The 56,818-nt window shown below is 59.9% G+C and carries 54 protein-coding genes and 3 pseudogenes (1 of these 57 cut by a window edge); 32 read left to right on the top strand and 25 right to left on the bottom strand.

Annotated features, from left to right (window positions below):
* The 3 genes from J5M71_RS04585 to J5M71_RS04575 form a co-directional block, all read right to left on the bottom strand.
* Positions 1-313: the 5' portion of an EamA family transporter gene (locus J5M71_RS04585; protein WP_063913521.1), read on the bottom strand. 587 nt of this gene lie to the left of the window's left edge; 313 of the gene's 900 nt are visible here — the first part of the coding sequence; the start codon lies at positions 311-313; its stop codon lies off the left edge, out of view.
* A 23-nt stretch (positions 314-336) separates the two neighbouring features.
* A complete protein-coding gene (locus tag J5M71_RS04580) occupies positions 337-1,848 on the bottom strand; it encodes a diguanylate cyclase (RefSeq protein WP_207830251.1) in 1,512 nt (503 codons plus the stop codon).
* Between the two features lie 171 nt (positions 1,849-2,019).
* The gene (locus J5M71_RS04575; protein WP_207830249.1) at positions 2,020-3,120 is read right to left on the bottom strand and encodes an SDR family oxidoreductase; all 1,101 of its coding nucleotides are present in this window, start codon (positions 3,118-3,120) and stop codon (positions 2,020-2,022) included.
* A 73-nt stretch (positions 3,121-3,193) separates the two neighbouring features.
* Between J5M71_RS04575 and J5M71_RS04570 the strand changes: the two genes are divergently transcribed.
* On the top strand, positions 3,194-3,583 hold the full coding sequence (locus J5M71_RS04570) for a MerR family transcriptional regulator (RefSeq protein WP_207830246.1): 390 nt from the start codon (positions 3,194-3,196) through the stop codon (positions 3,581-3,583).
* A gap of 195 nt (positions 3,584-3,778) precedes the next feature.
* Here J5M71_RS04570 and J5M71_RS04560 read toward each other — a convergent pair whose 3' ends face one another.
* The 7 genes from J5M71_RS04560 to J5M71_RS04535 form a co-directional block, all read right to left on the bottom strand.
* Positions 3,779-4,099, bottom strand: coding sequence for a DUF2933 domain-containing protein (locus J5M71_RS04560; RefSeq protein WP_207830242.1), 321 nt, complete (start codon positions 4,097-4,099; stop codon positions 3,779-3,781).
* Between the two features lie 152 nt (positions 4,100-4,251).
* Positions 4,252-4,470, bottom strand: coding sequence for a hypothetical protein (locus tag J5M71_RS04555; RefSeq protein WP_207830241.1), 219 nt, complete (start codon positions 4,468-4,470; stop codon positions 4,252-4,254).
* Entirely contained in the window at positions 4,467-6,650 is a 2,184-nt protein-coding gene (locus tag J5M71_RS04550; RefSeq protein WP_207830238.1) for a heavy metal translocating P-type ATPase, read from the bottom strand. The genes J5M71_RS04555 and J5M71_RS04550 overlap by 4 nt, the downstream gene beginning before the upstream one ends.
* Before the next feature lie 25 nt (positions 6,651-6,675).
* The gene (locus tag J5M71_RS29640; protein ID WP_347709860.1) at positions 6,676-6,828 is read right to left on the bottom strand and encodes a hypothetical protein; all 153 of its coding nucleotides are present in this window, start codon (positions 6,826-6,828) and stop codon (positions 6,676-6,678) included.
* A 118-nt stretch (positions 6,829-6,946) separates the two neighbouring features.
* Positions 6,947-7,633, bottom strand: coding sequence for an isoprenylcysteine carboxylmethyltransferase family protein (locus tag J5M71_RS04545; protein WP_207830235.1), 687 nt, complete (start codon positions 7,631-7,633; stop codon positions 6,947-6,949).
* A gap of 107 nt (positions 7,634-7,740) precedes the next feature.
* Complete coding sequence (locus J5M71_RS04540) at positions 7,741-8,175, bottom strand: hypothetical protein (protein ID WP_207830233.1); 435 nt, start codon at positions 8,173-8,175, stop codon at positions 7,741-7,743.
* Between the two features lie 107 nt (positions 8,176-8,282).
* On the bottom strand, positions 8,283-8,678 hold the full coding sequence (locus J5M71_RS04535) for a hypothetical protein (protein WP_207830231.1): 396 nt from the start codon (positions 8,676-8,678) through the stop codon (positions 8,283-8,285).
* A 312-nt stretch (positions 8,679-8,990) separates the two neighbouring features.
* On the opposite strand from J5M71_RS04535, the gene J5M71_RS04530 reads away from it, so the two are divergent.
* From J5M71_RS04530 to J5M71_RS04520, 3 genes are all read left to right on the top strand, one after another.
* Positions 8,991-9,515 (top strand): RNA polymerase sigma factor, encoded by a 525-nt coding sequence (locus tag J5M71_RS04530; protein ID WP_207830230.1) that lies wholly within the window; start codon positions 8,991-8,993, stop codon positions 9,513-9,515.
* The gene (locus J5M71_RS04525; RefSeq protein ID WP_207830228.1) at positions 9,512-10,348 is read left to right on the top strand and encodes a FecR domain-containing protein; all 837 of its coding nucleotides are present in this window, start codon (positions 9,512-9,514) and stop codon (positions 10,346-10,348) included. The genes J5M71_RS04530 and J5M71_RS04525 overlap by 4 nt, the downstream gene beginning before the upstream one ends.
* 78 nt (positions 10,349-10,426) lie before the next feature.
* Positions 10,427-12,865: a TonB-dependent receptor gene (locus J5M71_RS04520; protein WP_207830225.1), complete on the top strand. Its 2,439-nt coding sequence runs from the start codon at positions 10,427-10,429 to the stop codon at positions 12,863-12,865.
* 71 nt (positions 12,866-12,936) lie between these two features.
* On the opposite strand, the gene J5M71_RS04515 is transcribed toward J5M71_RS04520, so the two are convergent.
* The 4 genes from J5M71_RS04515 to J5M71_RS04500 all read right to left on the bottom strand — a co-directional run bounded on the left by J5M71_RS04515 (position 12,937) and on the right by J5M71_RS04500 (position 17,259).
* Positions 12,937-14,502 carry a DHA2 family efflux MFS transporter permease subunit gene (locus tag J5M71_RS04515; protein WP_207830223.1) on the bottom strand — a complete coding sequence of 522 codons (1,566 nt, stop codon included), beginning with the start codon at positions 14,500-14,502 and terminating at the stop codon, positions 12,937-12,939.
* Positions 14,499-15,545 (bottom strand): HlyD family secretion protein, encoded by a 1,047-nt coding sequence (locus J5M71_RS04510; protein ID WP_233687516.1) that lies wholly within the window; start codon positions 15,543-15,545, stop codon positions 14,499-14,501. Before J5M71_RS04510 ends, J5M71_RS04515 begins: the two co-directional genes overlap by 4 nt.
* A 95-nt stretch (positions 15,546-15,640) precedes the next feature.
* On the bottom strand, positions 15,641-16,180 hold the full coding sequence (locus J5M71_RS04505; RefSeq protein ID WP_207830219.1) for a helix-turn-helix domain-containing protein: 540 nt from the start codon (positions 16,178-16,180) through the stop codon (positions 15,641-15,643).
* 164 nt (positions 16,181-16,344) lie between these two features.
* Positions 16,345-17,259 carry a LysR family transcriptional regulator gene (locus J5M71_RS04500; RefSeq protein ID WP_063913512.1) on the bottom strand — a complete coding sequence of 305 codons (915 nt, stop codon included), beginning with the start codon at positions 17,257-17,259 and terminating at the stop codon, positions 16,345-16,347.
* A gap of 199 nt (positions 17,260-17,458) precedes the next feature.
* On the opposite strand from J5M71_RS04500, the gene J5M71_RS04495 reads away from it, so the two are divergent.
* From J5M71_RS04495 to J5M71_RS04470, 6 genes are all read left to right on the top strand, one after another.
* Positions 17,459-18,427 carry an ABC transporter substrate-binding protein gene (locus J5M71_RS04495; RefSeq protein ID WP_207830216.1) on the top strand — a complete coding sequence of 323 codons (969 nt, stop codon included), beginning with the start codon at positions 17,459-17,461 and terminating at the stop codon, positions 18,425-18,427.
* Positions 18,428-18,502: 75 nt separating this feature from the next.
* Positions 18,503-19,354, top strand: coding sequence for a proline/glycine betaine ABC transporter permease (locus J5M71_RS04490; protein ID WP_207830213.1), 852 nt, complete (start codon positions 18,503-18,505; stop codon positions 19,352-19,354).
* Entirely contained in the window at positions 19,351-20,184 is an 834-nt protein-coding gene (locus tag J5M71_RS04485; RefSeq protein WP_207830209.1) for a glycine betaine/L-proline ABC transporter ATP-binding protein, read from the top strand. The genes J5M71_RS04490 and J5M71_RS04485 overlap by 4 nt, the downstream gene beginning before the upstream one ends.
* A gap of 12 nt (positions 20,185-20,196) precedes the next feature.
* Positions 20,197-21,720: a histidine ammonia-lyase gene (gene hutH / locus J5M71_RS04480; RefSeq protein WP_063913508.1), complete on the top strand. Its 1,524-nt coding sequence runs from the start codon at positions 20,197-20,199 to the stop codon at positions 21,718-21,720.
* Positions 21,721-21,829: 109 nt separating this feature from the next.
* Positions 21,830-22,321: a GNAT family N-acetyltransferase gene (locus J5M71_RS04475; protein WP_063913507.1), complete on the top strand. Its 492-nt coding sequence runs from the start codon at positions 21,830-21,832 to the stop codon at positions 22,319-22,321.
* A 262-nt stretch (positions 22,322-22,583) separates the two neighbouring features.
* Entirely contained in the window at positions 22,584-23,498 is a 915-nt protein-coding gene (locus J5M71_RS04470; RefSeq protein ID WP_207830206.1) for a hypothetical protein, read from the top strand.
* 265 nt (positions 23,499-23,763) lie between these two features.
* On the opposite strand, the gene J5M71_RS04465 is transcribed toward J5M71_RS04470, so the two are convergent.
* Positions 23,764-24,273, bottom strand: coding sequence for a GrpB family protein (locus tag J5M71_RS04465; RefSeq protein ID WP_207830204.1), 510 nt, complete (start codon positions 24,271-24,273; stop codon positions 23,764-23,766).
* A 581-nt stretch (positions 24,274-24,854) separates the two neighbouring features.
* Between J5M71_RS04465 and J5M71_RS04460 the strand changes: the two genes are divergently transcribed.
* From J5M71_RS04460 to J5M71_RS04430, 6 genes are all read left to right on the top strand, one after another.
* Complete coding sequence (locus J5M71_RS04460) at positions 24,855-25,160, top strand: redoxin domain-containing protein (protein WP_243434084.1); 306 nt, start codon at positions 24,855-24,857, stop codon at positions 25,158-25,160.
* A 208-nt stretch (positions 25,161-25,368) separates the two neighbouring features.
* Positions 25,369-26,469 (top strand): low temperature requirement protein A, encoded by a 1,101-nt coding sequence (locus tag J5M71_RS04450; protein WP_207830201.1) that lies wholly within the window; start codon positions 25,369-25,371, stop codon positions 26,467-26,469.
* A 227-nt stretch (positions 26,470-26,696) separates the two neighbouring features.
* The gene (locus J5M71_RS04445; protein ID WP_207830198.1) at positions 26,697-26,999 is read left to right on the top strand and encodes an antibiotic biosynthesis monooxygenase; all 303 of its coding nucleotides are present in this window, start codon (positions 26,697-26,699) and stop codon (positions 26,997-26,999) included.
* Positions 27,000-27,213: 214 nt separating this feature from the next.
* Positions 27,214-27,720: a sigma-70 family RNA polymerase sigma factor gene (locus tag J5M71_RS04440; RefSeq protein WP_207830195.1), complete on the top strand. Its 507-nt coding sequence runs from the start codon at positions 27,214-27,216 to the stop codon at positions 27,718-27,720.
* Entirely contained in the window at positions 27,717-28,715 is a 999-nt protein-coding gene (locus J5M71_RS04435) for a FecR domain-containing protein (protein WP_207830191.1), read from the top strand. Before J5M71_RS04440 ends, J5M71_RS04435 begins: the two co-directional genes overlap by 4 nt.
* An 81-nt stretch (positions 28,716-28,796) precedes the next feature.
* Entirely contained in the window at positions 28,797-31,205 is a 2,409-nt protein-coding gene (locus J5M71_RS04430) for a TonB-dependent receptor (protein WP_207830188.1), read from the top strand.
* A 195-nt stretch (positions 31,206-31,400) separates the two neighbouring features.
* Here J5M71_RS04430 and J5M71_RS04425 read toward each other — a convergent pair whose 3' ends face one another.
* Positions 31,401-32,309 (bottom strand): LysR family transcriptional regulator, encoded by a 909-nt coding sequence (locus tag J5M71_RS04425; protein ID WP_207830185.1) that lies wholly within the window; start codon positions 32,307-32,309, stop codon positions 31,401-31,403.
* 47 nt (positions 32,310-32,356) lie between these two features.
* On the opposite strand from J5M71_RS04425, the gene J5M71_RS04420 reads away from it, so the two are divergent.
* A complete protein-coding gene (locus J5M71_RS04420; RefSeq protein WP_241106599.1) occupies positions 32,357-32,896 on the top strand; it encodes a DUF6196 family protein in 540 nt (179 codons plus the stop codon).
* A 233-nt stretch (positions 32,897-33,129) separates the two neighbouring features.
* On the opposite strand, the gene J5M71_RS04415 is transcribed toward J5M71_RS04420, so the two are convergent.
* Positions 33,130-34,170, bottom strand: coding sequence for an alpha/beta fold hydrolase (locus J5M71_RS04415; RefSeq protein WP_207830182.1), 1,041 nt, complete (start codon positions 34,168-34,170; stop codon positions 33,130-33,132).
* A gap of 188 nt (positions 34,171-34,358) precedes the next feature.
* Here J5M71_RS04415 and J5M71_RS04410 point away from each other — a divergent pair.
* A pseudogene (locus J5M71_RS04410) lies at positions 34,359-34,690 on the top strand (aldehyde dehydrogenase); the annotation flags it as partial.
* 54 nt (positions 34,691-34,744) lie between these two features.
* Here J5M71_RS04410 and J5M71_RS04405 read toward each other — a convergent pair.
* On the bottom strand, positions 34,745-35,656 hold the full coding sequence (locus tag J5M71_RS04405) for a LysR family transcriptional regulator (protein ID WP_207830179.1): 912 nt from the start codon (positions 35,654-35,656) through the stop codon (positions 34,745-34,747).
* A gap of 93 nt (positions 35,657-35,749) precedes the next feature.
* On the opposite strand from J5M71_RS04405, the gene J5M71_RS04400 reads away from it, so the two are divergent.
* The 5 genes from J5M71_RS04400 to aroE are packed head-to-tail and all read left to right on the top strand — an operon-like array spanning position 35,750 to position 39,588.
* The gene (locus tag J5M71_RS04400; RefSeq protein ID WP_207830176.1) at positions 35,750-36,697 is read left to right on the top strand and encodes a ketopantoate reductase family protein; all 948 of its coding nucleotides are present in this window, start codon (positions 35,750-35,752) and stop codon (positions 36,695-36,697) included.
* Positions 36,694-37,092 (top strand): glyoxalase, encoded by a 399-nt coding sequence (locus tag J5M71_RS04395; RefSeq protein ID WP_085622481.1) that lies wholly within the window; start codon positions 36,694-36,696, stop codon positions 37,090-37,092. Before J5M71_RS04400 ends, J5M71_RS04395 begins: the two co-directional genes overlap by 4 nt.
* Entirely contained in the window at positions 37,089-37,544 is a 456-nt protein-coding gene (locus J5M71_RS04390; RefSeq protein ID WP_063913500.1) for a MaoC family dehydratase, read from the top strand. Before J5M71_RS04395 ends, J5M71_RS04390 begins: the two co-directional genes overlap by 4 nt.
* Positions 37,541-38,773 (top strand): CoA transferase, encoded by a 1,233-nt coding sequence (locus J5M71_RS04385; RefSeq protein WP_063913499.1) that lies wholly within the window; start codon positions 37,541-37,543, stop codon positions 38,771-38,773. Before J5M71_RS04390 ends, J5M71_RS04385 begins: the two co-directional genes overlap by 4 nt.
* Positions 38,770-39,588 carry a shikimate dehydrogenase gene (aroE, locus tag J5M71_RS04380; protein WP_207830174.1) on the top strand — a complete coding sequence of 273 codons (819 nt, stop codon included), beginning with the start codon at positions 38,770-38,772 and terminating at the stop codon, positions 39,586-39,588. The genes J5M71_RS04385 and aroE overlap by 4 nt, the downstream gene beginning before the upstream one ends.
* 53 nt (positions 39,589-39,641) lie before the next feature.
* On the opposite strand, the gene J5M71_RS04375 is transcribed toward aroE, so the two are convergent.
* From J5M71_RS04375 to J5M71_RS04360, 4 genes are read right to left on the bottom strand one after another with little or no spacing between them, the layout of a single operon-like run.
* Positions 39,642-40,361 (bottom strand): proteasome-type protease, encoded by a 720-nt coding sequence (locus J5M71_RS04375; protein ID WP_207830172.1) that lies wholly within the window; start codon positions 40,359-40,361, stop codon positions 39,642-39,644.
* Between the two features lie 41 nt (positions 40,362-40,402).
* Positions 40,403-41,182, bottom strand: coding sequence for a transglutaminase family protein (locus J5M71_RS04370; RefSeq protein ID WP_063913496.1), 780 nt, complete (start codon positions 41,180-41,182; stop codon positions 40,403-40,405).
* Complete coding sequence (locus J5M71_RS04365; protein WP_063913495.1) at positions 41,179-42,129, bottom strand: alpha-E domain-containing protein; 951 nt, start codon at positions 42,127-42,129, stop codon at positions 41,179-41,181. Before J5M71_RS04365 ends, J5M71_RS04370 begins: the two co-directional genes overlap by 4 nt.
* A gap of 3 nt (positions 42,130-42,132) precedes the next feature.
* Positions 42,133-43,542, bottom strand: coding sequence for a circularly permuted type 2 ATP-grasp protein (locus J5M71_RS04360; RefSeq protein WP_207830170.1), 1,410 nt, complete (start codon positions 43,540-43,542; stop codon positions 42,133-42,135).
* 418 nt (positions 43,543-43,960) lie between these two features.
* Here J5M71_RS04360 and J5M71_RS04355 point away from each other — a divergent pair, with 418 nt between their 5' ends.
* The 6 genes and pseudogenes from J5M71_RS04355 to J5M71_RS29210 all read left to right on the top strand — a co-directional run bounded on the left by J5M71_RS04355 (position 43,961) and on the right by J5M71_RS29210 (position 51,000).
* Complete coding sequence (locus J5M71_RS04355; RefSeq protein WP_207830634.1) at positions 43,961-44,902, top strand: chromate resistance protein ChrB domain-containing protein; 942 nt, start codon at positions 43,961-43,963, stop codon at positions 44,900-44,902.
* Positions 44,895-46,265, top strand: a complete 1,371-nt coding sequence (gene chrA / locus J5M71_RS04350; RefSeq protein WP_207830168.1) for a chromate efflux transporter — start codon at positions 44,895-44,897, stop codon at positions 46,263-46,265. Before J5M71_RS04355 ends, chrA begins: the two co-directional genes overlap by 8 nt.
* A gap of 324 nt (positions 46,266-46,589) precedes the next feature.
* A complete protein-coding gene (locus J5M71_RS04345; RefSeq protein ID WP_243434086.1) occupies positions 46,590-48,644 on the top strand; it encodes an ATP-binding cassette domain-containing protein in 2,055 nt (684 codons plus the stop codon).
* Between the two features lie 9 nt (positions 48,645-48,653).
* On the top strand, positions 48,654-49,700 hold the full coding sequence (locus J5M71_RS04340) for a glycine betaine ABC transporter substrate-binding protein (RefSeq protein ID WP_207830164.1): 1,047 nt from the start codon (positions 48,654-48,656) through the stop codon (positions 49,698-49,700).
* Positions 49,697-50,620 carry a homocysteine S-methyltransferase family protein gene (locus tag J5M71_RS04335; RefSeq protein ID WP_207830162.1) on the top strand — a complete coding sequence of 308 codons (924 nt, stop codon included), beginning with the start codon at positions 49,697-49,699 and terminating at the stop codon, positions 50,618-50,620. The genes J5M71_RS04340 and J5M71_RS04335 overlap by 4 nt, the downstream gene beginning before the upstream one ends.
* Positions 50,621-50,702: 82 nt before the next feature.
* A pseudogene (locus tag J5M71_RS29210) lies at positions 50,703-51,000 on the top strand (ATP-binding cassette domain-containing protein).
* Between the two features lie 103 nt (positions 51,001-51,103).
* Here J5M71_RS29210 and J5M71_RS04330 read toward each other — a convergent pair.
* Together J5M71_RS04330 and J5M71_RS04325 are read right to left on the bottom strand one after the other, a co-directional pair.
* Positions 51,104-52,342 carry an SfnB family sulfur acquisition oxidoreductase gene (locus J5M71_RS04330; protein ID WP_207830159.1) on the bottom strand — a complete coding sequence of 413 codons (1,239 nt, stop codon included), beginning with the start codon at positions 52,340-52,342 and terminating at the stop codon, positions 51,104-51,106.
* Positions 52,343-52,457: 115 nt separating this feature from the next.
* Positions 52,458-53,696, bottom strand: coding sequence for an acyl-CoA dehydrogenase family protein (locus tag J5M71_RS04325; protein WP_207830156.1), 1,239 nt, complete (start codon positions 53,694-53,696; stop codon positions 52,458-52,460).
* 339 nt (positions 53,697-54,035) lie between these two features.
* Here J5M71_RS04325 and sfnS point away from each other — a divergent pair, with 339 nt between their 5' ends.
* The 3 genes and pseudogenes from sfnS to J5M71_RS04310 all read left to right on the top strand — a co-directional run.
* Complete coding sequence (gene sfnS, locus J5M71_RS04320; RefSeq protein WP_207830154.1) at positions 54,036-54,596, top strand: NADH-dependent FMN reductase SfnF; 561 nt, start codon at positions 54,036-54,038, stop codon at positions 54,594-54,596.
* A gap of 31 nt (positions 54,597-54,627) precedes the next feature.
* Positions 54,628-55,719, top strand: coding sequence for a dimethylsulfone monooxygenase SfnG (sfnG, locus tag J5M71_RS04315; protein ID WP_207830149.1), 1,092 nt, complete (start codon positions 54,628-54,630; stop codon positions 55,717-55,719).
* A gap of 35 nt (positions 55,720-55,754) precedes the next feature.
* Positions 55,755-55,897, top strand: a pseudogene (locus J5M71_RS04310) (branched-chain amino acid ABC transporter permease); the annotation flags it as partial.
* 256 nt (positions 55,898-56,153) lie between these two features.
* On the opposite strand, the gene J5M71_RS04305 reads toward J5M71_RS04310, so the two are convergent.
* On the bottom strand, positions 56,154-56,818 hold a 665-nt coding region (locus tag J5M71_RS04305), incomplete at its 5' end, for a zinc-binding dehydrogenase (RefSeq protein WP_207830145.1).

The following is a 56,818-nucleotide window of genomic DNA, read 5'->3' as shown; positions in this document are numbered from 1 at the left end:
CACTCGCCATCAGGATCACCACGACACCTGCCGCGGCGTAATGGCTATAGGCTGACGTTTCAAAGTGGAACAGCACGAAAATGCCGAGAAAGGCGCAAACAGCGGCAGGGAGCCACTTGGCCGTATGCAGGGGCCGCTTGAGGAACATGAGCAAGGCTGACAGCAGCAGGCAGCCAAGTACGGTTTTTATCAGGGCGATGCTGCTGGAGCTGAATCCACTGTTCATCAACACCTTGCTGAGTACGCCGATCGTTGCATTCAGTGCTGCGGCGCAGAGTGCAAAGAGGACGCCTTTGCCGAAATGAGATTGCATCAATACGTTCCTTGTCATTGGCTTTATACATTCGCCCCGTCGACATGCAGGCGATTGCGGCCAGCTTGCTTGGCGATATAGAGCGCCTGGTCGGCGCGTTCAATTAGCGATGGCGGGCTGTCGAGGGCCGTTCCATCGGAGCAGGCGATGCCGATACTGGCGGTCACATGCCCGAAAGGGCTACCTTTGTGAGGGATAGGTTGCAGGGCCAAACGCTCGAGTATCAGCCTGGCAACGACGGTCGCTCCGTCGATGTCGGTATCGGGCAGGATTACAGCCATTTCCTCGCCCCCGTAGCGTGCCAGCAGGTCGCGAGGGCGGCGGATGCAGGAAGAGAGCAGGTAAGCCAACTGCTGCAGACAGGCATCGCCAGCCGGATGCCCATAGGTGTCGTTGTAGCGCTTGAAATGATCGATGTCGATCATCAGCAGAGCCAGCGTGGTCCCATCTCGATGGGCCGTGCGGATCTCCTGGGTCAGCGCCTCGTCAAAGCAGCGCCGGTTGGCAAGCCCCGTCAGCGCATCATGCATCGCTTGGCGTTCGAGCTGTTGGTTGCTCTCAAGCAACTGCTGTTGGGTCAGTCGCAGTTCGTTTTCGACCGCGCTTCGCCGGCTCATGGCTCGAATCAGCAGCCAGCCAATGGTTCCGGTCAGTGCGAGCAGCGCAGCGACCACCAGCGACGACAGCAGCGCCTCGAGCCGCCAGGCTGCAAGTGCTTCCTGCTTGCCCAGCGCGACCGTTGTCACCAGGGGTAGCTTGTCACTCTTGCGAAACGCATAGAGGCGTTCTACGCCGTCCAGGCTGGAGGTGAATGACGCGGTGCCGGCTGACTGGTCGATGAGGTACTTGGCGAAGATTGGCGACTTCGAAAAGTTGCGCCCCATGTCCTGTTCCCGAAACGGATAGCGCACCAGCATGGAACCGTTGGTAAAGGCCAGCCCGATGGCACCGTCATGGCCGACGTCCAGCTTGCCGAAAAGTTGCAGGAAGTTTTCCACGCCGAGCGTCATGGCAACAACGCCGGCGAATTCACCGCGGCCGTCGTTGAATCGCCTGCTGATGGTGATCACCCATTCCTGAGTGACGCGGCTTCGGATTGGCAAGCCGATGAAGGGGTCGCGGGACGGGTCGTCACGGTGGTGGATAAAAAAGGCCCGGTCGCTGCTGTTGGCGCCGACGGGAGTCGGACGGTTGGACGACATGAGCCAGCGCCCATCCTTGGCATAGATGGTGATGCCGCTCATTGGCGGCATCAATGGTTGCTGACGCTTGACCAGCTGACCCAGCCGCTCGATCTGTGCAGGTTCGGTGCCCTCGGTTTCCAGGCGCTCGACCAGCCCGAGCAACAGCATTGAGCTCTGCCGGACGATACCTTCCGAATAGGTGGACAGTGCCTGGGTCAGGTTCAGGCCATGGACATTGATGTCTTCCAGGGCGCGCTCGCGAGAGGCCATGACCTTCCACAGCGTTAGCGAGGCGAGAGAACAACCTATGACCGATAGCAGTAGCACAACAAGGTGGATGTCACGCTTCACGTCAATTCACACGCCTTTTTCCCTAAAGACCAAGCTCAGCGCCGACACGCTGTAACTAACCAAACGGTCAGGATGTAACTATCTGGTCCATGCCCAAAAATATAGCACCTAAATTATTGGAATGTCCGACAGAATTACGCGAGCTGAAGTTTTCCTTGAGGGCGCGAGTCGTTATCTTCCAGCCGGGTTTTCAGAAGAGTCAGCATGGTAATCAGGCAAGTAACCCTGGACGTAGCGCACGGTCTTCTCCAGCGTTCGCGCCATGTCGGGATGTGCCAGCTGATACTTTCGTTCCAATTGCTGGCTGTTACGCATGTCGAAGCGCTGTGTCTGAATGAAGTTCAATGACTCGGCGCTGATCGCGAATCGGGCCGCCAGTCCGGGAATCATCAATAGCCACTTGAGCAACCCTATCGGTACATGGCGGCGGGGGGCCTTGATCTTCAGCGTTTTTGCCAGTTGTTCGAGCATACCCTGCAAGTTCGGGGTGTGCTCATAGAGCGCCAGGACCTCCCGGTTGGCCATCGAGGGGTCGAACGCCACGCAGGTCATCATCATCACCAGGTAGTCGACGCTGACCAATGGCAACCAGTGCCTGGCGGAACCGGGGACAGCCTTGAACCGGCCCAGGGCCAGATTTCGAATCAGTTCGGCCAGGGGTTGTCCTTCAGGGATGTGCCCACTCTCGCTGTGGCCACACACCGTGGCGGGATGAACGATGGAGTAGTCCGCGCCCACCTCCTGCATGAAACGGATGACTGCAAAATGGGACTCCAGCTTGCTGCCTTCGTAGCCACCGGCACGGCTGTAGACTGCGGGCCAATTGGTGTTTTCAGGGCGCTCGTTATCAACCCCGATACTCGCAAGGTGGGTAAGGTTCTGCAGCATATAGCCGCCCACCATCAGTAATCGGACGCGCTGGCTCGCCGCGAGCCTGGCGACTCTCAGCGCACCTTGTACATTGACTGCGCGGGCCTGTTCCATTGTCAGGCCCCAGGTAAACTGCGCCGCGAGGTGGAAGACAACAGCGGCCGAAGACACGCATTGCTTGTCTGCTTCACTGAGTCCAAGTCCCTCCCTGCTGATATCGCCTTCAACTGCATGGATATAGGCAGGGTCACCGCCCAGTCGGCTTACCTGGGCTCTCAGGCGCTCGATGTTTTCGGGGTTACGCATAAGTACCCGGGTCGTGTGCCCTGTTGCAGTAAGGTGGGCCAACAAGTGTTGACCCACAAACCCACTGCCGCCTGTGACGAAGCATTCCACGCTCATGTCTGAACCCTTGTATGGATGATTGGCGCAGGCTAAGGTGTAGAGCGTACTCTACAGTCAAGGGAATTTTGCTGTGAATATTGGTGAGTTGGAGCGCCGCAGTGGAATCGGCCGCCATACAGTGCGTTATTACGAGCAACTCGGGCTAATCGTGGCCCATCGACAAGCCAACAACTACCGCAGCTATAGCGACCAGACCATTGTTGATCTGGCCTTTATCCAGAGTGCCCAGAGCGGCGGTTTTTCACTCGCCGAGATCGGCGACATCCTTGCAGCCAAGCGGGGCAATACGATCGATTGCGCGCAAGGCGCGGTCCTCGTCGCCAGCAAGATGGCCGAAATTCAAGCGAAGATCACCACGCTGCAGGCCGCCTATGTGTTTCTCGACGCGGAGCGTGCAAAGCTTGAAGCCAGCGCCATTGCCAACGGACTGACTGTTCCTCAGTTTCCTGCCCAGCTTTAAGGCCGATGGTGTCCGCGTATTTCTAAGCGGACGCGATCACCCTTATCGCCAGGATTTTCATGCGCCAACGAAGCTCTTACCCGACACCATTCAAAGCCCAGGTCGATCCGGAATGCCTGCAACCTGGCGCAACCGTGTCCAGTGTCGCCATCAGCCATGGCATCAACGCCACCGTCAAATCCTGCGACGGTTACTTCATGCAGGGCGATCTGGATATTTCGTCTGTTTAGCGGGTAGACCATTGTGTTCCTCTTGGGTATTGCGAGCGCTGGTGTGCTGATGGCCACAGCAATTGTCATGCTCACCCCTTCCACCGTGTTCATGTCCGCCATTCCCATGTCCACGGTGCATGAAAAAGTGCATCAGTGGACAGGCCAGTAGCAGCAGGAATGGCAGATATGGAAGGACGTGAGCCCTATGCTCGGTGAACAGGAAATAGCCCGCGATGACCAGAAAACCTAAAAAGTACCAGTTGGTGCCCCGTGCGCGGTTCTGGGGCAAGTGCTGATGGCTCATGATGGCACTCCTTGGAGGGAACGGGAGTGAGGTCGTGACGCAAGGCCACTTCCAGTTTGGCTGGCGCGATCGTAGGTGTGAGCATAGCGAGCTGGAGCATCGGTTTACGTGTCCAATGCGTCGCAAACTCAGGTAGTGAATCGCATAAGGTATCAAGGCAGATTCTTCCTTTTCAGTTGCCGTTCAACCTCGGCCATGTCCTTGTCAAATTGGCGGACGCCTCGAAAAAGTTGGACACCGACCAGGACCGGGCACAGCAGGAAAATCGCTGCTATGACAAACGATTCTTCGGTCAGTCCCAACAGGTAAAGCACGGTGGCGATGCCCACAACACTTACGAGGAGGCAGATAACAAAAATCTCGCGCTTCATGGCTTGGCCTCCCGGCTTAAGCCAATATGGGCACGCTTCAGCATCGCGGAGTTGGCGATCACAGATAATGAACTGAGCGCCATCGCGGCGGCAGCGATGATGGGATTAAGCAGTCCGAAGGCCGCGATTGGAATACCGATGCCGTTGTAGATGAACGCCCAGAACAGGTTCTGTTTGATCTTGACCATGGTTGCGCGTGACAGCTTGATCGCGGTGACCACGTCGCGTACATCATTCTTGAGCAAGATGATGCCGCCGGTTTCCTTGGCTACATCAGAACCTGAGCCAATAGCGATGCCGATGTCAGCGGTGGCCAGGGCAGGGGCATCGTTGACACCATCGCCGACCATTGCCACGATCTGCCCTTCGCTTTGCAATTGACGGATCACTGCGGCCTTGTCGTCCGGCAAGACCTCGGCAATCACTCGCTCGATGCCGACCTGCCGCGCGACCGCTTCGGCAGTGCGGTGGTTGTCGCCGCTCAGTAGCACGACCTTGATGCCGCTTGCCTGCAATGCTGCGACGGCTTCAACCGCTTCGGGTTTAACGGTATCGGCCACAGCAATCACCCCGACCAAACGTTCGTCGACACCGACCAGCATGGAAGTCTTGCCATCGGCTTCCAGGCTGACGAGGTGTTTCTCGGCAGCCTCGGTCGAAATGCCTTGGCGGGAGAATAAACGCCGGTTGCCCAGCCAGATTTTTCGACTATCAATACTGCCTTCGATGCCGTGACCGGCGATCCCATTGATGCCGGTCGCTTTCGGCAGAATGATGCCGCGATGGCGGGCAGCGCGGATTATCGCTGCGCCAAGCGGATGTTCTGAACCAGACTCCACGGCGGCGGCGAGCATCATGACTTCGTTTTCCAATGCTGTGCCAAGCGGGATCACATCGGTCACGTTTGGTTCGCCTCGGGTAATAGTGCCAGTTTTGTCGAACACTACCGCACTCAGTTTTTCTGCCCGCTCTAACACCTCGCCGCCGCGGATAAGTATGCCGTTGTTGGCACCCTTGCCAACACCTACCATTAACGCGGCCGGCGTAGCCACGCCCAGTGCGCAGGGGCAGGAAATGATCAACACCGCGATAAAGGCCAATAACCCTTGTGGGAAATTCCCCGCAAGAGACCAGCCGACCAGGGCCAGCAGTGCGACCGACACCACCAACGGTACAAAGTAGCCAGTGACCTGGTCGGCCAACCGTTGGATCTGCGCCGTGCTGGTCTGTGCTTCTTCGACCATCTTGATGATCTGTGCCAGTGCGGTGTCGGCACCGATCCTGCTCGCCTTGAAAGTGAGCACACCACTGCCATTGAGCGTACCCCCGATCACCGGACTGCCTGGGTGCTTGTCGACCGGCATCGACTCACCGGTCAGCATGGACTCATCTACCGTTGACTGACCTTCACTGACATCGCCATCGGTGGGGATTTTTTCGCCAGGTTTGACGATCAGAAACTCGCCGGCCATAACGCTTTCAGCGGGCAGGTCGACTTCTTGGCCATCACGAATCACATGCGCGATCGCTGGTTTGAGATCAAGTAAGCGTCGTACTGCGGCTGAAGACTTCTTCTTGATGATTTCCTCCATGTACCTACCAAGCAGTACGAAGGCGATGATGACCGCCGACACCTCGAAATAGACGTCGCGCTCGGCAACCTTGACCGGCAGGACGTCGGGAAAGAACAACACCGCGACGCTGTAGAAATAGGCGACCGACGTGCCAAGGGCGATCAGGAAATCCATGTTGATGTTACGGGTGCGAATGGCGTTCCACGCCCCCATATAGAAACTCCAGCCACCAATGAACTGCACCGGAGTGACCAACAGGAAAAGCCAAATTCCCCACGTGAACCACGGTAGCGCCTGGATCGGCACCCAAGTCAGCAGCGTCGCACCAGCAGCCAGCGCAATGAAGGCGCCCGCACGCAGCAGCGCCAAGGCCAGTACACCTGTGAGGGCGATGGTCACGCGGGTTTTCATCGCCTTCAGTTCACTTTCTGGCGAATCGAAGGTGCGCAGGCAGGTATCGCTGCAAAAGTAATAGCGGCGCCCGCCACGTTCTCGTGACAACGCTTTGGTCTTATCTACCATCATTCCGCAGATCGGATCTTTCGCCATTTTTTCTGATGCGAGCGCCTGCGGATGCTGGCTGTGTTGCATGTGTGATTCGTTCATCGCTGCCTCCTACTCGAAGCGGCTATCAAGGCCTTCCATGGAGCTTGGCGGACCGCCAGGCGAACAAGGTGCCGACCATCGCGCCCCATACACTCAAGATCAGCAGGGGCCCGACGAAAGTCGCCACACTGTAGTCTTGCGGAGCTTGAAGACGACCAAAGTCGAGCCCGTGAAACAAGGCGCCAAGAAAAGCAATACCCTGCGCTGGTCATTGCGCATAGAGCAGCGCGCAGATTGTGCAGGAGATGGTCATGGCCATGGTCATGGCCAGGAAAGTCCGGTTCTCCAGAGAGCGTTCATGACTGCCTTCCTGAGCTTGGAGGGGCGCCAGCAGGTGTGTTGGGACTGCGGGGGGATGACCAGGGCAGGAACGCCGGAGTATGTTCGCAGTAGTTGCGATAGGCATCGCCGAAGTGCGCAAGCATCTCCTGTTCTTCCTGCTTCGCCAGCTTGGCGTAGACCAACAGGAGGATTGGAAACATTATAAAGGTGATCAATGTCGGCCACTGCAAGAGAAAGCCAAACATGATCAGCACGAAGCCAACGTATTGTGGGTGGCGGATCCGCGCATAGGGCCCGTCGAGCGCGAGTTGGTCAGTACTTTGAGCCTTGTAGAGCACACGCCAGGCGCTTGCCAATAACCAGAAGCCGCCTGCGATCAGCAGGTTGCTGATAATGTGGAATGGCCCCCAGTGCGGATTGACCTTCCAGCCCATGACAGTTTCGAGCAAATGCCCAGCGTCGTGTGAGAGGAAATCGATGTTTGGGAAGTTACGAGAAAGCCAGGGCATCAACAGGTAGATGGTCAGCGGGAACCCGTACATTTCGGTAAATAGAGCTACCAGGAACGCCGAGAACATGCCAAAAGAGCGCCAATCGCGGCTCGTCTTGGGCCGTGTGAAGCTGAAGGCGAACAACACAAACACTAATGAGTTGATGATGACCAGTGACCAGAGGCCGTAGGCCGGTTCAGTATGGTTCATGGTTGGTGCTCCTCACTTGTCGGGTGTGTTTGCTGTACTCATCGTGTATGCCTTCAACAGCAAACAACAGGCGGGTGCGTTCTGGTTTAACCCGCCAACACCGGTGCTTAGTAATTTGGATCAGCTCCAGTAGATTTACTTTTCATTGGCATTTCCATCATGGACGACTGCTGCTCCATCATTTGCATCATCATGTCCATCATCTCGTTGCCTCCGCCCTCCTTAGCTCCAGACATGCCCATACAACCCATTGCACGATGCTCCTTGCTCATCATGGCCATGCTGTCCTTCATCGCCTTCATGCCCTCTTGCATGGCCGCTTGGCGCTCGGCGGGAGTTTTTGCCGCCGCTGCTTTGTCATGCGCAGCCTGCATTTTCTGCATTTGATCGGTCATGGCTTTGGTGATGGCCGTCGCCGCTGGCGCTGTGCTCTGGGTTGAGTCGCCTGGTGCGTCAACCGGGTGATGTGCATCCTCGGCAGAGGCTATGCACGCGCTGCCAGCCAGGAGGGCAGCCACAACGAATTTGGAATGCGTTTGCATGATGAACTCCAGGGAATGTGAGGGATAAGCAGGAATAGCTGAGTCCCGAAAAATTCGCACTCAACAAGATAGAGCGGCCGGTACCCGGCCACTCTGAAGCAGTGGGGTTAATCGTTGGAACGAACGAAAATCAGGCGGGCTGGGCGGTCCGGCGGCGCGGGGCGTTTCAGTGCAAGAGAGGCGAAGGAGGATTTCTTGTCGGGGTTAAGCCCTGTCACTACTGCCGCAGTCAGCAGCAAGAGGACGGCCCAATGGATGGGGTCTGATGCAGGAGTTTGCAATGCAGGCTTTATTGCCGTGGTGGCTTCCTCACAGCTCTGAAGGCAACCACTGGCGTGGAGAGCATGACCATCCACCACATACTGCTCGGCATGGTGGGGCGCGGCTAAATTGTGATCCGGTTGCACCAAGCACCCTTGGATTGCCATCACGGCCATAGCCAACACCCACACCACGAGGGTGAGATGCAACAGGCTTCGACGGTGACGGCGGAACCAGTACATGGAGCATTCCCTCGACTTATCACGTCGTATTGATTTTCAGTCTAGGCAGGAAGGCAATGAAGCATTTGATAAAAATCAAACTACTCGATGAAGTGATTTTCGAGGTCGAGGCTTGCCTTGAAGCGTCCCTGGTTATTGGCTGAGTTCTGCATTGGCATCGACACCCTGCAGCTGCGCCAAACATGCCTTCCAATTACCTCTTGCACCCACTCGAGCAGCCAACAGCTGGGTAGAGGAGGGTGTTTATTCGCAACTATTTCTCATTTACACTTGCATCTTGTTTTCGGGGCCTACCTCTTTTCAGGATGCATCGTGTCGCTCGATCCCGCCAAACCGACGCTGCTGTCTACATTGGTACGTCACTATGACGACCTGGTGGACCACATTCGCCGACGCTTCGGCGACAGAAGCATGGCGCGCGATGTAGTGCATGACGTGTGCGTGCAGTTGCTTGAGCGCGGTGAGAAAGAAAACGTTCGGACCCCGCTGGCGTTGCTACGAAAAATCTCCAACGACACCGCCGTGAGTCGCTACCGTAGTGATCGCCGCCGAGGCGCCTGGGTAGAGGCAGTTTCCGAGCTTCCGGAGGTAGCCTGCCCGGCAGCCACGCCGATGAGCCAGTACGACAGCGAGCGCGAGTTTCAACTGCTCGTGAGCGCTATCGCAGACCTCCCACCTCGCTGCCAGGCCGTTTTTGTCATGCATAAGGTTCACGAAATTCCCCAGGCAGAGGTAGCCGCTCGCCTCGGTATTTCCATCAAGACAGTCGAAAAGCACCTACGCCTGGGGTTGGCGGCGTGCAGGCAACGGCTTGGCCGCGATGAGGTGCAACCATGACGAAGCAGCCCGAACAGGCGCCACTGGACGAGGCTCTTGGGCGACACCGTGAAGAGCTCAAGCACCTGTTCCCCCTGCCGCCGTCCAGGCCAGCGCCCGCCAAAGCGGTAAAGTCAGCAGGTATCACGCTAGCGGTTGCGATCGCCTTTGGCGCCCTTGCCTGGCTGAACCCCGCCTATAAGAGTGAGGGTTTCGCTACCGCCATTGGTGAGCGGCGCGCTGTGCTGCTGAGCGATGGAAGCAAACTGCTGCTCGACAGTGGTACGCACGTCGATATCAGATGGCGCCTGCTCAGCCGCGAAGTCGACCTGCGCGCTGGGCAGGCCCTCTTCGATGTGTCCTCGGCCGTGTACCGCCCCTTCGTAGTGTCTGCTGGCCTGGCGAAAGTCGAGGTGCTCGGTACGCTGTTCAATGTTCGCCGCCTGGATAACGAGGCGGTGCGTGTGACCCTGGCCCGTGGGCGCGTGGATGTCGCCGTGGCAGCTGCGGCGCAAGCGCCTGTCACCCTCAGGCCAGGGCAACAGGTCGACTCGATTGGCGGGCAACTGATGCCAGTGGCGAAGGTCGACGCCTTGAAGGCGATGGCCTGGAAAGATGATCGCATCGTATTCGAGCAGACGCCGCTGGATGAAGCGGTGTCGTTGCTGCGTCACTATCGCAAGGCATCCATTGAGCTGAGCGACCCAAGCTTGGCTGCGCTCAAGGTGACAGGGGTCTTCGAGGCGCACAATGTCGACCTGCTGCTGGATCTGTTACCGAGCATCCTGCCCGTCGCCGTGTTGAAACAAGAGGATGGCAGCGTGCGAATTCAACCTAAATCGACAAGAAAATAATTCTCAAGCGCAGGTAGGGTTTCTCGATTCCCTTGGCGGCTATTGAAAAAAGCCCACCCAGAAAAAGGAACTCGAGAAGTGCATTTTCCCCTCCGCAGTCGCCAACTACGCCTGTCATTGCTTGCCAGTAGCCTGCTCATCGCAATGTCGGCCCAGGGCCGGGAACGGGTGAACGTGGATCTCCCTGCCGCGCCGCTGGGGGAGGCCATCAACGCCCTTGCACAGCAGTCTTCGGTACAGATCATCTTTGCCAGCGATCTCGGTGCAGGCCGAAACGCGCCCGCGGTGAAGGGGCGGTTCACACCTGAGGAGGCACTTCAAACGCTGCTCAAGGACAGTGGCTTGCAAGTACAGGCCAAGGATGAGCGCACCTTCGTCATCATCGCGCAAGGCACCCCTGCACCCACTCCCGAGACCCAAAGCGTACCCGTGGAAATGGCGCAGATGGAAATCACGGCCTCGCGCACCAGCAGTAGCCTGGTGTCCGCGACGCGGCAGTCCACCGTTCTCGAGCATGAACAACTGCAGGAGCTGCGCCAGGGTTCGGATAGCCTGGCCACGGTACTGGCCAAGGCGATTCCGGGCATGTCCGACTCCAGCCGCACCATCACCGAGTATGGCCAGACCCTGCGCGGGCGCAGCATGTTGGTCATGGTTGACGGGGTGCCGCTCAATACCAACCGCGACTCTTCGCGCAACCTGGCCAACATCGACCCGGCGCTGATCGAACGGGTCGAAGTCATCCGTGGCAGCAGCGCCATTTACGGCAGCGGCGCCACGGGGGGCATCATCTCCATCACTACACGACCTGCTGGCGGTGAAAGCCGTGCCGAAACCAGCCTGAGCGCCACCTCGCCACTTACCCGCCTGGGCAGCGATGGCCTGGGGGGCCAGTTCCAGCAGTATTTTGCAGGCTCTCAGGGCGCGGTGGACTACTCGTTCGACTTCGGTACCCGCCACATCGGTGCCTCGTACGATGCGCACGGCGACCGGATCGCTCCGGAGCCCAGTCAAGGCGACCTGTTCGATTCGAACATCTACAACATTGGCGGCAAGCTGGGGCTGCACATCGACGAGAACCAGCGAATCCAGCTTGCCGTCAGCCACTACGATGCACGCCAGGACACCGACTACGCTACAGACCCAAGCGTCGCGAAACTCCCCGCAGGCTCGGTGCCGGCCAATGCGATCAAGGGCCTGGATCTCGACGAACAGAACCGCATTCGCAACACACTGCTGAACCTGGAGTACGAGAATCTCGACATTCTCGGCAGCCGGCTTTCTGCCCAGCTGTATTATCGGGACTACTTCACCCGCTTCACGCCGTTCGACGCCCGGGCCGTTGCCACACGCGGCGGCAACGTGGACCAGATCATGCAGAACAGCGAAGTGTTCGGCAGCCGCCTGACCCTGCGCACACCACTTGGCGACAGCGGCAGTACCGAGCTGGTTTGGGGTGGCGACTATAACCAGGAGCGCAGCGACATGCCGCTGGATGTCTTCGACCCAGCGGCTTATGACGCCAGTGGCGGCCTGGTCTTCGACAAGACCGGCAAGCTCACCTACATGCCCCCGCTCAAGACCCGAAGCGCCGGTGCGTTCGCGCAGCTTCAGCATCGCTTCGATGAGCACTGGTCGGTCGACGGTGGCCTGCGCTACGAATACTCCACCGCCGAATTCGATGACTTCGTTCCTTTGTCCGAATCCAGGGCTGCCTCCCCTGTGGCGGTGAAGGGTGGCGACATTCACTACGATGCGGTGCTGTCGAACCTTGGCATTGTCTATTCGCCGGTACTCGGCCAGGAAATCTACGCCTCCTTCAGCCAGGGCTTCCAGTTGCCAGACGTGGGCATTCAGTTGCGAAATGCGCGCCGTGGTTTCGACCTGGGGGCCTCGAACCTGGAACCGGTCAAAACCAACAACTATGAGATTGGCTGGCGAGGTGAGCTGGGCAGCAACACCCTGGGCACCCTGGCCCTGTTCTACACCACCTCCAAACTGGGGGACGTGCAAAGTTTCAACAACGGCCTGATTCTGACCCGCACCAAGGAGCGCATCTACGGTGCTGAAGCCAGTGCCGACTGGCTATCGGACGATGCGGTGTGGGGCGCAGGGGGGAGTGCGACCTGGATGCGTGGGCGAGAAAAGCCGGACGGCAAAGGCTGGCAAGACATGACCGGCTATCGCGTTCCGCCCCTGAAACTGACCGCCTACGTCCAGTACAAGCCGACCCTGGACTGGAGCAACCGCTTGCAAGCCACGTTCTTTGACGCCAAGGATTACAGGCTCGATGGTGTGGACAGCTTTGGCCGACATCAGGTGAGTACCTATACGACAGTGGACCTGGTCAGCCAGTACCAGATCACCGCTGATGACAAGGTGAGCGTCGGCATCCAGAACCTGTTCAACCGCGACTACTACCCGCTATACAGCCAATTGCTGCGTAATAACAACAACACCAGCCACTTGCCGGCACCGGGCACTGTGTTGACTGCCAGCTATACGCATGATTGGTAAGGTTGTAAAAGATCGCCGGGCCGATGGCGAGCCCGGCGCTCGACGGAAAGAAGAGGGCGCGTCGGGAAGGGTCAATGGGCGTCGGCGGAAGGCTGTGCCGGGGGTTGTACCTTGCGCATCAACGGCACCAGTACCGTGGCGAGCGCGAAACACACCATGATCACCAGAAAAGCGTCGGCGTAGGTCAGGGTTTGCGCTTCGCGCCAGGTCAATGCCCAGAGCTGGCGCAGCGCGGTATGGCTGGCATCCAGGCTGTCCTGGCCCAGGGCTTGGGCGTTGCTGCTCCATTGCTCGAGCCAGGCGTTCATCGTTTCGTTCTGAACGTTCAGGTGCTCGGCCAGGCGCAGGAAATGCAGGTTGGTACGGTCGTTGAGTACCGTGGCGCAAGCCGCGATCCCGAGCGCGCCACCCAGGTTGCGCATCAAATTGAACAAGCCCGAGGCGAGCTTGAGGCGCGCAGGCGAGAGCGCACCCAGGGTGAGGGTCACGGTCGGCGGCACGGCCATCTGTTGGGCAAACCCGCGAATGGCTTGAGGCAGCAGCAGCTCTTTGCCGCCCCAATCATGGGTAATCGAAGAAAAATCCCACATCGAAATGCCGAACAGTGCCAATCCCAGCATCAGGATCCAGCGCAGGTCTACACGGTTGGCGAGAAAGGCATACACCGGAATCGCCAGCAGTTGAAACACGCCAGTGGAAAACACCGCCAGGCCGATATCCAACGCGCCATAGCCGCGCACATGGCCAAGGAACAGGGGGGTGAGGTAGATCGTGGCGAAAATGCCGATTCCGGTAATGAAGGAAAACAGGCAGCCCAAGGCGAAGTTGCGGTCGCGCAGGGCACGCAAGTCAACGATGGGGTCTTCGATCTTCAGGCTGCGCCAGATGAACAGTACGCCACTGATGCCCGCCACCCAGGCGGTGGCAGAAATCGTTGCATCGCTGAACCAGTTCCAGCGCGGGCCTTCCTCCAGGGTGTACTCCAGGCAACCGAGAAACACCGCCATCAAACCAATGCCCAGGTAGTCAGCGCCCTTGAGCAAGTGCAGGTTGGGGTGGTCGACCTTGACCAGCAGCGGTACGGCGATGGTGACGAACAGGCCAGGAACCAGATTGACGTAGAACAGCCAGTGCCAGGACGACACGTCGGTGATCCAGCCGCCGACTGCAGGGCCCAGCGTAGGGGCGAGCGATGCGATGGCACCGATGACCGAGGCAGCGATCACCCGCTGCTTGCCGGTGAAGTAGATGAACGCGGTGGTGAACACCAGCGGGATCATCGACCCGCCAAGAAAGCCCTGCAGGGCACGAAAGGCAATCATGCTCTGGATGTTCCAGGCCAATGCACACAGCAGGCTGGTCAGGGTGAAGCCGGCCGCCGATGCCGCGAAAAGCCATCGCGTGCTCATGACCCGTGACAGCCACCCCGACAAGGGAATCACAATGATTTCCGCGATCAGGTAGGCCGTCTGCACCCAGGCGATGTCGTCTGCACCGGCCGAGAGCCCGCCGCCGATGTCCTTGAGCGATGCCGAGACGATCTGGATATCGATCAAGGCGATGAACATCCCTACGCACATGGTGGCAAAGGCCGTGACTTTCTGTGCGGGTGTGAGAACGGGCAGGGCGCCATTCATGGCCGGGCTGCCGATGCCAGTTTCGCTTGCGGCAGGGCCTGCGGCCCGGTGTCGACTTCGGCGATCACCGAAAGGCCCGGGCGCAGGGCGCCAAAGTCTGCATCGCTGCCCTCAAGGCGCACCCGCACCGGCACGCGCTGCACGATCTTGGTGAAGTTGCCGGTAGCATTCTCGGGGGGAAGCACGCTGAACTGCGCGCCCGTGGCTGGCGCGATGCTCTCGATGCGGCCATGGAAGGTATGGCCCGGCAGGATATCGGCGGTGACGCTGACCGTCTGGCCGACTTGCATGTTCGCGAGTTGGTCTTCCTTGAAGTTGGCGTCCACCCATAGCCCATGGGCGGGCACCACAGAGATCAACTGACTGCCGGATGCGGCAAAGGCCCCGACCTTGGCTCGGCGGTTGCCCACGTAGCCGTCCACCGGCGAGCGTAGTTCGGTGTAACCGATATTGAGCCGCGCCTGCTCCCTGTCTGCCTCTGCTTGGGCCAGCGCGGCTTGTGTCTGCTGACGTTGCGTGTCGATCACCGCCAGTTGCTGGCGCGCCGCAAGCCAGCCAGCCTCGGCGTGGGCCCGATCGGCTTGCGCCGTTTTCCAGGTGGCCTCGACGCGTTGGGCGCTTTGCACGGAAACCGCCTGGCTGCTGACCAGCGTCTGGTAGCGGACCTTGTCGTTCATGGCTCGCTGAGCTTCGGCGCTGCGGGCGTCGATCTGCGCTTTGGCCTGACTGATGAGCGCATGCTGCAACTGCTCTACCGCATCGAGGTTTGCAAGACGGGCACGTTGCGCGGCGACGGCCCCATCCGCTTTGGCCAGTGCCGCCGTGTAGTCGCGCACATCGATCCGCGCCAGGAGGTCACCTGCCTTGACGAACTGGTTGTCCACCACCGCGACCTCGGTGATATAGCCCGGTACCTTGGCGCTGATCACGGTGACGTCCGCGCCCACGTAGGCATCGTCGGTGTCTTCGATGAAGCGGCCATGGCTCCACCAGTGGCTGGCATAGCCTGCACCGCCAACCATCGCGAGCGCCAGTAGCGCCATGCGCAGGAGGGCTTTTCTACCGATGGATTTCCTTGCAATGGCTTCGGTGTCGTCCACCGGGTCAGGCGCTGCGCCAACGTGAGCATTCATGACGGTCAACCCTCTGAAGAGGCTTGGGTGGGGAAGGGGCTTACCAAGGTGCTGCCTTGGCGGTAGGCCTGCCCGGTTTCAGCGCGCCAATGGGTCAGCGGGTCCGCGTCGGGTGCGATACGCAGCCGGTGCTCGTCCACGGTGATGGGTTTTCCAGTGTTGGCGTCCATGAGCGCCAGGGCGACAGGCTCGCCGGTGCGTTCATCGGCCAGGTAGACCTTTTGCGAACCCTCGGCATGCTTCGCACCCCACGCCATCAAGGTCAGGATCACCGGGCGCAGGTCACGCCCGGCCTCGGTGAGCAGGTATTCGAAGCGCGGCGGGTTGTTCTGGTACGGCCGGCGCTCGAGCAGGCCTGCGGTGACCAGGTCGGTCAGCCGACGGGTAAGCGTATTGGTGGCGATGCCCAGGCTGTGCTGGAACTCATCGAACCGGCGCAGGCCATAGAACGCATCGCGCAGGACCAACAGGCTCCAGCCATCACCGATGTGTTCGAGCGCACGGGCTACGGGGCAAGGCATGGGTTGGAAGCTGGCTTTTTTCATGGCATCGGCCTTGGGCGTCATCCTGGGATGACGTCACTATCCGCCAGTAACTTTCATTATGCAAGTTACTATGGCCATGGTTTTGATGTCCGTTGGTCGGCCAGATTGACTTACGTGCAGGGAATCTCATCTACCCGCCAGCGTCGTCATGCGACACCCGTTGTTCACTCGGACGCAAACGACGGCCGTTCCGCGAACCATGCCACCGCCAGCTCCTTGAACGCCTCAGCCGAAGGCGTCAGCGGATAGCGCTGGTCATGGGCCAGGACGATGCTATGCGTTGGCAATTTCTCCAGAGTCGGCCGACACACCAGCGCTTGACCATCATAACTACGGTCACCAAATGGCCGGGTATAGATCAGCGCCACGCCAAACCCGTTGGCGACGAGGCTACGCTGCAGTTCGAAGGTGCGCACACGGTGCACAGCGGCGGGTGATAGATCGTAAAAGCTGAACAGATCCAGCACGTGCTGCCAGCTGTGGACCTGATCGGTGACGACCAGAGTGTATTCGGATAGCGCTTTGAGACTGACGCGCGGCTCCTTGGCCAACGGGTGATCGGCAGCCAGCAGTACCTGGGCAGTCAGCTGACACAGCTGTGTGCATTGCGTGTTCGGCGGCAGACCCAGATCGTAGGTGATTGCCAGCTCTATCGCGCCCTCACTCAGCCGCTTGCCAACATAATCGAAGCTGCCTTCGCGCATATCGACAGTCACCCTCGGGCAGGACTCCTGCATCCGTCGCACAATCTGTGGCAGGCAATAGGGCGCCAGGTCTTCAAAACATCCGACGACCAATTCTCCGACACACTCCCCGGCATTGGCATTGATCTCGGCAAAGGTCCGAGCCTCTGCCAGAACGCGACGGGCCTGGACCATGACGGTGCGACCGAACGGGGTCAGCGATATGCCAAGGCCACGTTGGCGTACGAAAATCGATTGACCCAGTACCTCTTCCAGTTCGGTGATGGCCGCCGAGATGGAGGGTTGTGAAACATGAAGCTCCATGGCGGCAGTCGTCAGGTTTCCGTGCTTGGCCGCTGCGAGCGCATAGCGAAGTTGTCGCAGTGTGAACTTCATAGTTTTTTCCGTTGTGATACATCAGGACATATTATTTTATCCTTTTTTAAGGTTGTGAAATATTTCTACTGCGCAGTGGCCACCGATCACAGGGGCCACGCCGATGCCGATTGCAAGGCTCATCAGCAAGTTTGGCGACCCTCTTTGGGCCGGATGCCCTCGACTACTGCAATCCATGTTCTTGTTTGGGAGCGTCACAATGAAAATTACAAAGGCTCTGCTGACCACGACACTATCTTTCGGGCTGCTGGCGGCCGCTGGCGCCAGCCAGGCGGCCGGTTGGTGCGAGTCTGGCAAACCGGTGAAATTCGCCGGTTTGAATTGGGAAAGCGGGATGCTGCTCACGGATGTGATGCAGTTCGTGCTGAAAAACGGTTATGGCTGTGATACCGATAGCTTGCCGGGTAACTCCATCTCCATGGAAAACGCCCTGAGCAGCAATGATATTCAGGTATTTGCCGAAGAGTGGGTGGGGCGCAGCGAGGTCTGGAACAAGGCAGCGGCTGCCGGCAAGGTGGTTGGCGTCGGCGCGCCGGTCGTTGGCGCGGTAGAAGGCTGGTATGTGCCGCGCTATGTGATCGAAGGCGATGCCGGGCGCAAACTCGAAGCCAAGGCTCCGAACCTCAAGACCATCGCCGATCTTGGGCAATACGCCCAGGTATTCAAGGACCCGGAAGAACCGGACAAGGGGCGCTTCTACAATTGCCCGGCCGGCTGGACCTGCGAGCTGGACAACAGCGAGATGCTCAAGCGCTATGGCCTGGAAAGCAGCTACACCAACTTCCGCCCGGGCACCGGCCCGGCACTGGATGCCGCCGTGTTGTCGAGCTACAAGCGTGGCGAGCCGATCCTGTTCTACTACTGGTCGCCGACACCGCTGATGGGCATGGTTGACCTGGTCAAGCTGGACGAGAAGCCAGGCGTGGATAAAACCCTGACCATCAAGGTGGGCCTGTCGAAGGCCTTCCACGAGCAGGCGCCGGAACTGGTGGCGGTGCTGGAAAAGGTCAATCTGCCGATCGATCTGCTGAATCAGAACCTGGCACGCATGAGCAAAGATCGTATCGAGTCGCCGGAACTGGCCAGGTTGTTCCTCAAGGAGCACCCCGAGGTCTGGCATGGCTGGGTCAGCGAAGACGCAGCCAAAAAGGTGGACGCGGCACTCTGAGCGTGTGAACTCGCCCGGCTCCTGCCGGACAAGGCGCATGACAGTCCGCTTCATACACTTGCTCGAGAGAATCCCATGTTTCCCAAGAACTTCACGTTTTCCATTGCCGACTGGGTCAATGGCTGGGTCGATGCGCTGGTAACCAACTACGGTGACGTGTTCCGACACATCTCCGACACCCTGCTGTGGGCCATCGTCAACCTCGAAGGCCTGCTGCGCGCGATGCCCTGGTGGCTGATGCTGGCGATCGTCGCCGGTATTGCCTGGCATGCCACTCGTAAAGTCGTGACCACTGCCGTGATCGTCGGCTTGCTCTTCCTGGTCGGTGCGGTCGGTCTCTGGGACAAGCTGATGCAGACCCTGGCGCTGATGCTGGTAGCAACACTGATATCGGTCCTGGTCGGCATTCCGCTGGGTGTCCTTTCGGCACGCAGCGATCGCCTGCGGGCGGTGTTGATGCCGCTGCTCGACATCATGCAAACCATGCCCAGCTTCGTGTACCTGATTCCGGTTCTGATGCTGTTCGGCCTGGGCAAGGTGCCGGCGATCTTCGCCACCGTCATCTATGCCGCCCCGCCGCTGATTCGCCTGACCGACCTGGGCATTCGCCAGGTGGATGGCGAGGTCATGGAAGCGATCAACGCGTTCGGTGCCAATCGCATGCAACAACTGTTCGGCGTGCAGCTGCCACTGGCGTTGCCGAGCATCATGGCCGGTATCAACCAGACCACCATGATGGCCCTGTCGATGGTAGTCATCGCGTCGATGATCGGTGCCCGTGGCCTGGGTGAGGACGTCCTGGTCGGCATCCAGACCCTGAATGTGGGCCGCGGCCTCGAAGCGGGCCTGGCCATTGTGATTCTGGCGGTTGTGATCGACCGCATTACCCAGGCCTATGGCCGACCACGGCATGGGGTGGGCAAATGAGCGTTACGCAGACGATGAACAAGATCGAAGTCAAGCATGTCTTCAAGATCTTCGGTGCTCGCGCCGAAGATGCCCTGAAACTGATCCGCCAGAATAAAGCCAAGGATCAGGTCCTGGCCGAAACCGGCTGCGTGGTCGGGGTCAACGATCTCTCGTTGTCCATCGGCAGTGGTGAGATCTTCGTGATCATGGGGCTGTCGGGCTCTGGCAAGTCGACCCTGGTGCGCCACTTCAACCGCCTGATCGACCCGACCAGCGGCGAGATCCTGGTCGATGGCGAGGACATTCTGCAATACGACATGGACGCCCTGCGCGAATTCCGCCGGCACAAGATCAGCATGGTGTTCCAGAGCTTTGGCCTGTTGCCGCACCGCACCGTGCTGGACAACGTCGCTTACGGCCTGAAAGTCCGGGGCGAGAGCAAGGCCATGTGCGCGGAGCGAGCCCTGCACTGGATCAACACCGTGGGCCTCAAGGGTTACGAAAAATCGTACCCGCACCAGTTGTCCGGCGGCATGCGTCAGCGCGTCGGCCTGGCCCGTGCTCTGGCTGCCGATACCGACATCATCCTGATGGACGAAGCCTTCAGTGCGCTCGACCCGCTGATTCGCGCCGAAATGCAGGACCAGTTGCTGGAACTGCAAAAAACCATGCACAAGACCATCGTCTTTATCACTCATGATCTGGACGAAGCGGTGCGTATCGGCAACCGGATTGCCATTCTCAAGGACGGTCGCCTGGTCCAGGTCGGCACGCCGAAAGAAATCCTCTACCAGCCTGCGGACGAATACGTCGATCGTTTCGTGCAGCGTCGCGTAGCTTCGCTTTAAGGAACCGCGTGTATGTCGTTTGCCGAAAAAATCATCATCGCCGAGGCGCCAGTTCGTTGGCAGGACGTGGTGGCTGTGGCCCGGCATGGCGCGAAGCTTGAGCTGGCCCCCTCGGCCTGGGCGCGGATCGAGAACGCCCAGGCGATTGTCCAGCGCATCGTTTCCAGCGGTGACCGCGCCTATGGCGTCAACACCGGGCTTGGCGCCTTGTGCAATGTCTCGTTGCAGGACGAACAACTCAGCCAGCTGTCGCACAACACCTTGCTCAGCCATGCCTGTGGCGTGGGTACGGCGCTGTCGGACGAACAGACCCGGGCGATCATGTGCGCGGCGATCATCAATTTCTGCCAAGGCCGTTCAGGCCTTCAGCGCAAGGTGGTCGAGGCGCTGCTGACCTTGCTCAACCAGCATGTCACCCCGCAGGTTCCGAAACAGGGGTCGGTGGGGTATCTGACCCACATGGCACATATCAGCATCAGCTTGCTGGGCGTAGGCCAGGTCAGCTTTCGCGGCCAGATCATGCCGGCGCAGCAGGCCTTGGCCGAGGTCGGCCTGGCGCCGATCAAACTGGGTGCAAAGGATGGTCTTTGCCTGGTCAACGGTACCCCGTGCATGACTGGCCTGAGCTGCCTGTCCTTGGACGACGCCACCCGGTTGAGCCAATGGGCCGACGTTATCAGCGCCATGAGCTTCGAGGCCCTGCGCGGCCAGCTCGATGCCTTCGATCCTGAAATCATCGCGATGAAACCGCACCCCGGCATGCAGCGCGTGGGCAGTAACCTGCGTCGCCTGCTCGACGGCAGCGAAATCATTGCCAGTAGCCAAGGCATTCGCACCCAGGACGCCTTGAGCATTCGCTCGATCCCGCAGGTTCACGGTGCTGCGCGCGATCAATTGGAACACGCTGCGCGGCAGATCGAAACCGAACTCAACTCCACGACCGACAACCCGATGTTACTGGGTACCCCCGAGTCGTATCGGGTGGTTTCCCAGGCGAATCCGCACGGGCAGTCCGTGGCCATGGCGGCCGACTTGCTGGCAATCGCGGTAGCGGAGATCGGGGCGATTGCCGAGCGTCGTCTCGATCGCCTGATCAACCCGTTGGTCAGCGGTTTACCGGCCTTCCTGGTCAGTCAACCGGGGGTGAATTCGGGCATGATGATTGTCCAGTACGTGGCCGCTTCACTGTGTGCAGAAAACCGTCAGCTGGCACAACCGGCAGTCGTCGACAACTACGTCACCTCCGGCCTGCAGGAAGATCACCTGAGCATGGGCACCAATGCCGGGTTGAAGCTGCACCGCGCCCTGGAGAACTGTACGCAGATCCTCGCCATCGAATACTTGTTGGCGGCCCAGGCCTTCGAGTTCCTCAAAGAGCAGCGCTTTGGCGCAGGTACCAACGTTGCCTGGCGGTTGCTGCGCGAACGGGTTCCGGCCTACGCCCAGGACCGTTGGTTGGCCCCGGATATTGCCAGCAGCGCATCGATTCTGAAGGACCCCGGTTTGCTTGGTGTTGCATTCCCCGAGCTGCTTTGACAGATGTAGGCGGCTCGCGACCTCGATCCATGACGAAGCAAGTTGTTCTGTGCCCGAAGATGCCCTAGGCTGCCTCCTTGTGAATCGATGCTATGACACTGGGTAGACGATGAGCGAATTACAAGGATGTTTAGGATTTTCCGGTCTGGAGTGCCGGCCTGTGGGGCCATCCGACGCAGAAATGATCTGCTCGCACCGCCAGGAAATGTTTCTTGAGGCGGGTGGGGACCCTGCAGAGCTACAGGTCATGACTCAGCACTTTCGCCCTTGGCTGGAGGAGCGGCTCGGTGACGGTCGGTATTACGGGTTCAAACTTCTGGATGGCGACCAACCGGTCGCAGCCATTGGCCTGATGAGCATTGATTGGCCGCCCCATCCATCGCACCCAACCCAGGACAAGCGTGGTTATGTGTTGAATGTGTTCGTCCAGCCGGCCTACCGCCGCCGAGGCCTGGCTTCGGCCTTGATGCAAGCAGCTGATGCCGAGTTCGCCCGCCGAGGAATCACCTTCGCTGTCCTGCACGCCACCAGGACGGGCAAACCGGTCTACGAGCAGACCGGTTGGACTGGCACCTCGGAAATGGCCAAATCCATTACTTGAGAGTGGCCGCTTTCGACTCAAAGCAGCCGGTGAGGATTATCTACAAAAGCGTGCACAAATAACCCGCCTGGGCGACGGTAACTACACCCTGCATGACTGCAGTGGTTACTTGCACTTTGAAAATCTGCTAGTCTCACAATCCTAAACCGACAACTGGCTTTCTGTACGGTGCGCTGCCTTACGCATAATAGGGCTATCGCCCGGATAGAGTGAACTCCCGCCGTTGCCGGTACTTTATTGACCCTTGTTTCCGAGGACTGGGATGCCCCCTGAAATAGAAAAGTTGCAAAAAACAATTGAAGCAATTACTGGCGTCACCGATGCAGTGGTTGATAAGGAATACGTGTCGGAACTCTCAGAGGATCATTTTAGTCTTCTTCCCTACGGGGACTTGCCGCTCGGCGCACTGCGCCGTACTCACGGCGGCCTGGCGGACGAAGTCATAATTACCGTTAACTTTGGCATCTCGCGAGATTTAGCAGGGCTTCAAGCTCTGGAGCTTATCTCCTGGTGCGTGCGCGATGCTGCGCGCGGTGGTGAGCCTATTCAGGTCAGGTCCTTGGCGCTTCCGCCTATTGGAGAGCAATTCGGCACGACGCTTCGCTTTGTGATCGAGTACTTCTACGTCGACCCGGAACAGGACATTGCGAAGCTGATCACCAAGGTGGGAGAGCTTGCCGATCAGTTCGGCATCATCCAAAACATGATGCCCCAACCCAGCCCTCTCAAAAAGTTCCTACCGTGGCGTGCCAAACAAACCGGCACTGAACCGAGCCATGAAGAAGAAAAAAGCAGTGACCGGCGCCGAGGAGCTTGGCTGATGCTAGGAGGCGTTGTTTCGTACTCCGGTTATACAAGACTTCCAGGTAGTTGGGCAGAGGGCTCTGGTCTGCTGGCAATCGGGATTTTTTTGGTCACCTGTGCGATCATCTGTAAACAGTCCACATTGGCTTTCATACAGCGCATCATAGTTGCTGCAATTAGCTTCTCTCTAGCTTGCTATTTCGCAGCCAAGCTATATCAGGATGTGATAAACGGCCGCTATGGAGCTCTTGCCAATCTGCCGACGAGGTCAAACTGGGACTTGACGGTATTAATTGGGATGATCCTGGCTCTCATTGGGATTTCGGCGGCTATGCTCTTCAAACCAAGCAAAAAGGGTAATAACCGATCCTGAAACGTGAATATCACATTTCAGCGCATCGAGCACGGCAATCCGCTTGAGCCACAGGTTTATGCGCAAGTGTCCTGCACGGTATTTGAATGTTCGAGTTAACCGTACAGGACACCCGGTGGGTAAACGCCATCCGAATTCCCGATTCCGGCTGTTAGCGGCTCTTAGCCAACGGCAGCTATGGGTCGAAAGCTGCCGGCCTTGGTTGACCGCTTTCGACCCATAGCGGACATCTAATATCGGAGTTCCCTCGCGGCCCAACGATCATTCAACTATGGATACCGGCGTTCATGAGCGCGGTGGTAATGAATGGTCCCTTTTTCTCAAGATATTCAGCCATTCCACCATTATTGCTCGACTCCAACTGAAGCTTCAGCGTTTCATACTGCTGGCGGATCGAGGCATCGCTCCTGAGCAAATCTCTGAACCCAAGCATCTGAGTGATCGAAATGTGGTCGCGGACACAAGCGTGGAGCTTGTGCGTGCGGATCCCATCCACATTGCGTCGGTAGAAATAATGCCCTTCCGATAGGTCACTTCCTCGAACATACCCCAAATCCTTTAACACCTCGTCTCGCGCCGAGACATTGCAATGATCGCGGACCTCGATGAGTACATCGATCTCGGGCTTCGCCGCGAGACCTGGAACAGAGGTGCTTCCAACGTGGTGTATGGCAATCAGTTCATCGCCAAAGGCCGAAGCGATGAGTGACTTGTCTGCCAGAAATTGGAGGGGCCATGCGGGGTTGTAGGGAGCGATCTTGCTGGTCAGTGCCATGTCCGTTCCTTGATGGCAAATACTTGAAGTGGCGAATTATCTCTGATCTTGCAGGTTGGCGGGACGATCAGCATTGAAAAATGACGGCAAAAGTCATCCAGGCGTTGTCGCACCTTTCGCATTAACGCTCAACCGAAATATCAGCGGCTTGCAGCCAATGTCCGCTTTGGGTCGAAAGCAGCCATTCACGACTGTCCGCTTCCGACCCATAGCTGCCCTTCGTTGAGGACAGCTAACGGCCAGAAGCGCTCAGTGGCATTGTTGGCACTGGAGGATACCGAAAATTCGCTCAGCGACAACGGTAAGCCTCACCAACGACTATAGTTATTGGTGAGCCAGAGCTAATCCGACCCTTTCCCAGCCAAACTGGCCTAAATCCAATTCCGCGATTACACGGCGGATCTCCATGTGTTCCGTGATGCGGAACGTGAACGTTTCGTTGCCGAAATCACTCAGGCTCAGGCTGAGATCGAGGCACCGTTGTCTTTTGTAAACCCCTTGATGGTGGATGGAGTTATCCCGCCGGGCACGTCGTATCCCACTGAGCACGCCCCAACCACCCATCTATCAAGGTTCAAGCAATGAAAACTTCAGAATTTGATGATGCAAAAGAAACGAATGGCGATCTGGTTCAGGGGCCGCTGCCGGCCGGCACTGTCGCGCCCAACTTCACCCTTTACGCAACTCCTGATCAACAGTTGTCGCTGCGTGAACTCAAGGGAAATCCCGTGGTACTGGCGTTTTATCCCGCTGACTGGACTTCGGTGTGCGGTGACCAACTGACATTGTACAACCAGTTGCTACCCACATTCAGAGAATACGCCGAGAGGATACTTACATCCCCAAAATTCAAGCCGCCTTCAATGGCGGGGTACGAAGCGGCGTGAACGGCACCCCAACATTCTACATTGATGCGGTTCGCTATGACGGGGTTCCAGAGTTCAACGAGATGATTCAGATGATTGAACTTTTCTTGGTGCGTGGACGAAATCGGTAGAGAGCGACATCGGCTTGGTATCACCCACCCCAGAGCCGAGGGAAAGCCAGCGTCAGCTGCCTTCTTCATTAAAGAGGTGTACACGGAGCCGGCAGCTAATGAAGTCTTTGAAATATTATGAAAAAAATCGACGCGCCACATGGTTGGAGTTGTTTTTTGACCTGACTTTTGTTGTTACAATTGGCCAGGTTACGCATACTCTCGGACATGTTCATCAAGGCCACTTTGAGCATGGGCAATTATGGACTTTTTTGCTGCTTTTTATACCACTGTGGTGGGTCTGGTCCAGTCACACGATTTACTCCAATAGGTTTGATACAGACAGCAAACTTCACCGTTTGGCAACATTATTCATAATGCTGCTGCTCATTGTGCTATCTGCACGGATCGGAGAAGACCTGGAAGTTAACTACCCGCTTATTATTGCCTGCTATTTTGGTATACGTGCCATTATCAGCATCATGTACATTTCGTCCATAAGCAAGCTCGATTCTCGTGGCGAACTCTCCTCTAGGCTTGGCTTCGCCCTGTTAGTTAGCGCAGTTGTTAGTCTTTCATCAGTTCTTTTTAGTCCGCCCGCGCGTTACTTTGTTGCTTATATTGGAATCATTCTTGATATTTTGCTTCCTGTTTTTTTCTGGACTAAACTAAAACCATTGCCGGCACATACAGAACACTTGATTGAACGGATAGGCTTGCTCACGCTCATTTTATTGGGTGAGTCAGTGTTTAGCCTTTCTGGAGGCTTATCTGACATTCAATGGGATCGCTATAATGTGATGGCGGCAATCACCGGATTTATCATGATTTGCAGTATATGGTGGATCTACTTTGATAGCTTTTACCTGCTGAGCAAAAATCAAATCAGAATGAGCGGGCACTCCTTGATCTACTCGCACCTTTTTCTTTTTATGGGGCTTGCACTCCTGGCTAATTTGATCAGGCATGCGATCCTGAATGACATTGCGATGCGCGATTTCCAGATTATGTCGCTCATCGGCATGGCCTTGTTTTTCCTAGGCAAGCAGTATGGCTATTTCATAGCCGTAAGTAGAATAAGGAAATACATACTGCAAAACACCTTGATCGTGTTTTCTTTGGGTGTATTGGTCATATTCCTACCCCGCGTCGAGTACATATTGGTCGGCCTGACAGCAACCATGATCTCTTATGTTTTCCTAAATTTCAGATATCGTTGAATCACTACTATTAGACCGCAGATTGGGACAAAGTGATCAAGCGGCTGGCTTGCGGCTTACACGCCGCCCACTACGTCATTCTCACTACCCGTGCGCCACCCGCCGCTACCCTTGGTCTTTTGGGGTTTGTAATCCTGCCATCATCGACCATAGTTAAGAGTCGGATGCCCCTTGTGGCTATCGCGACCTGATAGCGCCAGCCGCACCGTAACAACAGGAGCCACGTCATGGTCAACGTAGCGTTGTTCGTTCGTCTGGAAGCAAAACCCGGGAAAGAGAAGGATGTAGAGAGCTTTCTCATGGGCGGCCTTCCAATAGTGGAGGAGGAGCCTGCCACCACCGCTTGGTTCGCAATCCGCTTGGGGCCTTCCACCTTTGGCATCTTTGACGCCTTCCCGGATGAAGCTGGGCGACAAGCGCATCTTTCGGGAAAGGTCGCAGCGGCGCTTATGGCAAAGGCTGCCGAGCTGTTTACCAAACCGCCGTCAATCGAGAAAGTTGATGTCCTTGCTGCCAAGCTACCCGGCTAAGGAAGCCCAACAAGACATTCCGATCAACGTTCCTGCCGCCACGTGAAGGCTAAGTTGCCAGCCGTTACCCGCTTCTCGGGAGGCAGCAATGGGTCGAAAGCGGCCAACCAAGGCCGAAAGCTTTCGACCCTAAGCAGACATTCTGCGTCCTTGTCGACAACCCAATAGTTGCATATGATACTAAGTCTCATTTGCATCGATTCAGTGGCAACTCATGGCATCCGTCGACAGTGCTCAGCTCACGGCTCTTTACGAACAGCAACACCGCTGGCTGCGTCGCTGGCTGTATCGGCAATTGAGCTGCTCACACCGCGCCGCTGATTTGATGCAGGACACCTTCATGCGCCTGTTGCTCAGCAAAGAGGCGTTGGAAGTCCGGCAGCCTCGACCGTTTCTGGCGAAGGTGGCACGCAGTGTCCTGTCAAACCACTACCGCCGCACACGCCTGGAAAAAGCCTATCTGGATGCGATCCAGACGGAAGACGAAAACGTGCTGCCGGATCTGGCGACCCAATTGATTATTTTCGAGACGCTGGTTCGACTCGACGAAGCACTCTGTAAGTTGGATATCGCCGTCAAAAAGGCATTCCTCTGGTCGCAACTGGATGGGCTCAGCCATGGGGAAATTGCCGAGCGGCTGGGTATTTCAATCGCTACCGTCAAACGCCACATCATCAAGGCAGGTGCGCAGTGCATGCTGGTGACGGAAGCGCTGGAATGACGATCACCGAAAACGCCTTTACCCGAGAACCCGCGCCATCACCGAAAATGTGTGAGGAGGCGATGGCATGGTGGCTCGATATGCAGGAAGCTAATTTTGATTCACCCGCACAGGCCGCCTTCATGGCATGGCGTAGTGAACACCCCTTGCATGAGCTGGCCTGGGAAAGGGCCTTGGCCCTGGCTGCGCAGCTAGACTCATTGCGTACCCAGGGCGATCCAAACCTTGCCCGACAGGCCCTGTTGCTTTCTTCTCAGGAAGGGTTGAGCAGACGACGGGCCATCAAGGGCCTGGCCTTGCTGCTGACCACAAGCGCGGGTGCATGGTTGGCCGGAGGCAGCGAAGTGGTTTCGCGCTTGAGCGCCGATTACGTCACGGGTGTTGGAGAGCAGCGACGCGTCGCGCTGAACGCCAATCTGTCGTTTGATCTCAATACCCGCAGCGCGATAAATGTTCGTCATACAGATCATCGCTGGCACCTTCGATTACTCAGCGGCGAGATCCTGGTCGACACGGTTTTGAACCAGGCACTCTCCATCGAAGCCACTCAGATTCGCGCACAGGCGACCTCGGCGCGCTTCACGGTACGCCAATTTGACAATGGCTCGACTCAGTTGGCGGTCTATCGTGGCTCACTTCAGGTAAGCCCGGCAAAAGCGAGCACGTGGACTTCCTTGCAGGCCGGGCAACTGGCTCGTTTCGGGGCGCTCGGCCTGCTCGATCAGGATGCACTGCAAGCAAACGCTCCGGCCTGGGCAGAAGGCATGATCGTCGCCAACGGCCAACCGCTCCAGGCTTTCCTGGATGAACTGGGTCGGTATCGTCATGGGCATCTCGGGTGCGACCCCGCATTGGCCAACCTGCGTGTATGGGGATCCTACCCGCTGGCAGACAGCGATCGAATCATCGATGCCGTTGCCCAGACGCTGAAACTGGATGTCCAGCGTTTCACTCGCCTATGGGTCAACTTGCGCGCCTTGCCGGCAACCGTTTGAACTATTTTCGTCTTCGATGAGCCGTTTTGATTTCTGGCGAGACTTATAGGCCATACATCAAAAGACATCGGGGAACTTCACATGCATCACCGCAGTATTTCGTCGTGCTACGCAACCCCGCTCGCCAGCACCCTGGGTTGCGCCGCGGCGGTTCTGATTGCCAGTTCATCGCCAGTGTGGGCAGCCGCCGATAGCAGCGTGCAACACTATGAAATCCCTGCTGCGCCACTGGGCACTGCGCTCAATCACCTGGGCCAGCAAGCCCATTTGTTGTTGTCGTTTCCCAATGAATTGATTGCCGGACAAAACAGCCCTGGCTTGAAGGGTGATTACACGGTCGACGGTGCGCTACAGGCGCTGCTTGAGGGCAGCCAGCTCATAGCGGTGCGCCAGCCGGATGGGCGATACACCCTCCAGCGAGCGCCGGCTTCTACCGCGCTGGAGCTTCAAAGCATTTCAATTTCGGGCAAAGCGCCCGGGTCTACTACAGAAGGTACCGGGCTTTACACCACCTACTCATCCAGCAGTTCCACCCGTCTGAACCTGACCCCCAAAGAGACCCCGCAGTCGCTGACCGTCATGACCCGCCAGCGCCTGGATGACCAGCGCCTGACCAATCTAAGCGATACCCTCGATGCCACACCGGGCATCATCGTGTTGCGCGACGGGCTGGGTGCCGAATCCGATGGTTACTTCTCGCGCGGCTTCGAGGTTCAGAACTTTGAAATCGATGGTGTGCCTACCGTCAAGCGCATGGACAATTACACCCAGAGCATGGCCATGTATGACCGGGTGGAGGTGGTGCGCGGTGCTACCGGCCTGATCAGCGGCCTGGGCAGCCCTTCAGCGACGATCAACCTGATCCGCAAGCGTCCGACCTCCGAGGCTCAGGCCAGCGTCACCGCAGAAGCTGGTAACTGGGACCGCTACGGAACTGGCTTTGATGTATCTGGCCCGCTGACCGAAACCGGCAACGTACGCGGTCGTCTGGTCGCCGACTTCAAGACAGAGCAGTCATGGGTAGACCGCTACAAGCAGGACTCGCAGCTGATCTACGGCATTACCGAGTTCGACCTGACTGAAGACACTCTGCTGACAATGGGCTTCAGTTATCAACGCACAGACGTTGACTCGCCCATGCGCTCCGGCCTGCCGACCCGCTTCACCGACGGGTCTCGCACCAACCTCAAACGCTCGCTCAATTCGGCTCAAACGTGGTCTTACAACGACCATGAGCAAACCAGTTTTTTCACCTCGATCGAACAGCAGTTCGCCAATGGCTGGAGCGGAAAGATCGAGCTGACCCACTCCGAAAACAAGTTTGATGAAGTCTTCAACTACGTCAACGGCAGCCTCAACCCGGACGGAAGCGGCACCACTCAGTTGCCAGTGCGCTTCTCCGGCATCCCGCGCCAGAACAACATCGATGCCTACCTGACCGGCCCGTTCGGTCTGTTGGGCCGCGAGCACGAATTGATCGCCGGCGTGACCTTGTCCAACTACTACGAGGACGTGCCAAGCTACGGCGGCTGGAAATACGACTATTCCGGCTCTCCGGCTGGCGCGATCGATAACCTGTTGAACTGGAACGGCGGCTCGGCCAAACCGGAATTCGACGTCACTGGCAAATCCACTGCCGACGAAACCCAATACGCCGCTTATCTCGCCACGCGCCTGCACGCCACCGACGATCTCAGTGTCTTGCTGGGTAGCCGCGTGATCGATTGGCATCGTGACATCGAGGATAAACCCTACAACGCCGAGCAAACCAAGACCAAGGAGGCGGAAACCGGCGTCTACATCCCGTATGCTGGCGTGGTGTATGACGTCAACGATACGTGGTCGCTGTATGCCAGTTATACGAAAATCTTCAACCCACAGTCGTCCTGGGTTCGCGACATCGACAACAAACCACTGGATCCGATGGAGGGCACCGGGTATGAAGTTGGCGTCAAGGGAAGCCACTTCGACGGCAAGCTGAACTCCAGCGTCGCGCTGTTCAAGATCGAGCAGGACAACCTGGCGATCTGGATCGATACCCCAGGCGGTAACACGTATAAGTCGGAGCAGGGAACCACTACCAAAGGCGCTGAATTCACCCTGGACGGAGAGCTGGCCGAAGGCTGGCAGGCATCTGCCGGTTATGCCTATGCAGTCAGCACCGACGCTGACGACCAGCGTATCGTTACCACCCTGCCTCGCCACAGTCTCAAGACCTTCACCAGCTATCGCCTGCCGGGGATTCTGGACAAGCTCACCCTTGGCGGCGGTGTGAACTGGCAGAGCAAAACCGGTGCCGACCTGCACACCTTCACTCAGGGTAGCTATGCCGTCACCAACCTCCTGGCTCGCTACGACTTCAACAAGCATCTGAGTGCGTCAGTCAATCTGAACAACGTGTTCGACCGTGAATACCTCAGCTATGCCGGCGACCACGGTATGTACGGTGCTCCAAGAAACATCATGACGGGTTTCAAGTACAACTTCTGACGTTCGCGCGCTTCGTGCTGAACCGGAGCCATCGGTTTCAATCCAGTATCGACGCCCGCAAATCCAACGGCAATCGGCACTACTGGGAATCGATGGCTCGGGAGAGTGCGCCTGTGGCGCTCGACTCGTGGTTTCCCGGCGGTTCGAGCCAGACAGAGGGGCGATTAGCTGCCATTCACCCAGGGCCGGAACCTGCTAAGCCTGCGGCGAACCCAATGCAGCAACAACTTCGTCTATGAAGTGCCTGAGCTTTGCGGAGGGGCGACGGTCGAGGGGGTAGATCAGATTGACGGGATACGTGGGTCCTTCGAATTCCTCGAAGAGTACGACCAGCTCCCCCCGTTGCACATAGGGCATCAGTACATCCTCGACACACAGCGTGATGCCGAAATCCGACAATGCGGCGTTCACCTTGGCCTGGGTGTTATTGACTTTCAGTCGACTTGCAATGGGGACCGTGAACGTCTGCATGTTTTTGGTGAATCGCCAGAGTTTGTCCGTCATTCGATCGGAGAACAGATAGCCGAGACAATCATGGTCCACGAGTTGTTCGGGATGGAGTGGGGTCCCTTTTCGTGACAGATAAGCGGGAGATGCGCAAGCAAACATCCTGAAAGGTCTCAAGCCGCGCTGAACCAATGCCGCGCTGTCGGCCAGTTGGGGTTTGCCAAGCCGAAACACGACTTCGAATCCCTCTTCTACGACATTCACGAACCTGTCAGTCAACTCCAACTCGATTTCCGTTTCTGGGTAACGCGTTAGGTATTGGGTCAGGAACGGGATGAGTCGATGAGAACCATAATTATAGGGGGCGCTGATACGGATTTTTCCGCGCGGAGTCGAGTTTGCTGACAGCGCCAGCTGATCGGCGTCTTCAACGTCGCTCAGGATAGCCTTGCAGCGCAAGTAATAGTCCCTGCCCACGGCGGTCAGGCTTTGTCGGCGCGTGGTGCGGGTGATCAATTTAAGACCTAGCTCAGATTCCAGATTGCTGACCTGTTTGGCAATCAGCTGCGGCGTCACGCCTAACACGGCAGCTGCTGCCGAGAAGGAGTCTGACTCGGCTGCTGCTACGAACGCCGCCATGCTTTTTAGCTTATCCATATCTACAATCTTTGGTTGTTAATGTTATTGATTTTTGAGCATTTATCTTGAAGATCTTCGTGCTTAGTATCGCCTCGGTCAATAAAAAAGAAGCGCTGCGCGCTTTACTGAACGGAGAGTCTGAAATGGTGAACATTTCCCATGAAACAGTCCAGGATACGGAGCGTCGATTGTTGCACGTCATTACCCAAGCCCATTTGAGGCTCTTCCCCGGCACCTACGCCTTTCTCGAGTTTCCGTTGTCATCGTTTCCTGATGCCGCTCGCCCTGATGCACTGGCGCTCGTACGAGATGACCAGGTGTGGAGTCAACTGGTCCCCTGTGCCGACGTCGAGCAAGAGCTGTTCGGCGTCTGCCGATTCCATTTTCCGCAAGGCTCCGACAACAGCGGTTTCGTTGGCTGGTTGGCAATGCGCCTGAAGCAGAAGTTTGGGACCGGCGTTTTTGTGACCTGTGGCCAGAATCGAGATGAGGGCGGGATCTTTGATTATTGGGGCGTCCCGGCCAGCCTGGCTTCAGATATTTTCGCAGAGATCCAGGCTTTGGTGGATGGCCAAGCGGACGGGGAGGTGGCAGTTTCCCTGTAGCGGATACGTTCGAGTGTCCCCAGATCTCGGCTTCTGCGCGGCTGAATGGTCATCAGCCATGCGCGTATCTGAATGATGTGCTGACGCAGTGAGCCAGAGATATCTAGCAACTGCTTGCGCATCTGTGGATGCCTGATTGATCCGTGCAAGGTGTGTACGCTGGCTGCTTACTCTTTAGCAACCCATTCGAGATATTCATCTGACATTCCTACCATCAACGGAATTAGCGCTTGTCAGTGGCGAAAGGATTGTTCCAGAAACTCGGTAATCAGCGAGGCAATCTGCGCCTGTATCAGCGCGCGCGGTCGTGCGTTAACGCCGTCCTGGCAAATGATGCCATCGCCAGGTGCATCTTCTTCAAGCAATGCCGTGGCGCCAGGTTTGCACATGGACAGGAAGCTGAAGTGGCTGGCGTCCTCGATCTCGACATAACGAGTCGTCGCCGGAGGCAAACGCTTGGCCAGGGCGGCGGATTCCAGCTGTGCAGGGAGATCTTCAGACGCTGCGCCCGCCGCGATCACCAGAGTCGGTACTGGCAACGCCATCAGGCTTTCATCGGTCAGGCCGCGTGAAAGGCCCAGATCCAGGGTAACAATGGCAGTGACACGTTTGTCGCGCAGATCGCTGCCCAGTCGAGCTTTCGAAGCCGGTGCGCGATCGGGATTGATCTGCTTGTAAACGCTGCAACTGGATAGCTTGGGATGGGTGATGCAGTCCTGGACGAAACGCTTGGGATCGAAACGGGCACCCGCGATTTCCAGCGCGGTCCAGCCACCCAGTGAATGGCCAGCCACTGCGATCTGACGCTTGGCTACCCGTCCAAACTGATCCGGCTGGGCCATGACTGCATCGATGGCCCGTTGCAAGTCGATGGGGCGCTGCCACAACTGTGCCGCGGCTTCAGTGCGGCGATCGTGGGTGGTGGTGCCAGGGTGGTTGACTGCCGCCACGATGTAGCCCTGGTGAGCCAGTGGACTGGCTAACCATGACTGGTTCCCCCAGTTGCCGCGAAAGCCGTGGGAAAGTACCACCAATGGAAGCGCACCTGTGGCCGGGGGTGCATCGCGGACGGCGAGGGCACCGGCGAATACCTGGGTCTCAGCGATCAATTGTGGTGTAGCGGTGGTTGTGCTCGGGTACCAGACTGCCAGCTCCAGCGGGCGGCCATTTTGCGCGCCCGGCAACGTCGAGACCTGGAAGCCGATGGTTTTGTAGCCTGCGAATGCGGATATGTTCAGGCAGACATAGAGCAAGAAGCCGAATACTGTTTTCATTGGCTTATCTTCCTTGATGAGGCCAGCGTCGGTTGGGTGCGACCTGATGTGCGGAAAACATATCAGCCATCGCGCCCGCGCGCGCAATCATTTTGAATCGCTTTTGATTTCACAGGCACTGAACGACCGCTTTTGGCCGATAGCTGTCCTCCACGAGCGGCAGCAATGGGTCGAAAGCGGCCTCCGCGTCCCTGGTTGCCTCAACCAAGGCCACCGGTGGCATCGACGCCGTGGGTGTGTTCGTGCCAGACGATCCGGGGGCGAAGAACGACCTGGCGAAGCAGGGCAAGATGGCCTTCGATTTCGGTGCGTTCTGGTTCAAGGGCCAATCCATCCGCACGGGCCAGGCGAACGTGAAGCCTGCAACCGCCGCCTGGCGCAGCTCATTCATCACGGGCGCACCACGCCTTCCCGGATCATTTCCCATCGTTTGACGCTTGCTGAAGGCCCCGACGCCTACAAGCACTTTGATGCGCGGGATGATGGCTGGACGAAGGTGGTGCTCAAGCCTGCTGCTTGATCCGTATACCGATGCCTCCAGGGAAGGAAGCTTGGCGAGGGACGCGTTCGTCTTCTAACCACACCCTGTCTGAAACAATGCCCGAACCACCTCCCTCATCCAGCGATTCCCGCTGTCCTGCTGGTACCGTGCGTGCCAGTGCTGCTTGACCGTGAAGCCCTCCACTGGAAACGGGCAATCGTGCACCTGCAAACCATGCATGTCGGCAAGGGTCTGTCCGATGTGCCGTGGCAGCGTCGCCACCAGGTCGGTCGACCCGATGATCATCCCCAACCCCAGAAATGCCGGCAGCTCCAGTATTATCCTGCGTTCGATGCCGGCCCGCGCCAGGCCAGCCTCCAGCAGCTTCTGCCCGGTCCCGGCACTGATCTGTACATGCCCCTCGGCCTGGTAATGCGCCACGCTCATGCCTTGGCCCAAACGAGGGTGTTGTGGGTTGCTCAGGCAGACCCAGTCCTGCTCGAACAACACCTGCTGATACATCCCCGCGCCCAGCCAAGGCACAAAGCCGATGGCCAGGTCCGCCTCGCCCGACTCCAGCGCACTTTCGGTATTGCCATCGATGCGCGCCGCCTCCAGGCGAATACCGGGCGCGTGGGTACGCAGGTGGTTGAGGATGCTGGGCAGCAGGGTGATATGGCTGGCATCACTGACGCACAGGCGAAAGCGCCGTTGCGCCGTGGCCGGAACGAATTGCGGCTCCCAGGCGGTCAGGCGCCGCAGCGACTCCAGCACCTCGCGGCATGGCCCGATCAACTGGTCTGCGCGCGGGGTAGGGGCCATGCCCCCTGGCGTGCGTACGAACAGCGGGTCGTTCAACTCTTCACGCAAGCGCCCCAGCCAGATGCTCACAGTAGGTTGGCTCTGGCCGAGCTGTTCAGCGCTACGGGTCACGCTGCGGCACTGGTACAGCACATCGAACAGCTGCAGCAGCTTGGGGTCAGGCAAGGCGTCGAGCGCGCTCATTATTGCGAATCTCAATAGGCATATTAAGCCCATTGTATAGCCGAAATAAGCCTCGCTGCATAAGGTAGTCGCAAACAACAGGAGGTCTGCGACGTGAAAATCTGCATTCTGGGTGCCGGCGCCCTGGGTTGCGCCATAGGCGCGGCCTTGAGCGAGGCGGGGCATGAAACCTGGCTGTTGAACCGTGGCCGCGCACATGTCGAGGCGATGAACGTGCACGGGCTGCGGGTGCAGGACGAACGCGGCGAGCGGCAGGTGCGGGTCAATGCGGCCTGCGACGCCGAAGACGTGGGTGTGGCCGACCTGGTGGTGGTGCTGGTCAAATCGTTCCACACCCGCGAGGCGATTGACGGTGCCGGGGCGCTGATCGGGCCGCAGACGCTGGTGCTGTCACTGCAGAATGGCCTTGGCCATGAAGACATCCTGGCCGAAGTGGTGGGGCGTGAGCGGGTGCTGGCCGGCAAGACCTACGTCGGCGGCGTATTGCTGGCGCCGGGTTCGATCCGGGCCGGTGTAGCAGGCAAGCAGACCTTCATCGGCGAACTCGACGGCAAGCTGACGCCCCGTGTGCAGGCCATTGCCGAGGTCTTCAACAGCGCCGGGCTCGCGACCACGGTCAGCGACAACATCCTTGGCACCATGTGGGACAAGCTGCTGGTCAACGTCGCGACGGGCGCGCTCAGCGCTATCACCAGGCTCGGTTATGGCCAGCTCTACAGCGAGCCGCTGCTGGAAAGCACCGCCAAGGCAGCGGTGGCTGAAGCCATCGCCGTCGCTGGGCAAGCAGGCATCCACCTGAGCCTCACCAGCCCGGATGCTGCCTGGCGGCTGGCCGCCGAAGGCCTGCCGGCAAGCTTCCGTACCTCGATGCTACAGAGCCTGGAGAAGGGCTCGGTCACCGAGATCGATTTCATCAACGGCTCCGTCGTGCGCTGGGGCCAGCGCCACGGCGTGGCGACGCCGGTCAACGCGACCCTGGTGGCCTGCATCAAGGGTATCGAACGCGCAATGGCCGATCAGCAGAAGGGGAGTCATCCATGAGTCAGCCGAAAGCCTACCTGGAACACGTTGCGTTCTGGGTGCGGGACATCCAGTGGCACATCCGCTTTTTCAGCGAGGTGTGCGGCATGACCATGCGCGAGATACAGGGTGACGTCGAGCAGCCGGCGCAGTACTGGACCCTCGGTGGCCTGCAGTTCATCCACCAGCCGGACTTTGCCGGCCCGGAAGGGCGCATGGCGCACCTGGGCATCATGTGCGAGGACCTTGAAGCTGCCCTGGCCGCTGCACAGCGTTTCGGCGTCAGCGAAATGCCCCAGGGCCGCAACTGGCTGCGCCTGCCGGACGGCCTGGCGGTGGAGTTCATTCAGGCATTGCCGGCGAAGTGTGTCGCCCAGGCATTGGCCATCGACCCGCGTGCGGAGGTGAAGGCATGAGCGTGGTGGAAAAATACTGGGACGATGCCCGCGAAGGCGATGAATGCATCAGCCCCACCTACACCGTGACCCGCGAACGCATTCTGGCCTATGCCGACCTCACCGGTGACCACACCCCGGTGCATGTCGACGAGGCGTACGCCAACGCGAGTCACTTCGGCTGCCTGGTTGCCCATGGCCTGTTCGGGCTGTCGATCGCCGACGGCCTGAAGACCCAGTGCGAATACCGCTTTGTGCCGGGCATGTCGCTGGGCTGGACCTGGGACTTCGTGCTGCCGATCAAGGTCAACGATGTGCTGCACGTGCGCATGCGCGTGGGGGCGATGCGCCCGAGCAACAGCCGACCGGGCTGGGGCATCGTGGTCTTGCCGTCGGAACTGATCAACCAGCACGGCGAAGTCGTGCAGCGTGGCGAGCACCGGCTGATGGTGCCCAGGAGAGTGCAGGCATGAGCCAGGCATTGCCATTGGCGGGTATCCGCGTCATCGATTACAGCCACTTCCTGGCCGGGCCCTATGTGGGCCGCTGCCTGGCAGCACTGGGCGCCGAGGTGATCAAGGTCGAACGGCCGGGCAGCGGCGATGCCGGCCGCCAGCATGCATTCACCCTGGATGAGCAGCAGAGCGGTTACTTCCTGCAGCTGAACATGGGCAAGCAGGGCGTCAGCGTGAACATGAAGGACCCGCGTGGCAAAGCGTTCATGCAACGCCTGACCGACTCGGCCGATGTGTTCATCGAAAACTATCGCCCCGGCGCCCTGGACAAACTGGGCCTGGGCTATGCCGAGCTGTCGGCGCGCAACCCGCGACTGGTGTACTGCTCCATCTCCGCGTACGGCCACACCGGGCCGGATGCCCACCGCGCCGGTTTCGGGCTGATTGCCGAGGCCAAGAGCGGGATCATGCAGATGGTCGGCGTGCCGGGCGAAGCGCCGCCGTTGCTGCGCATTTCCCTGGGCGACATGTACACCGGCATCCATGCCGTGGCGGCGATCAATGCGGCGCTACTGGGCCGGGTGAGCAGTGGTCGTGGCCAGCACATCGACATGGCCCTGTACGACACGCTGGTGTCGATGCATGAATACGCGGTGCAGTGCTACACCTTGTCCGACGGCACCGTCCTGCCTGAGCAGACCGGCCATGACATGCCGACCTCCACCCTGTACGGCGTGTTTCGCGCCGCCGATGGCGACCTGGTGATCGCCGCCCAGGTCGACGACGCCTGGAAGCGCTTTGCCGCGATGCTCGAGGCCAACGGTGGCCCGCCCGGCTTCGGCAGCGACAGCCGCTACCACAGCCTCAATGGCCGCAACGCCCATCGCCAGGCGATCCTGGCCGTGGTGCGTGACTGGGTCGGCGCACGGCGGGTAGCCGATATCCTGCAATTGCTCGATGGCATCGACATTCCCAGCGCCAAGGTGCAGCGCATCGACGAGGTCGTGGCTGACCCGCAGATCCAGGCGCGCAACATGGTCATCGAGCAGCAGCACCCGCGCTACGGTACCTTGCGCCTGCCCAACCTGCCGTTCCGCTTTTCCGACTGCGACACCACGATCCACCAGGTGGCCCCGGACCTCGGCCAGCACAATGCCGAAGTAGCCGCCGGGCTTGGCTTCAGCCCTGAAGAAATCACCGCCATGCAAGCTGACGGTGTGCTGTTCACCCACGGAGATGCCCGATGAGCGACCGCTATGCAGTGATCGGCCGACCGATCAACCACACCAAGTCCCCGTTGATTCATGGCCTGTTCGCCCAGGCCACTGGCCAGTGCCTGGAGTACGGCGCCATCGAGGGCGAACTCGAGGGCTTCGAGGCCCAGGTACTGCAGTTTCGCGATGATGGCGGGTTGGGCATGAACATCACCGCGCCGTTCAAGTTGCGTGCCTTCGAGCTGGCCGACCAGCGCAGCGAGGCCGCCCAGCTGGCGCGGGCGGCCAATGCACTGAAGTTCGAGGATGGCCGTATCGTTGCCGAGAACTTCGACGGCATTGGCTTGTTGCGGGATATCGAGGAAAACCTCGGTGAACCGCTGGGCAATCGACGGGTACTGTTGCTCGGCGCCGGTGGCGCGGTGCGTGGTGCGTTGCTGCCGTTCCTGCAGGCGGGGCCGAGCGAACTGGTGCTCGCCAACCGCGACATGGCCAAGGCGCTCACACTGCGCAACGAGCTGGATCACCCAAGGCTGCGCATCAGCCGTTATGAGGAACTGGAAGGACAGTCCTTTGACATCGTGGTCAACGCCACTTCCGCGAGCCTCACCGGTGAGCTGCCGCCGCTGCCTGAGGGTGTGCTGGGCGAGACGCTGCTGGCTTACGAGCTGGCGTATGGCAAAGGCCTGACGCCGTTCCTGCGCATGGCCCAGGCGCAGGGTGTGGCGCGACTGGCCGATGGTGTCGGCATGCTGGTCGAGCAGGCGGCGGAGGCGTTCGCCTGGTGGCGTGGGGTGCGGCCAGAAACCCGCACCGTCATTGATCGCCTGACTATTCCGCTGGAGTAGGACCAAGACCACTGTGGGAACGGGCATGCCCGCTCCCACAGTGGCCCTGCCAATCAGTACGGCGGCGGTGGCAATTCGGCCAACAGTCTTTTGAGCCCGTCGCTCCACTGCCTGCGTATCTGCTCGTAATAGGCATCGTCGCTGGCGATACGCTGGCGTTTCGGTGTTTCCAGGCTGTCCTTGTGATATACCAACAGGTCCAACGGCATACCCACCGACAGGTTGCTGCGAATGGTCGAGTCGAACGAGATCAGGCCACAGCGCAACGCTTCATCGAGAGGCATCTGGTAGCCGAGGTTACGGTCCAGAATCGGCCGCCCATACTTGCTTTCGCCCAGTTGCAGGAACGGGGTGTCTGGCGTGGCCTGGAAGAAATTGCCCTGCGCATAGACGTTGTAGATGCCCATGGCGCCGCCGGCAATCTGGCCGCCGACGATGAACGAACTGCTCAGGTCGATTCCGGCCGACAGCTTGCTGCGATCACGGCCGACCACTTCGCGCAGGGTGTCGGCAACCAGTACCGTCGCATCGTAGAGCGTGGCAACGTTCAGCAGGTTGGGGCCGGGGCCCCGGGTGCGTTGCTGCAGCAGGTTCACCACCGATTGCGAGGTCGCCAGGTTGCCAGCGGTCTGCAGCACGATCAGGCGTTCCCCCGGCACGCCGAACACGAACAACTTGGCAAAGCTGGCGATCTGGTCGATGCCCGCATTGGTGCGTGAGTCGCTGATGAAGACAAGCCCGTCCGCCAGGTGCATGGCGACACAATAGGTCATGCTGTTTCCCTTGTTTTCTTTATGAACGGGTGCAGCGCCTGTCACTGGCGATGCACGTGCACGCTGGCCTGCATCGATTCGGCGCCACCTCCGCGGCGCACGCCCCTGACCGGACAGGCATCGAGGTAGTCCAGGCCCACTGCCAGCTTCAGGTGACGCTCTGGCCGGGTAAGGCGATTGGTGATGTCGAAGCTGTACCAGGCGTCATCGACCCAGGCTTCGGCCCAGGCATGGCTGGCCAGATGCTGCTCGTCTTCGGTGCACAGGTAACCGGAGACGTAGCGTGCCGGAATACCCAGGCTACGTGCGCAGGCGAGGAATGCATGGGTGTGGTCCTGGCAGACCCCGGCAGCGCCGCCGAACGCTTCGATGGCGGTGGTGCCCACCGACGTGGCCCCGGGACTGTATGGCATGTGCTCGGCCAGGGCTTGCATCAGCCCGACCAGCGCCGCCCGGTCGCGGTGTTCGCCACAGTGTCGCTTGGCGAAGGCCTTGAGTGCGTCATCGGCCTGGGTCAGGTGGCTGCCGCGCAGGAATGGCAGGGGAGAATGTTCGCCGGCCTCCTGCTCGCGCTCCGGGTCGATCTCCACCTGGCCGCTGGCGGTCAGCGCCAGGTGACCGTGGGGTTTGTCCAGGGTCAGTACATGCAGGATGTTGCCATACGGGTCGATCTGGCCGTTGACCTTGCAGGGCAGGTCCAGTTGCCATTCATTGATGCGCTGGCGCTCGCTGCTGCGGGGTGTCAGGCGCAGGAACTGGATGCTGTTGCAGACATCGCTTGCGTAGCTGTACGTAGTGTCGTGGCGAATGGACAGTTTCATACGACCTCCAGATAGGAGTGATGGACCGCCTGGCCCAGTTGGTTGATGCGTCCGATGAAGTCGCTCAGCCACGGGTGCAACCCCGCTTCGAGGATTTCGTCGATCGCGGTGTAGCGCAGACGAGCGTTGAGTTCGGCGGCCATGCGCTGGGCGGCGCGCCCGGTGCTGCCCGGCAGGCAGGCAAGGATCTGGTCCAGTTCCTCGATACAGGCATGCAGCGAGCGGGGCACGTCGACCCGCAGCAATAGCAGCTCCGATACCGGCCGTGCACTGGGCGCGGCGCGATAGAGTTCGTTGAAGGCTTCGTAGGAGGTTAACGCGCGCAGCAAGGCGCTCCATTGGTAGTAGCCGCGGGCAGAGTCATCGCTGACCTCTTCAGAGGCCTCGCCGAACATTTCATAGCGTGCATCGAGCAGGCGCAGGGTGTTGTCGGCTCGCTCCAGGAAGGTCCCCAGGCGGATGAAACTGTATGCGTCGTTGCGCATGATGGTGCCTGAGGTTGCACCGCGGAACAGATGCGAGCGTTCCTTGACCCAGTCGCAGAACTGGCTGATGCCGTAACGGCCAAGGCCATTGCTGGCAATGTTGCGCATCTCGATCCAGGTAGCGTTGATGTTCTCCCACATGTCGGCGGTGATGCGGCCACGCACTGCGTGGGCATTGGTCCTGGCCGCCTGCAGGCAGCAATAGATGCTGCTGGGGTTGGTCGCGTCGAGGGCGAAGAAGTGCAGCATGCGCTCGGTGTCGAGTTCGGTGTGCCGGCGGCGGTAGTCGTCCAGCGTTCCGGATGCCAGCAGCGACATGGCCAGCTCGGCATGGCCGTCACTGCGCCCGGCCTGGGGCATCAGTGATAGCGAATAGCTGACCTCGAGCATGCGCGCAAGGTTCTCCGCACGCTCCAGGTAGCGCGACATCCAGTACAGGTCGGAAGCAGTTCTCGAAAGCATGGTTCAGTCCTCCACCACCCAGGTGTCCTTGGTACCGCCGCCCTGCGACGAGTTGACTACCAGCGAGCCCTCCTGAAGTGCCACGCGGGTCAGGCCGCCTGGCACCAGTCGGGTTTCACTGCCAGACAGCACGAACGGGCGCAGGTCGATGTGGCGCGGTGCGATGCCGCTGTCGACAAAGGTCGGGCAGGTGGACAGGCACAGGGTAGGTTGGGCGATGTAGGCATGCGGGCGGGCCTTGATGCGGGCGCGGAAGTCTTCGATCTGTGCGCTGGTTGCCGCTGGCCCGACCAACATGCCATAGCCACCGGAACCCTGGGTCTCCTTGACCACCAGGTCGGGCAGGTTGGCCAGGACATGGGACAGGTCTGCAGGCCTGCGGCACTGCCAGGTAGGGACGTTGTTCAGCACCGGTTCTTCACCCAGATAGAAGCGGATCATGTCGTCGACATACGGGTAGATCGACTTGTCGTCTGCCACACCGGTGCCCACCGCGTTGGCCAGCACCACGTTGCCGGCGCGATATACCGAGATCAGCCCCGGCACGCCCAGCATCGAGTCAGGGTTGAACGACAGCGGGTCGAGGTAATCGTCGTCCAGGCGGCGATAGATCACATCCACCTGCTGCGGACCGGCGGTGGTACGCATGTAGACATGCTCGTCACGGATGAACAGGTCTGCGCCCTCGACCAGTTCGATACCCATTTCCCGAGCCAGGAAGGCGTGCTCGAAATAGGCACTGTTGAAGCGGCCAGGTGTGAGCAGCACGGCGGTGGGGTTGTCCAGTGGGCTGGCGCTCTTGAGCGTGTCCAGCAGCAGGTTGGGGTAGTGGTCGATCGGGGCGATGCGCTGTGCGGCGAACAGCTCGGGGAACAGTCGCATCATCATCTTGCGGTCTTCGAGCATGTAGCTGACCCCGCTGGGGGTGCGCAGGTTGTCCTCCAGCACGAAGTAGCTGCCATCACCATCGCGGACCAGGTCGACGCCGGCGATATGGGCATAGAGCCCACGGTGCAGCCCCAGGCCCTGCATGGCGATCTGGTAGCCTTCATTGGCCAGCACTTGCTCCGGCGGGATGATGCCGGCTTTGAGGATGCGCTGGTCGTGGTAGATGTCCTGCAGGAACAGGTTCAGGGCGTGCACCCGCTGGATACAGCCGCGCTCGACCATGCGCCATTCGCTGGCGCGAATGCTGCGCGGGATGATGTCAAAGGGGATCAGGCGCTCGGTGTCTTGCTTGTCACCGTACAAGGTGAAGGTGATACCGGCGCGGTGAAACAGCAGGTCGGCTTCGCGTCGGCGTTGCTCCAGCAACTCCAATGGGGTGTTTGCCAACCAGCGAGCGAACTCCTGGTAATGCGGGCGGCAACTTCCGTTCGTTTCGTACATTTCATTGAAAAATGCCCGGGACATACCCACTCCTTGCCGCCGTTGCCGGCAGCTTCATTGCGGTTCATCTACATATTCGGGTGCGGCCTTGCTGGGGTCGGTGGGTGCTGTGTCTGCGGTGAGCCTCGAATCCAATCAATTGCTGGTGCGTCGTGCACGCAAGGGCCGTTGCAATGAAGGTGCCGAAAGCCCGGCACAGCTGCGAAATGGCAAGAAGCGAGCGGTAACACATTGAAACCGCGAGATTTTATTGCTGCATTCAATGACTGCGCGGCGCGCAGCCGTAGCGGAGCGGCCCGAGGGACCGCCGACAGGTGTGCCTCAAAAAAAGGCACGTCATGCACCGAGCTTCAGCTTTTGGCCCGAATTGGAGCGCGCCTGTTGATTTTCCGTAGTTCTGGATTAATGTAGCGAATTAAACAATTTATGTTGAATAAGCTACATAATGGATTGGTTGCTACTGATTCTCGGATTGCCGACGGCCAATGCCACAGAGCGAATGCGTGCCTGGAGAGCCCTGAAGGCCTCTGGAGCCGCAGTGTTGAGGGATGGTGTTTACCTGCTGCCCGAGCAACGCTCGGGTCGGGAGGTTTTCGAAGCCGTCGAGCGAGACGTACTGGCCATCAACGGCACGGCATTTCTCCTGTCGCTGCCGGAGCGTGAAGAGCGCTTCAGCAAGCTGTTCGACAGGAGCGATGAGTACGCCAGACTGATGGCAGAAATCGCAGGCTGCAGGGCTGAACTGGCGCCGGACAATGCGCTGCAGACAGCACGGCAGGTGCGCAAGCTCAGGAAGGCCTTCGGCCAGTTGGCAGCGATCGATTTTTTCCCGGGCGTGCCCAGGGCACAAGCCGACTCGGCGCTGCAGGAGCTTGAAGCCGCGATTAGCCGCGCACTGTCTTGCGATGAGCCGAGTGCGCACGATCAGGTTATCACCCGACTGGAACGTATCGACTACCAGGGCCGCTGCTGGGCAACCCGTAGGCGTCCCTGGGTGGATCGGCTGGCATGTGCCTGGTTGATACGTCGCTTCATCGATGCTGACGCCCGATTCATCTGGTTGGGCAGCCCTGACGACTGCCCGAGCGATGCGCTCGGTTTCGACTTCGACGGTGCAACGTTCAGCCATGTCGGAGAGCGTGTGTCCTTCGAAACCCTCATCGAAAGTTTTGCCATTCAGCAGCCAGGCCTGTCTCGGTTGGCCGCCGTCGTGCATTACCTGGATGTTGGTGGAAGCCAGCCCTCAGAGGCGCCTGGCATCGAGCGCGTCCTCGCGGGCTTGAGAGAAAGCATTGGCGACGATGATCAGCTGACAACGGTCGCCGGGGGCATCTTCGACGGCCTGCTGACGGCTTTCGCAAGTGAGGAAAACCCAAATGGTTGAAACCACCTCCGCAGTAAACGAACAGCCTCCATCGCAAGCTGCTCGCAAGCCGATTGGCTTGTTTGAAGCGTTTCTGTTCTGGCTCAAGCTGGGCTTTATCAGCTTTGGCGGACCTGCCGGGCAGATCTCGATCATGCACGAGGAGTTGGTTGAGCGGCGGCGATGGATCAGCGAGAAGCGATTCCTGCACGCACTGAACTACTGCATGGTGTTGCCAGGCCCTGAGGCACAGCAGCTAGCCACCTACATCGGTTGGCTCATGCACCGCTCCTGGGGTGGGGTGATTGCCGGCGTACTGTTCGTGTTGCCCTCACTGTTCATCCTGATTGGCTTGTCCTGGGTCTACATTGCCTTTGGCGAGGTCCCGGTGGTGGCCGGGATCTTCTATGGCATCAAGCCTGCAGTCACGGCGATCGTCGTTCACGCGGCTCACCGGATTGGCTCGCGCGCGCTGAAGAACGGCTGGCTGTGGGCCATGGCCGCAGCGTCGTTCGTGGCTATCTTCGCTCTCAACGTGCCTTTCCCGCTGATCGTGCTGGTCGCCGGTATCATCGGTTATGTAGGCGGCCGGTTCGCGCCCGGCAAATTCGTGATTGGTGGCGGTCATGGCGCTGCCAATAGCAGTTACGGCCCGGCGCTGATCGACGACGACACACCAACGCCTGAGCATGCGCGTTTTCGGGTGGGGCATTTGCTGCGCCTGGTACTGATCGGCGCGGTACTCTGGGCCTTGCCCATGGGGCTGCTGACACTGGCGTTTGGCTGGGCCGGCACCCTGACGCAAATGGGCTGGTTCTTCACCAAGGCCGCACTTTTGACCTTTGGTGGCGCTTACGCCGTACTGCCCTATGTCTACCAGGGCGCCGTCGCGCACTACGGCTGGCTGTCACCTACCCAGATGATCGATGGTCTCGCCTTGGGGGAAACCACGCCAGGGCCGTTGATCATGGTGGTTGCCTTCGTCGGCTTTGTCGGTGGTTATGTGCATTTAGTGTTTGGCGCGGAGCACCCGTTCCTGGCCGGTGCGGTCGCGGCGAGCCTGGTCACCTGGTTCACCTTCCTGCCGTCCTTTCTCTTCATCCTGATCGGTGGCCCGTTGGTGGAGTCGACCCACAATGAGATGAAGTTCACTGCGCCACTGACTGGCATCACGGCTGCTGTCGTGGGGGTGATCCTCAACCTGGCCCTGTTCTTCGGCTATCACGTGCTCTGGCCAAAGGGTTTCGGCGGGGCGTTCGACTGGCCTTCGGCGCTGATCGCTATTGCTGCTGCAGTGGCCCTGTTCCGCTTCAAGCGTGGCGTGATCCAGGTACTGGTTGCCTGTGCTCTGGCCGGCCTGGCAGCCCACATGCTGCGTGGTTGATGCCGGTTGCCGGCCGACGTCGTCGGCTGGCTTTCACGAGCTGTGTCCAGGCGGCGGGAGGGTCGTGAATGACCGTATTCATCCCTTCGCCTTGGATAACGGGCTCCCTTCTTGCTGTTGCCCATCCAACAGCAGCCGTACAGTGATGCTGCTACCGCAGCATGCCGCTCCCGCTAAATAAGCAGGCACGCCTGGAAATACGTGGGGTCTGGCTGATTGGCATGGAGTCTGCTCAGTCGCTCTGGAATCTTGTGAACTCCAGGGGGCGACGTGATCGCTGATGAATACCCACTGATTGCCGGCGACCCAGTGAAAGCCACTGCGCTGGCCGGCACAGGTGGACGAAATATTGCCTTTGCCTCGGCATCGATCGCCGATATCGCGCTGGAATTCCGCGTGGTGACCAAACGCTACGAGGGCCACAGGTCAGGCTCTAGTAGCGCGGTTGAGCAAGTGAGCCTCGCGGTGCGGCGTGGCGAGGTGCTTTGCCTGATGGGTACATCCGGCAGCGGCAAATCGACCTTGCTGCGCCACGTCAACCGGTTGATAGAACCAAGCAGCGGCGATGTGCTTATCGATGGCGAGCTGCTGAGCGACCTGACGTTGCCCGCGCTGCGCCAGCTGCGTTCGCAGCGCATCGGCATGGTGTTCCAGCACTTCGGATTGTTGCCGCATCGCAGCGTACGCGACAACGTTGCCTTGCCTCTGGAGCTGCGAGGTGAGCCGGAAAGTGCGCGGCACGCAGCGGCGCAACGGCAACTGCAGGCGGTGGGGCTGGCAGAGTGGGGCGAGCATTTCCCCCACGAGTTGTCTGGCGGCATGCAGCAACGCGTCGGGCTTGCCCGGGCGCTGGTCACCGACCCTGACATCCTGCTGATGGACGAACCATTCAGCGCGCTGGACCCGACCATTCGCCGCGACCTGCAGGGTCGCTTCCTGCAACTGGTGCGTGAACGCGGCATCACGACGCTGCTGGTGACCCACGATCCGGGTGAAGCGTTGCGTCTGGCCGACCGTATCGCCGTGCTGCGCGCCGGGCGACTGATTCAGGTCGGCACCCCCGGTGAACTGCTTGAACAACCGGCGGACGAGGGCGTGGCGGATTTCTTCGACGAGCGGCCGCATATCGGTCCCACCGCTGCGTCGCCTGGCGACGAGGTGCTCGGCGCGTCGCCGCCGGCCGCTTTGCAAGCGCCTGCGAAAAACAGCTGGCTTCGCCAAGGCCTGTTGGGCCCGGCAGCGCTGGCTGCCGCAGGACGAAGTAGCCTGTTCTGGCTGGCGCTGCTGGTGGAGTTGACGGCCCTCGCCGGGTTCGCTGGCGCGTGGCGCGAGGGGGCCGGATGGATGCTGGCCATCGCACTGGCAGCACTTCTGGTCAACCGCACTGCCTGCGTTTGGCTGAGCCTGCGCGGTCACGACCGTGACTCCCATGGCGCGGGATTGCCCCTGGTGCTGCTGCTGGCGAGCCAGGCACTGACACTATGGCGCGCCCTGACGCCTGATGCTGCCGGCGCACTGCTGCAGTTTCCCTCCGACCGCGACAGCATGCTTGCGGTAGCTGGTGCCATCGACCGGTTGATCAGCTGGTCTCAGTTGACCTTCGAGAGCGCCTTCGTCGGGGTGATCGTCGCTGTGCGTACTGTCATCGAAGGCGTTGAAGGCGCGCTGGGCTGGATTCCGTGGCCGGTGCCGGCGCTGGCCCTGATCTATCTGGCCTGGCGTTCCGCCGGAGCGACCCTGGCCCTTACCAGTGCGTTGGCCCTGGGCTACATCGGCCTGTTCGGTTTCTGGGAACGCACGGTCTCTACCGTCGCGCTGGTCGGCTCATCGGTGCTGCTGTCGCTGCTGATCGGTATTCCTACCGGCATCTTGCTGGCCAAGCGGCCGCTGGCGCGGCGCGTGATCACGCCGCTGCTCGATGTCATGCAAACCTTGCCGACCTTCGTCTACCTGATTCCGGCGGTAGCCTTTTTCTCCGTCGGCAAAACACCGGCGGTGATCGCCACGGTGATCTTCGCCCTGGCGCCGATGATCCGCCTCACTGCCCTGGGTATTCAGGAGGTGCCCAAGGCCGCAGTAGAGGCCGCAGTCGCCCACGGCGCGACGCCCTGGCAGACGCTCACCCGGGTCGAGTTGCCGCTGGCTTCCGGCTCCCTGTTGCTAGGGGTGAACCAGACCATCGTGATGAGCCTGTCCATGGTCGTCGTGGCAGCGCTGATCGGCGCCGGTGGCCTCGGCTACGACGTCATGACCGCCCTGCGCAACATCAAGGGTGGGGAGGGCGTCCTCGCCGGCATCGCCATTGTTTTCTGTGCCTTGGTGCCCGACCGGATCATCCAGGCATCCCTTCGCAAACGTCATCGTCCCACTCAGGAGTAAACCCCCTACATGGCCAGATTCCTTTCCCGCGCACTCGCTGGTGTCACGTTGCTGGGTGCGCTAGTGCCGACCGCGGCAATCTTCGCCAAGGACAAGATCGTCATCGGCGAGCAGAACTGGACCGGCGCCATCGCCATCCAGTACATCCTCGGTAACGTCATCACCAGCCGGCTTGACGGCGATGTGTCCTACCTGGCCGGTGACCTGCCGGTACTGTTCGCAGCCGCCGCCAAGGGCGACGGTTCGGTGGATGTGCTCACCGACATCTGGCTGCCGAACCAGTCCGCCGCCTGGGCCAGATACGTCACCGGCGGCACCCGTTCGCTGGTTCCCAACAAGCAGCCCTACGTTGGTGTACAAGGTTTTTATATTCCCGGCTATATACAGGACAAGTACGGGGTGAAGTCGGTTTACGACCTCAAGAGGCCTGAGGTCGCCGAGCTGTTCGCGCCGCCAGGGGGCGGCAAGTCTCAGCTGTTGGTCGGGCCGGCGGGTTGGGAGTCGACCTATATCGGTCAGATCAAGGCCAAGGACTTTGGCTTCGACGGCAACTTCGAGTCTGTCTCCACCGAAGCCTCGGTGACCTACGCCAAGCTCGACGCTGCCTACAAAGCTGAGCGCGGCGTGATCTTCTACGCCTATACGCCGGACTGGATCTTCTCTGCCTATGACCTGCGCCGTCTCGATGAGCCACCGTTCGATGGCTATGCCCAGGACAACAAGAAGGGCGATCCCCTGTACAAGGCTGACGGCTGCTGGAAGTTCATCAGTCCGACCGTCGATGCCGACTGGCTGAACAAGAGCAGCGTCACCTGCGCTTATCCTGACGCGAAGGTGCACATTCTCGCCTCTTCGGCGCTGCAGCAGCGTGCGCCCCGGATCGCCGCATTCCTGGAAAACGTGAGCATCGATCCGGCATCCCTTAACGAGCTGATCCTCAAGATCGAGCGCGAGAAGCAGCCGGCAGACGCCGCGGCCAAGGCCTGGGTCGCCGCCAACCAGGCGACCGTCGATCACTGGTTGAGTGCCGCTGGCACCAAGGTGGCAGCGCAATGACTCAGAATGCCTGGACCCTGCTTGATGGCGGGATGGGGCGAGAGCTCAAGCGTATCGGCGCACCGTTCCGGCAGCCGGAATGGTCGGCCCTGGCGCTGCTCGAAGCACCTGAATACGTAGCGCAGGTACATCGCGCGTTCATTGCGGCCGGCGCCAGCGTGATCACCACCAACAGTTATGCGGTGGTGCCGTTTCATATTGGCGAGGAACGCTTTGCCCGCTCCGGCCGGGCCCTGGCCGGGCTTTCCGGGCAGCTTGCCCGTGGTGCCGCCGACGAGGCAGACGCCCAGGTGCGGGTTGCCGGTTCACTGCCCCCCGCGCTAGGGTCGTATCGGCCGGACCTCTTCGACCCGGTCCGCTCCCAGGCCATCCACCGCGAACTGATCTCCGGCCTGGCGCCGTATGTGGATTTCTGGCTGGCGGAAACCCAGAGCTCCCTGGCCGAAGCCCGCGCCGTGCATGCCGCGCTGGACGGTGAGTGCAAGCCGCTCTGGCTATCCTTCACGCTGCTCGATCCCGACACGGAGCAGTCGCAACCTTTGCTGCGCTCGGGCGAAAGCGTGGAGCAGGCAGTTCTCCTGGCCCTTGAGCTGGGTGCCAGCGCCTTGCTGTTCAACTGCAGTCAGCCGGAAAGTATGGGCGCCGCGCTCCACAGTGCCCGGCAGGTGCTGAAGAAGCAGGCCCGCGAGTTGCCACTCGGTGTGTATGCCAATGCCTTTCCTCCAGTGCGTGAAGACGCCCAGGCCAACGACACTCTGCTCGATATCCGCGCCGACCTTGGGCCTGAGGCCTACCTGCAGTGGGCGCAGCAGTGGGTCGAGGAGGGGGCTACCATCGTGGGTGGTTGCTGTGGCATTGGTCCGGAACATATCGCCCAGCTCAATCATCACCTGCAGGCGCACGAGGAGATCCCCGACTAGCTGGTGTCGTGTCGTCACGCTGTCAGACCGCGATGATCAACGGCGGCCAGGTTGAGGGGCTGCACGTTGCTCGGGCCAGTCGCTGCTTGCGGTAAACGACATAGAAGTGATTTACGACGGCGCGATTCTCTCCGTGGCCGGGGTTTCACTGCAGGGTGGCGATATCGTCGCGCTGCTAGGAGCCAACGGCGCGCCGGCAAGAGCACCACGCTGAAGGCGATCTCCAGTCTGGTACAGGCCGTGGCCGTATCCACTTCCTGCGCCATGCCAGTTATGCCTGCATCCTGGAGAACGGCCGGGTGGTAGGTGAGGGAGCGGCCGCCGAGCGGATTGCACGGGAAGACATCCGGCATTTCTACCTGGGCGGCAAGGCCGGCTGATGGGGCGGCGGCATCTGCAACCGCCTTGCATCATCCAGCACTGATGCTTGTTTAATGCTCCGGGAACCCCCTGGCCGAATCCTGCGCCCGGCCAGGGCTGCGCTCAGCTCCAGGGATGGCGCGGCGGCTTGATGCCGTTGAGCAGGTAGTTGCCGATGAGGTGGTATTTCCAGCGTACGGGGTCGTGCAGAGTATGCACGCGGGCATTACGCCAGTGACGGTCAAGGGAGTATTCCTCCAGGGTCGAGCGGGTGCCTGCCAACTCGAACAAGCGATTGCTGGCAAGGATGGCCACCTCGGTCGTGAGCACCTTGGCTTCGGCCGTGCGGATGGAGGCCTCGGCCACGCTCTCTTCACTGGGTTCGCGTATTGCCAGGTCGATGGCATCTGCCGCCAGATCCAGCACGGCCTCGGCGGCGCGCAGGCGAATCTGCAGGTCGCCGAGTTGCTGGAGGATGTAAGGGTCATCGGTGGCTTTCTCCAGTCCCGAATCGATCCAGGGACGAGTGTGTCGGCGCACGTAGTCCAGGGTGTCGGCCAGCGCTTCTCGTGCCAACCCCGCATCGATGGCCGCCTGGATGAACTGCGAGATCGCTCCGCCAGCGGTAGGGCGGTCGAAGGCCTGCCAGATTGGCACCACTTGGCTGGCCTGCACCCGCACCTGCTCGATCAGCACCGTGCCGCTTGCCGTGGTGCGCTGGCCGAAGCTGGACCAGTCGTTGATCACCTTGAGCCCTTCGGTTTCCCGTGGCACCACGGCCAGATGCGGGCGCCCCTGCTCGTCCACGCTGACGATGGGAATCCAGTGTGCCACCAGGGCGCCGGTGGAGAAGAATTTCTGCCCGTTGACTACGTAGTCGTCGCCATCGCGTGTGATCCTGGTCTGGAGGTCCGCGACGTGCTTGCCATTGCGTTCGGAGAAGGCGTTGCCGAAGCGTGCTCCGGACAGGGCAAGGTCGAAGAAGAAGCGCTTCTGCGCGTCGCTGGCGTCGAAGCCGATGTGCGCGAGGATGACGAAGTGATTCTGCGGTAACTGGCCGAGTGAGCCGTCGGCTGCCGAGATGATCTTGAACACCTCGCCGACGGTGCGGTAGCTGGCTCCCAGGCCCCCATAAGCCTGAGGCACGGTGATGCTCCAGAGGCCGCTTTGCGAGTAGGCCTCCAGCTCCGCCAGCGGCAGGCGGCGTTCGCGATCACGGGCGGCAGCCTCGCGGCGGAAGTCCTGAGCCAGGGCGTGCGCCGCCTCGATGGCTTCGCGCTCACTGCCAAAGCGGTGGGCTGGTTTGCTGGATTGGTGCAGCACGATGCTTTCATCTCGCTGCTGCAGGTGGGGTTCGCTCATCAAAGGGCTCCTTTAGAAACGGTCGTTGAGCTTGATGTCCTGGATGAAAAGTTACGCCGACCCGCGAGTGTGGCTCGGGGGTGGGCGTGATCGCAGGGGGATTGGAATGGCGGCTTCAGCGCTGCTTGGCACCACCGCCGATCTGCCAGACGTAGGGCGGCTCGGTGCCATTGACGTGCCAGTCGCCGATGATGCGTTCCTTGTAGATCACAGGGTTGTGCACGGCAGCGGTGCGCGCGTTGCGCCAGTGGCGGTCAAGTTGCTTGGTGGTACTGGTGCTGGAGGCGCCCAGGGTGTTGAACAGGTCGCTGGTGGCACGCAGCACCAGCTCCACGGCCGCCACCTGCGCCTGGGCTGACTCCAGTTCGGCGGCAATATTGGCCTGGCGCTCGGCGGCCTCGTCATGGCCGAAGCGAGCCAGGTAGGCTTGCTGCGCAGCCTCGGTGGCGCGCAGGGTGCCAGCCTCGGCGGCGTAGACCAGCGCGCAGGCCTTGCCGATGACCTGCAACACCTGCGGATCCTGGCTTACCGCTGGTGCATTGCCATGGCTGAACACGCGCGTGCGTTTGCGGGTTTCCTGGCTGAAGTCGCGCAGGGCGGCGCGACCCGAACCGACGATGACGGCGAGCAGTACCAGTTGGTAGAAGGCGGTCTGGTACTTGAAGCGGGTGGCGAAGTCGATGATGTTTTCTTCCTCGACCTCTGCGTTCTCGAACACCGAGGTGCCACTGCCTGTCGTGCGTTGGCCGAAGCCGTCCCAGTCATCGCTCTGGGTGATGCCTGGCTGTCGGGTGCGGATCGCCGCGATCACATCACCACCGGTGTCGTCGCGGCGGGCGAACAGGTCGATCCAGTCGGAGAAGAGGCTGCCGGTGCTGTAGTACTTGGTTCCGTTGACCACCCATTTGTCGCCTTTGCGCGAGACACGGGTGATGACATCGCCAATCTTCACCGAACCCACTTCCGTCCAGGCGCAACCCACCAGATCACCTTCGACGAAGCGTTTGAACCAGACGTCCTGCGCTGCACTGGCGTGGGCATTGAGACGGTCTTCGACGAAAGCGAAGTGCCCGCGCAATGCCTGCGGCACGTTGGAGTCGGCTTCGGCCAGTTCGATCAGCAGTTGGAACAGTTGCGGCAACGAGGCGCCAGCGCCGCCATGTTCGACGGGAACACGCACGGCGCCAAAGCCGGCCTCCTTGAGCCAGCGGATGGGCTCGAAAGGCAGGCTGCGGGTGCGCTCCCGCTCCACGCTACCTTCGGCGATGCGCGCAAAGATTGGCCGGAAGCGGGCGGCAAGGGTTTCGTAGTCGGTTCCGATGGACAGTTGAGGCAGGTGGGCTTGAGCGGTCATTGCAGTTCTCCTCGATGGGTGCGGTTGCGCACCATCGCTCCTTCGCAAACTCCGTGCCCTTTAAGAAAGTGCTTTTAAATCAAATGCTTGATCATCTTTCGTTGACGCGCGGGCTGTGTCGCTGGCAACAGCCTGTCGCAGGGCTGTTGCCAGGCGGTCATTCGGCGCCTCAGGCCCTGCTGTTGGCTTGCAGTCAGTGATTCAACAGCCTGCTTGTGCCGGAGCAGCAATGGCTGTTGACTGGTTTGGCCAACGCATTGATTTTGAACGCTTTATTGGTTTGGCACGGTAGCTGCTCAAGAGCTTCTGGACGAAGCCGCGAGGGCAGGAGGGATGTGCATGAACACAAGCGTCATCAGGGTCGTGGTGGTATCGGGCAGCCTGCGCGCGCCATCACGTACTCATGGGTTGCTGCAGGCGCTGGTGGAGAAGCTGCAGGCAAGGTTGTCGAACCTTGACGTGCATTGGGTGCGCATCGCCGAGCTTTGCAGCGCCTTGTCCGGCTCGCTTGAGCGCGATACCGCCTCCGCCGATTTGCAGCTTCACTTGCAGGCCATTGAGCAGGCCGACCTGTTGTTGGTCGGCAGTCCGGTTTACCGCGCCTCCTACACGGGTTTGTTCAAGCACCTGTTCGATCTGGTAGACCACCAGTCGCTCAGAGGGGTCCCGGTAGTGCTGGCGGCCACCGGTGGCAGCGAGCGCCACGCCCTGATGATCGATCACCAGTTACGCCCCCTGTTCGCCTTCTTCCAGGCGCACACCCTGCCGTATGGCTTGTACGCCAGCGTCGAGGCCTTCGACCAGCACCATCTGGTCGAGCCCGCGCAGTTCGAACGCATCGAACGGGTGCTCGACACCGTCAGCGCGTTCTTCCAGATCCCGGTCGCCAGTGCGGCCTGACTTCATTTCCCCCGGCAACAGGAGCATCGCCATGAGCCAACCAATCAAATTCGCCTACTGGGTCCCCAATGTCAGCGGCGGCCTCGTCGTCAGCAAGATTGAGCAGCGCACCAGCTGGGACATCGACTACAACCGCAAGCTGGCACAGATCGCCGAGCGTTCCGGGTTCGAGTACGCGCTGTCGCAGATCCGTTTTACTGCCGGCTACGGCGCCGACAACCAGCACGAGTCGGTGACCATCAGCCATGCGCTGCTGGCAGCCACCGAGAAGCTCAAGGTCATCGCCGCAATCCTGCCCGGTCCGTGGTCGCCCGCGCTGGCGGCCAAGCAACTGGCAACCATTGACCAGTTCACCGGCGGACGCATTGCCGTCAATGTGGTGTCAGGCTGGTTCAAAGGCGAGTTTCGCGCCATCGGCGAGCCTTGGCTGGAACATGACGAGCGCTACCGTCGCTCCGAGGAGTTCATCCGTGCCCTCAAGGGTATCTGGACCCAGGACAACTTCAGCTTCCACGGTGACTTCTACCGTTTCAACGACTACACCCTCAAGCCCAAGCCGCTGCAACGGCCGCATCCGGAGATTTTCCAGGGCGGCAGCTCGCGGGCTGCGCGTGACATGGCATCCAGGGTCTCGGACTGGTATTTCACTAACGGCAACAGCGTCGAGGGTATCAAGGCACAGGTCGATGACATCCGTGCCAAGGCCGCAGCCAACGGGCACGCGGTGAAGATCGGGGTAAACGCTTTCGTCATTGCCCGTGACACCGAGGAAGAAGCCCGTGCGGTATTGGCAGAAATCATCGCCAAGGCCGACCCGGAGGCGGTTAACGGCTTCGGCAGCGAAGTGAAGAACGCAGGGGCGGCCAGCCCGGAAGGCGAGGGCAACTGGGCAAAGTCCACCTTCGAGGACTTGGTGCAGTACAACGATGGGTTCAAGACCAACCTGATCGGCACCCCACGGCAGATCGCCGAGCGCATCGTCGCGCTCAAGGCCATCGGCGTCGACCTGATTCTCTCCGGCTTCCTGCATTTCCAGGAAGAGGTCGAGTACTTCGGCAGACACGTACTGCCGCTGGTGCGCGAACTGGAGCAGGAAAGGCGCGCAGCCGTGGCCGTGGCCTGAGGCCCGTCGCCATGCAGGGGGAACGTACAGACAACCTGCCCAAGGTGTGGGTGGTGGTTTGGGCTGTCGCTGGCTTCGTCGGGCTGGTCGCCGGCTGCTCTGGGGCGCACGCCTGGGCGTGCAGTTTTACCTCTCGCTGGTGGTGCTCAAAGCCCTGCCGGTGTTGATCATCGGCGGCCGCGCTGAGGAAGCTCGGTTTAGGTTGACTGACTTCCTCAGGGCGTAAAGCGGACGCTTGTGATGGGCAGTATTCAGGGAAGAAATGGTTGTGCTCCGCATGACGCAGCCGTCAGTTGGAGAAAAGTGATGACCATCACTCTCCGAACAGAGCTATACCCAGGCCTGCCACCATCACTAGCGCCCCGCCCAGTTTGATGGCAGACACCGGTCTTTCAACTGCACCCAACAGTCCAGAGTCTACCTCATGGTTGGCGTCAACGATCGGCGGCTTGGCCGTTCACGTCCACAATCAACCGGCCACGGATCTTCCCGTCCATCAGTTCAGAGGCGGCGGCAATCGCGCTCTCAAGGCGAATTTCTTTGCTCATCAACGATAGTGCGTCGAGGTTCAGCTGATCGGACAGCCTTTCCCAAGCCTCGACTCGTCGCTCGAATGGCTGAGTAACGCTGTTGATGCCGAGCAGGCTGACCCCTCGAAGAATGAAAGGTGCAACGGTTGCCGGGAAATCCATTCCCTGGGCCAATCCGCACGCAGCTACCAAGCCTTCAGACATTGTGCTTGCGCACGCATTGGCCAGCGTATGGCTGCCGACCGAGTCGATAACGGCCGCCCATTTTTCTTTTGCTAATGGACGCCCCGGGGCAGAAAGCTCGGCCCGATCGATGATGGTCGTTGCGCCCAGGCTTTTCAGGTAGGCGGCTTCGCTAGCTTTTCCGGTTGCGGCAGTGACGGTATACCCGGCACCGGCCAGAAGGCTGATGGCGAAACTACCGACGCCGCCTGTGGCGCCTGTGACCAACACCGGCCCATCGGAGGGTTTCAATCCATGGCGCTCCAAGGCCATCAGGCATAGCATGGCGGTGTATCCAGCGGTGCCGATGGCCATGGTTTGCCGCTCGTCCAGGCGCTCTGGGTGAG

It is taken from the genome of Pseudomonas sp. 43(2021), from assembly GCF_017490805.1.
In the GTDB taxonomy this organism is placed as follows: Bacteria; Pseudomonadota; Gammaproteobacteria; order Pseudomonadales; family Pseudomonadaceae; genus Aquipseudomonas.
Note: the sequence above shows the minus strand (reverse complement) of the source record. Positions and strands in the feature narration are given on the sequence as shown.

Coding starts and splice junctions, on each gene's coding strand:
- J5M71_RS04575 (WP_207830249.1), bottom strand. CDS start 3,120: ATGAGCGTGGAATGCTTCGTCACAGGCGGCAGTGGGTTTGTGGGTCAA.
- J5M71_RS04560 (WP_207830242.1), bottom strand. CDS start 4,099: ATGAGCCATCAGCACTTGCCCCAGAACCGCGCACGGGGCACCAACTGG.
- J5M71_RS04555 (WP_207830241.1), bottom strand. CDS start 4,470: ATGAAGCGCGAGATTTTTGTTATCTGCCTCCTCGTAAGTGTTGTGGGC.
- J5M71_RS04550 (WP_207830238.1), bottom strand. CDS start 6,650: ATGAACGAATCACACATGCAACACAGCCAGCATCCGCAGGCGCTCGCA.
- J5M71_RS04545 (WP_207830235.1), bottom strand. CDS start 7,633: ATGAACCATACTGAACCGGCCTACGGCCTCTGGTCACTGGTCATCATC.
- J5M71_RS04540 (WP_207830233.1), bottom strand. CDS start 8,175: ATGCAAACGCATTCCAAATTCGTTGTGGCTGCCCTCCTGGCTGGCAGC.
- J5M71_RS04535 (WP_207830231.1), bottom strand. CDS start 8,678: ATGTACTGGTTCCGCCGTCACCGTCGAAGCCTGTTGCATCTCACCCTC.
- J5M71_RS04525 (WP_207830228.1), top strand. CDS start 9,512: ATGACGAAGCAGCCCGAACAGGCGCCACTGGACGAGGCTCTTGGGCGA.
- J5M71_RS04515 (WP_207830223.1), bottom strand. CDS start 14,502: ATGAATGGCGCCCTGCCCGTTCTCACACCCGCACAGAAAGTCACGGCC.
- J5M71_RS04510 (WP_233687516.1), bottom strand. CDS start 15,545: ATGGCGCTACTGGCGCTCGCGATGGTTGGCGGTGCAGGCTATGCCAGC.
- J5M71_RS04505 (WP_207830219.1), bottom strand. CDS start 16,180: ATGAAAAAAGCCAGCTTCCAACCCATGCCTTGCCCCGTAGCCCGTGCG.
- J5M71_RS04500 (WP_063913512.1), bottom strand. CDS start 17,259: ATGAAGTTCACACTGCGACAACTTCGCTATGCGCTCGCAGCGGCCAAG.
- J5M71_RS04495 (WP_207830216.1), top strand. CDS start 17,459: ATGAAAATTACAAAGGCTCTGCTGACCACGACACTATCTTTCGGGCTG.
- J5M71_RS04490 (WP_207830213.1), top strand. CDS start 18,503: ATGTTTCCCAAGAACTTCACGTTTTCCATTGCCGACTGGGTCAATGGC.
- J5M71_RS04485 (WP_207830209.1), top strand. CDS start 19,351: ATGAGCGTTACGCAGACGATGAACAAGATCGAAGTCAAGCATGTCTTC.
- hutH (WP_063913508.1), top strand. CDS start 20,197: ATGTCGTTTGCCGAAAAAATCATCATCGCCGAGGCGCCAGTTCGTTGG.
- J5M71_RS04475 (WP_063913507.1), top strand. CDS start 21,830: ATGAGCGAATTACAAGGATGTTTAGGATTTTCCGGTCTGGAGTGCCGG.
- J5M71_RS04470 (WP_207830206.1), top strand. CDS start 22,584: ATGCCCCCTGAAATAGAAAAGTTGCAAAAAACAATTGAAGCAATTACT.
- J5M71_RS04465 (WP_207830204.1), bottom strand. CDS start 24,273: ATGGCACTGACCAGCAAGATCGCTCCCTACAACCCCGCATGGCCCCTC.
- J5M71_RS04460 (WP_243434084.1), top strand. CDS start 24,855: ATGAAAACTTCAGAATTTGATGATGCAAAAGAAACGAATGGCGATCTG.
- J5M71_RS04450 (WP_207830201.1), top strand. CDS start 25,369: ATGAAGTCTTTGAAATATTATGAAAAAAATCGACGCGCCACATGGTTG.
- J5M71_RS04445 (WP_207830198.1), top strand. CDS start 26,697: ATGGTCAACGTAGCGTTGTTCGTTCGTCTGGAAGCAAAACCCGGGAAA.
- J5M71_RS04440 (WP_207830195.1), top strand. CDS start 27,214: ATGGCATCCGTCGACAGTGCTCAGCTCACGGCTCTTTACGAACAGCAA.
- J5M71_RS04435 (WP_207830191.1), top strand. CDS start 27,717: ATGACGATCACCGAAAACGCCTTTACCCGAGAACCCGCGCCATCACCG.
- J5M71_RS04430 (WP_207830188.1), top strand. CDS start 28,797: ATGCATCACCGCAGTATTTCGTCGTGCTACGCAACCCCGCTCGCCAGC.
- J5M71_RS04425 (WP_207830185.1), bottom strand. CDS start 32,309: ATGGATAAGCTAAAAAGCATGGCGGCGTTCGTAGCAGCAGCCGAGTCA.
- J5M71_RS04415 (WP_207830182.1), bottom strand. CDS start 34,170: ATGAAAACAGTATTCGGCTTCTTGCTCTATGTCTGCCTGAACATATCC.
- J5M71_RS04405 (WP_207830179.1), bottom strand. CDS start 35,656: ATGAGCGCGCTCGACGCCTTGCCTGACCCCAAGCTGCTGCAGCTGTTC.
- J5M71_RS04395 (WP_085622481.1), top strand. CDS start 36,694: ATGAGTCAGCCGAAAGCCTACCTGGAACACGTTGCGTTCTGGGTGCGG.
- J5M71_RS04390 (WP_063913500.1), top strand. CDS start 37,089: ATGAGCGTGGTGGAAAAATACTGGGACGATGCCCGCGAAGGCGATGAA.
- J5M71_RS04385 (WP_063913499.1), top strand. CDS start 37,541: ATGAGCCAGGCATTGCCATTGGCGGGTATCCGCGTCATCGATTACAGC.
- aroE (WP_207830174.1), top strand. CDS start 38,770: ATGAGCGACCGCTATGCAGTGATCGGCCGACCGATCAACCACACCAAG.
- J5M71_RS04375 (WP_207830172.1), bottom strand. CDS start 40,361: ATGACCTATTGTGTCGCCATGCACCTGGCGGACGGGCTTGTCTTCATC.
- J5M71_RS04370 (WP_063913496.1), bottom strand. CDS start 41,182: ATGAAACTGTCCATTCGCCACGACACTACGTACAGCTACGCAAGCGAT.
- J5M71_RS04365 (WP_063913495.1), bottom strand. CDS start 42,129: ATGCTTTCGAGAACTGCTTCCGACCTGTACTGGATGTCGCGCTACCTG.
- J5M71_RS04360 (WP_207830170.1), bottom strand. CDS start 43,542: ATGTCCCGGGCATTTTTCAATGAAATGTACGAAACGAACGGAAGTTGC.
- chrA (WP_207830168.1), top strand. CDS start 44,895: ATGGTTGAAACCACCTCCGCAGTAAACGAACAGCCTCCATCGCAAGCT.
- J5M71_RS04340 (WP_207830164.1), top strand. CDS start 48,654: ATGGCCAGATTCCTTTCCCGCGCACTCGCTGGTGTCACGTTGCTGGGT.
- J5M71_RS04335 (WP_207830162.1), top strand. CDS start 49,697: ATGACTCAGAATGCCTGGACCCTGCTTGATGGCGGGATGGGGCGAGAG.
- J5M71_RS04330 (WP_207830159.1), bottom strand. CDS start 52,342: ATGAGCGAACCCCACCTGCAGCAGCGAGATGAAAGCATCGTGCTGCAC.
- J5M71_RS04325 (WP_207830156.1), bottom strand. CDS start 53,696: ATGACCGCTCAAGCCCACCTGCCTCAACTGTCCATCGGAACCGACTAC.
- sfnS (WP_207830154.1), top strand. CDS start 54,036: ATGAACACAAGCGTCATCAGGGTCGTGGTGGTATCGGGCAGCCTGCGC.
- sfnG (WP_207830149.1), top strand. CDS start 54,628: ATGAGCCAACCAATCAAATTCGCCTACTGGGTCCCCAATGTCAGCGGC.